Here is a 57,671-nt window from a genome sequence, read left to right on the forward strand (position 1 = left end):
ATCGTACTGCTATAGTGTTAGCGATCTCCTAACACGGGGTGAAACGAAAAGGATTTTTGCGTAGCAAAATATCGTACTATTATCGGTATTCCGACCGGATCGAGCTGGAAACCGATTCAATAAGCAAGCACAAGTCAATACGGTACTTATGAATGAATAGCATGTAATTATGTGGAGGGAATAACATCATGGAAAACACAAACAATCAAAACACATTAGAAATGGTTACACCGGAGCTTGATCTGATGACACAGTTGCGCCAGATCGTGAGTAATCGCGAAAATTCCGATCTTGCTGTACGTGGTAAAGTGACGCAATTGCTGAATCAGTATATGGATGCTAATTAAACGAAAAGCCTATCATATCCGTCCCTATGGACGACTATTTACACGCGTAGTACGGTATAACGATACCGGGCTGCGCGTGTTGCTGTATGAGCGATTCGTCCTGTTCTGCTGAACAGGGGTTAAACTGGGGTGTATTTTCTGATATGATACGAAGGTCAATGTCGATCAGGAGGTGAATGCAGCGATGAGCATCCGCCATGCTGTACCCAGGTATTGGACGATCCAGTCCAAAGAAGCCTGGGAAGCCGCGCAGGAGATTGGATTTTTGCACGGTCATTCCGAGCATGCCATGTTTATCGAGCCGTACCACTGGATGATGAGCCAGATGGGGCAGCGTCTGCCCGGATACGACGGGAGCTACCCGGTATGGGTATGGACGGAAAAGCCGGATATGTTACAGCTTCATCATTATACTGGACGTGCAGGCTGTGTATGCCTGACGCTGGAGCTCAAGCATGATGAGGTGCTGCTATCGGATTTTGATGAGTGGCATGCGGTGTTAAACGATACCTTTAATGCACGTACACAGCGCGAATGGCAACGTTATTGTGCAGGTCGCTCGGTTGTCACCAAGGAAGAGAGCTGGCAACGTATTTTCGAGCTACAATCCTCGCTTGTGGATGTGAAGAAAAGAAACGGTAACCCAACGCGTCGCTTGCAGGGTGTGACCGGAGCGGTCGCACTGGATCGTGTGATCCGTGTGGAGCATCTGGAGGAAGTGCTGAGGGAACGACGTCTGTATCATGTGTAGCAAAATGGATGGGCTGCAGCGGGATTAGCCGGCAGTCTTTTTGCTGTAGGATGGATAATTGGTAATGTAGCGTGTGCCTGGTGGGGTAATAGACAGCAGCGGCATGACCGGATAGAGAATAAAAGAGTGAAAAATAAATTTGGACTACAGCCTATGGAACAGACAGGAGAGGATCGAATGAGTCATTTTACATATACAGGCTTGATGCACCGGGTGATGGATATTTATGCGGAGCATGGCAGCGCGGCTGCTTATCATTTTATATGTGAGCATCTGGAGGAAGGGCAGGCGAATCCGGCACAAATGTATAATTTGCGCTATTCCTTATTAGCTGCGTGTGGACGAAAGGACGAAGCGCTTGCTTTACTCAAAGAAGCTGTGCTTCAGCATGGCTACTGGTACAATGCAGATGATCTGAGTGAGGACGAGGATCTGGCTGTACTGCATGAGGAGCCTGACTTCCAGCAGGTATTGCAATTGTGCAGACAGCGAGAGGCAGAAGCACTTGCCGAGAGCAGCGGACGTCTGAATATTTTGTTGCCTGAAGCAGGTGGAGCGCCTGAAACGTATCGTACTTTACTTGTATTACATGGAGAACTGGAAAATAACGAAGCTGTCGAACCCACCTGGCATGCGGCTCTGAATCAGAGCTATAAGCTAGCACTGCTACAATCGTCGCAAATTCAATTTTCCGGTGCGTATGATTGGTCAGATCCTGAGCAAAATATACAGGAGCTGGAGCAGGCACTGCTTGAGCTGGGACGTGTAGATGGACGTATTCAGGAGGAGGATTCCTCTACTCAGCTAGAATCATTAGAGCCTCAAACCGAATTATCAGAGCCTCAAGATCGGGAAGCCGTGCAAGTCGCACAGCAAGCAAGTGATACGACCAAGCCGATTATGGCTGGATTTTCCTCCGGTGCTCGCGCAGCCTTACAAGCGGCAGCAACCTATCCGGCAGCGATTGGTGGATTGATTCTAGTATCTCCCTGGTTACCTGAGCCATCCGAATGGCAGGATGCGCTGGTACACTGGCAGCAGTATGGGGTGAAGCTATATCTGATCTGTGGCGAGCATGATGAGGATTGTCTGGCAGGTACGGAAGAGCTGGCTAATGAGCTCCAGCGCAAGGGCATCGACCATCAGCTTCATCTGATGCCTGGACTCGGACATAATTATCCCGTGCATTTCGAACAATTGTTATCGTCAGCACTAAGCTGGATGAATGAATCGTAAGCAGAAAATGAAGCCTGTATTTCCAATTGATGCGGAACAGGCTATAATCATACATGGAAAAAAGACCGGAATCGTTCCGAGGCATCGGACAAGCGGCCAATGAATGGATAGAAGGATGAGTGAACGGAGTGAAGATCGCAATATTTGATTCTGGCATCGGTGGGCTGACTGTATTGCACGAAGCGATGAAGCTGCTGCCTGACGAAGATTACTTATTTTATGCAGACACCCGGCATGTACCTTACGGTGAAAAGAGTAAGGAAGAGGTCAAGCAATATGTACTGGATGCAGCGCAATATATGGCGGAGCAGCAGGTAAAGGCGATCGTGCTCGCCTGTAATACAGCGACAAGTATTGCAGTGAATGAGCTACGTCAGCGGTATCCATTTCCGATTCTTGGTATTGAGCCTGCGGTGAAGCCTGCGGTACAAAACAGTACAATCAAGCATAAAAAGGTACTCGTGATGGCGACCCGCCTGACGCTAAATGAAGAGAAATTCCATAACCTTGTGAAAAGTATCGATAAATACGATATTGTGGAAAGCTTGCCTATGCCTGGCTTAGTAGAGCTAGCCGAAAAGCGTCAATTCGACGATGAGCATGTGATGCAATATCTGGATGAAGCACTGGCAGGCTATAAGCTGGATGAATACGGTACGCTCGTGCTGGGCTGCACGCATTTCCCATTTTTCCGTGATCAATTACGTCGATATTTCCCGCAGGAGGTCGATATTATTGATGGCAGTAACGGAACAGCAAGGCATCTACGCCATGTGCTGGAGGAACGGGATCAACTAGGTGGCGGTAGCGGCAAGATTCAATTTGTCCGCTCTAGCGAGCCTGTAGAGTCCGCAGTGGAGCTGGCAGATTATCATCGCTTGCTGGAGAGACTGTCCTGAGAGAACGTGAGTGGCTTCTGCGAGATGGAGAACTGCTAGATATAGAATGTACAGCATGACATGCTGCCAAAAGCACGATGGTGTACACTGCCTACATTGTATATCAAGCATTGAGCCTATGCTGGCTTGTATTGATGTGGATTGATAGTGGTATAACTTTAACAGCGGCATCCTTATATCGGGTGCCGCTGTTTGAGTTGCTATCTAATATGGGATCATGAAACGTGAGAAACGTTAGCTTTAGCAGCCGATGGGCGCAGGGCAGGCTGCTTGGCTCGCGATCCTGTCGTATAGGAACGTGTCGATGTGGTAGTTGTGGTAGTAGCAGACTTGCTCGAAGGGCTTCGTTTATAGGTGTTGGATGAGCTTGAGGTACGGGATGAATGCGTTGGCTTAACTGCGGATACAGCCCTTGCTGTAGAGGAGAAAGCCTTATCCGATTCACTCACTGTCATAGCGGCAAGCTGCTTCACTGAGATCGTTGGGCGTATCGCTTTGGAAGGCTGCCATGCTAGAATATTTTCCAGCTTAAATGTCCGAGGCTCACCTGAACGCAGACAATCGGCATATACACGCCCATTACGAATATGCTTGATCTCGATGCGGCGCTGCGTCAGCTTGCCCGTCTGATCCATATATACAATTTCAAGCAATTCTCCAATATGGTTAGCTAGCATGATCATCCCTCTAATCAGAACATTTGTTCCTGTATTTATTCTTATTATATACGAACAAATGTTCTTTTTCAACTGTGTAAATGAGGCTTGTGCAAATAAATATCGTTTATGTGGATATCCTTTTGGGGTAATATATGAAGAATCGCTTGCTGGGTTGTTGGTGACAAGAACACAGACAAAGCTATGTCGTATCGTTGGACGAATATACACACAGAGCATCATGCTTTCTCCGTACGGACTGTAGCTAGAGGAGCATGTTATGCCATTTGGAGAGGAGTACATCATACTATGTCAAACCATCATTCGAATGACCCATCATCTACCAACTCCACGAAAAACACATCGGATATTAATAAGCTGATCAGTCAAATGACGCTGGAGGAGAAGGCAAGTCTCTGTTCAGGTCTGGACTTCTGGCATACACAGCCCATTGAAAGGCTTGATATTCCAGCCGTGATGGTGACAGACGGGCCACATGGATTGCGTAAGCAGGGTGGAAGCGGAGATCATCTGGGCTTAGGTGATAGCGTTCCAGCTACGTGCTTCCCGACAGCTGCGGGTCTCGCTTCGTCATGGAATCGGGAGCTACTGCATCAGGTAGGCGAAGCGATCGGTGAAGAAGCACAAGCCGAGCAGGTTGCTATTGTGCTTGGGCCAGGCACCAATATTAAGCGCTCCCCGTTATGCGGACGGAATTTTGAGTATTTTTCCGAGGACCCGTATCTATCCTCCGAGCTAGCAGCGAGCCATATACAGGGTGTGCAGAGTCAGGATGTCGGTACATCGCTCAAGCATTTTGCCGCTAACAATCAAGAAGAGCGGCGTATGTCAGTGGATACGATTGTTGACGAGCGGACACTGCGTGAGATTTATCTGGCGAGCTTTGAAGGAGCGGTAAAGCAAGGCAAGCCGTGGACGGTGATGTGCTCGTATAACAAGCTAAACGGCACCTATACTGGAGAAAATGAATATTTGCTTACAGATATTTTACGCCGTGAGTGGGGCTTTGAGGGCTTTGTCGTATCGGATTGGGGCGCTGTAAATGAACGTGTGGATGCGCTCAAAGCAGGGCTGGAGCTGGAGATGCCAGCGAATGGCGGTATTGGCGATGCCAAAATTGTCGCTGCGGTAAAGGACGGCAAGCTTGATGAAAAAATACTGGATCGAGCAGTAGAGCAGCTACTGCGTTTTGTATTTAATGCAATCGAGCTGCAAAAGCCGAATGCTACATTTGACCCTAACGAGCATCATCAGCTTGCACGGCGTGTAGCGGCGGAAAGTATGGTCTTACTCAAAAACGACCATAACCTGCTGCCATTATCCAAAAAAGGACGTGTTGCAGTTATCGGTGAATTTGCAGTACAGCCTCGTTATCAGGGAAGCGGCAGCTCGCATATTAATCCAACCCAGCTGGATCAAGCATTGGACGAAATTCGTAAGCTGGTGGATAGTGAGTCTGAAGTGACCTATGCACCCGGTTATGATCTGGATAGTGATGATGTGAAGGATGAGCTGGTGCAGGAAGCCGTGAAGCTTGCGAATGAGGCGGATGTGGTTATTTTATTTACCGGATTGCCAGATCGCTATGAATCGGAGGGCTATGATCGTACTCATCTTGAACTTCCGCTAAATCATAAGCAGCTGATCAAGGAGCTTGCAGCTGTGCAACCGAATCTGGTCGTCGTACTGAGTAACGGTTCCCCTGTAACGATGCCGTGGCTCGATCAGACGAGCGCAGTGCTGGAAGGATATCTTGGTGGTCAGGCAGGCGGTGGCGCTGTGGCTGATCTATTGTTTGGTGAGGTGAATCCAAGCGGTAAGCTACCTGAGACGTTTCCAGTACAGCTTAGCGATAATCCATCGTTCCTGAATTTCCCGGGTGAAGGGGATCGGGTAGAATATCGGGAAGGCATTTTTGTCGGTTATCGGTATTATGATACGAAGCAGCTGGAGCCATTGTTCCCGTTTGGCTATGGACTGAGCTACACTTCATTTGAATATAGTGAGCTCCAAGTCGATCGTACATCGATGACCGATCAGAATACAGTGAACGTTCAGGTAACGGTACGTAATACAGGCTCACGCCGCGGACAGGAGATTGTGCAGCTATATGTACATGACCCGGAGAGTAGCGTGATCCGTCCAGAGCAGGAGCTGAAAGGCTTTGCGAAGGTAGCGCTGGAGCCAGGTGAGAGAAAGACTGTAAGCTTCATGCTAGATAAACGAGCATTTGCTTACTATCATACTGAGCTGCGTGATTGGCATGTAGAAACAGGCGAGTATGAGCTACGAGTTGGCGCATCCTCGCGTGATATAAGGCTCAAGCAAACGATTGAGGTAACGTCTACAGTCAAATTAAAGCAGGTCTTCCATCGCAATACGACGATTGGTGATATCGCAGCGAATCCAGCTACCAAGCCAATCGCCGAGGAGCTTACCAAACGTTCCGGCTTGAACGATATGATGGGTGATAATCCAGATATGCTGCTGGCTATGACACGCTTTATGCCGCTACGCGCAATGATTAATTTTGGACAGGGTAAATATACAGAAGACATGCTGGAGCAGGATTTACAGCGGCTGAATGAAGCGTTACAGCAGGCAGGGCATTAATTGGATGAAAGATAGCTCAGGAAGCTTATTCGCCTTCTTGACAAACGAGGTTCGGAGTGGCAAAGCATCATGATTGCTGATGATAGAATGCCGATCGGCGTTACAGGGTGATAGTGAAGCTAACGAGAATCCGATATAGAGCAGAATAGATACATGCAAAGCCAGATGATTCATTTAAGAGATCGATCTTACGATCCTCTGAATGGCATCTGGCTTTTTATAAATGAATATCGAAATATCCTATCATCTAGCTAATCGGATGACACGATTGATGCAGTGGTTCGTCTACCATAATCTACTATACCTGCTATCCTGCTGAGTATGCTAAGCAAGCCATCATTTATTTAAACGGAAAATCTGTGGTGAGCCAGCTATCACGCTTGGCGATTCTCTCGGTGTAGGCATCCTTTTTATCATATTGCTGTAGCAATTGCTGGAATCGAGTTGCTTTCTTCTCATTGCGAAGATGCACATAGGCACGCTTTAGCGCCGGATTTTGCAGTAATGGAATATAGTCGTCAGCTTCCATTTCCCATGCTTCGCGTTGTACAAATTCGGTTAGAGCAGGCGCAGCTTGTAAGGGTTCCAGCTTCCGTAGACCTTTCATATTATACAGCTCGATTTTACGAAGCTCCTGTAGCTGATCGAGTGGGGGAAGCTCATGGATATGGGGCATTGCACCGATTCGGACGAATTGTAGTCCTGTCATGGAAGACAAGAAGTCAAGCCGATCTAAGCCGCGAATTTGCGAGAGCTCGATATATTTCAGTTGCTTGAGCTGGGCAAGTGCATCCAATTGGCTGGTGCCGCCCAGATAGAGCTGTAGCCACCATAGCTGCTTGAGCTCTAGCAAAAAGTCTAGATTCGGCAGTGTCATATAACGCAGACTTAACCGCTCTATATGCTGAAGCCTCGCAAGCTCGTCCACATGCTTAACATGTCCTTCAATCGTCAACTCCTGTAGCCTGGTGAAGCGAGAGATTCCTTGCAGCGATGGCTTTTTCGATGCTGTTTTACCCAGTGTAAGTGAGGTCAGTGACGGGGGAAGCTGCTGTAAGATATCAAAATGATCCAGCTTGTACATTCGTAAATGAAGCTCTTGTAGCTGCTCCAATGTTGCCAGCGAATCTAAATTAGCGAATTCGCCATCACATGTAATTTCCAGCTTCTGTAGCTGTGGTAGCTGTTCGACAAAGGCCAGATCGCACACCTGATTATGAAAATGGTATGCACGGACTCGCAGCTGCGGACATGCTGGCAGTACGGTATTGTTAATATACTCATAGCTGCTCCAATGCAGGGCAGAGGCAAATTGCAATGTATGTATAGAGCTCATTCGAGCAATCTCCTGAGCCTCGGTTCGGGTTAGCTTGTCTTCAATCTCGATCACACCTGTATTCAAATTACGATACATACGATCACCGTCCTGTGCCTGAAAATGTATAGTGCCAGATAATATAGCTCATTAGCTGAATGTAGAGAATGGAGGTGCAGCAGGATATCGCAACAAAGGAGTACCAAAAGGGAGCGAAGCAGCTCAACATACAAATGGACAAGAGCTTGGCATGCGATATCTTCTGGCAAGCTCTTGCCCATTCTTCTTCATTAAACGTTATTCAGGAAAAGTATACATCTTATGCTGCTCGATGAATTCCATCTCACCTGTTTTACCAACAAAGTCATCCTTGGTATCGTTATAATGCATCAGCTTGACCGTACGACATACATCGTCTGGCAGGCTCAATAGCTCTTCTAAGGTCGTATGCACAATACCTGGTGGGTAAAGCTGACAATCATGCAAAATCGTATGCACACCACGCTCGCGCACCAGATGCTCAAGCAGCTGCGGTTGGAATTTCATATCAGCGCTATAGAAAATATGGTCATTAATCAGCACGGAATAGCTGTACTTTCCGTCGATATGCGGCGTTTGGATCAGTTCGATTTTCAGACCGGGTGCAAGCTCGACAGGCTGCTCCGGTTCAAGCGGACGCACGTCGAAAATATCATCGATCGAGGAAATTCCCTCCTGCGTCATTCCACCACTAAGCGTATGATCCCAGAGCGGTGAGATGAGTGTGCTGGCAATGTATAGCACAGGCTTGCGCTGGTGTACAAAATAGCCCCGAAAGCCAATTTCCTCCAGACCGCCTACATGATCACCATGAATATGCGACACCAGAATAGCGTCAATCGTATCCAGCTCGATCCCAAGCTGATGCAGCGCCAGCGGTGCTGTAATTCCACAGTCGATCATTAACGTATAATCATCCGCATGAACAAGCGCGTTGTTGTTGTAATATTTTTTGGCAAATGCATTGCCTGTGCCTAGCATTTGAAGTTGGATGGACATAATAAACCTCCTGGTGAGATGGGATGTAGTTATTTTACGATATAGTAGTGGGCAGCAGTTATCAAGCGAGCGATTACTTTACTGCATAGGGTTTAACGATGACATAAGCTAGATCGTTAAACCCTATTAACGTTTTTGTTTTAGTGATCGATGCTCCGGCAGGTACTGCTTTACGTTGAGCTCGCTTGTATTTAAAGTCTTCTCCATTTTGTGAAACACCATCTACTAATAACATGGAAGCTTGTACGTCTTCTTTTCCTTGTTCGATGGTATGACCTGTTATGTTTTTAACTGTATAGGTTACAGAGCCATCCCAGACATGAGACTGCTTATCTGTTGCATTTAAATGAATCTGGTAGGAAGTAACAGCAAAAGCATTCTGATCCTCTCCTAATGATTAAGCTAAATTATAGTGATTTTAGAACAACACTAGACCAGCAGGAATACGCGTTATCCATGTTCCATCATACCGAAAACTTCACCAGAAAGCTCTAGCCGAAAATCCTCCTTCTGGATACAATAAAAGTAATCAGCTAGCTACATACTATAATACGTCGTTCATGCCACCATCCCTATACATGTATACCAAAAAGGTTACAAATTTTTTACCGCAACACAACGGCTACGTAAGAGTATACATGTATAGAAGATCAGCATGTTTTCATGCTTGGCATATAGTCGAAGGAGGAACAGTATGATAAAATGGAAAATAGTGGTATCCTTTACGCTGGCATTCTTTTTAATGGGAAGCTCGGTGCTGTTCGCGGATGCTGCTTATCAGCAGGTACGGGTGTGGATTAATGGTAGTGAGGTGGATGGTGGATCGTACATTATCGACGGTAAAACCTATGTTCCACTACGCGAGATTGATGGATTGGTCGATTTTGATAATGACGCGAAGACCGTTAAGCTATACAAGCCGAATGTACATATTTTCCTGTTCAAAGGAGATACCGCGTTTGGAAATGTGAACAAGGGGAAAGTGAAATTCAATGTGTTCACCCAGGTTGATAATTTAAAGACCGATATTTCCGCGGTCAAAGTGGCGATTACCGACCCTTCCGGTGATCAAAAGGAAATCCAGAGTCAGAACATTTCACAGCAAAAGGACAATTTCTGGTTCCGCACTTACGACTTTACGTATAACTTTGCGACAACTGGACAATATACAGTTGGATTTTATATGAAGAAATCCGGTGCTAGTGATTACACACTCGTTTCACAAAAAGTGATTACAGCGCTCAATTAAGATGAAGATCGTTGGACGCATATAAGGCGTATGTATAAAACATTAAAAATGCCGTGCAGCGTTCATTGGTACGTATTGCTGAGCTTGTACATCTATCGGTACAAAGCTGTGTGTGTACTTTTAATCTGAGCAGCAGCGCCTGATATCGAGCGATATGAGGCTAACGTATACGACCTGCTTATCTGCGATCTATTCACGCAGAATAGACGGTCAATATCAAGCGATAATGTGCTCTCGTTCAATTGACCTATAGTAGGTAAAGTGGTACGATACACAGGTGTTATTTTTAGCTTTCGGACAGGGACGACGCTCCGAATTGAAGCGGAGCCGGGCGGCAGGAGAATAGCTCCATATCGCTCCATCGCACAACTGGATTCATGCGGGATGTGCGCAAGTGTAAAGATATCATATCCAAACTAAAACTATATGAAGGTAGGTTATATTATGAGCGACAAACACGTACACGATGAGAATTGCAACCACGATGACCACGAGCACGAAGAGCTTACACTGACGTTGACCGACGAAGATGGCAACGATGTTGAAATGGTACTCGTTGAAACATTTGACGTAGGCGAGAAACTGTACGCATTGCTGCTTGAGCGTGGCAATCCAGAAGCAGACGGCTACATCATGCGTCTGGAAGAAGAAGAAGACGGTATGGTACTGGCTAACATCGAAGACGAAGCAGAGTGGAAAGCTGTTGAGCAAGCTTACGAAGAGCTTGTTGCGCATTCCGAAGAAGGCTAATCGCTGGGAAAAGGGTTTATCTTTTCAAGCGACTTCACTCCAGCTTAACGGCTGAGTACGAGCAGTACATCGTAATAAACAAAAGGAGCCTCATCCTCAGGGATGAAGCTCCTTTTTTATTGATTCGTCCGTTTACGAATCATCTCGTCGATCTCTAATCGGTCTATTACGCGTCCTACAATAGCTCCTATAGAAGCTAATTAAGAGATCGCGTCAGCCTCGACAATCACCTTCACATTACGTACAGTACGATCCTCAGGGCCTTTAACCGGCAGACCGACTTTCACATGATCGGTAATATAGTCGATATTTTCCTGCGAAATGACTTCACCTGGCAGCAGGATCGGAATGCCGGGTGGATACACGTAAATGAACTCAGCAATGATCCGCTCGGCGGCATCAGCCAGCGGGATGATCTCAGTATCGCCGTAGAATGCATCACGCGGTGTGAGTGCAAGCTGCGGAATCTCAGGAATCTTCACTACGAGTTCCTTGATCTCGCGACCGGAACCGTGGAATTCAGCGGACATTTGAGTCAGTGCAGTCACCAGCGTATTCACGCTATCTTCAGTATCACCCGGGGTGACGAGGCAAAGGATATTGTACATATCGCTCATCTCGATCTCCAGATTGAAGTGATCACGTAGCCAGTTCTCTGCATCGTAGCCTGTAATGCCCAGATGACGAATATGAATCGTCAGCTTGGTTGGATCGTAATTGAAGGTCGCTTCGCCACCCAGCAGCTCTTCGCCAAAGCAGTACAGCCCTTCAATTTCGTTAATGCGGCGGCGTGTATCCTGTGCCAGCGCGATTGCTCGCTCTGCGATCTCATGACCATTGATCGCCAGATTACGGCGTGAGGTGTCAAGAGATGCCAGCAGAATATATGAAGTTGACGTTGTCGTCAGCATACTGATAATCGTTTGAACACGTTGTGGATTCACATGTCCGTTTTTCACATTGACATTGAGCACAGAGCTTTGTGTCATGGAGCCACCCAGCTTATGTACGCTGGTCGCAGCCATATCGGCTCCGGCGGCCATTGCGGACACAGGCAGCTTTTCATGAAAATGAATCAGAACGCCGTGTGCTTCATCTACAAGCACCGGTACCCCACGGCTATGAGCCAGTTCAACAATTTCCTTTAGATCGGCGCATACACCGAAATAGGTCGGGTTGATAACCAGTACGCCTTTGGCGTCAGGATGGCGATCGAGTGCACGGCGTACAGACGCTGTCGTAATACCGTGGTCGATTCCGAGGTTTTCGTCACGCACAGGCGAGACGAAGATAGGCTTGGCACCCGCAAAAATAATGGCTGCCATAACCGATTTATGCACGTTACGCGGTACGATAATTTTATCGCCCGGCGAGCAGATTGCCATGATCATCGTCATGATGACACTGCTGGTGCCTTGTACAGAGAAGTACGTATAGTCGGAGCCGAACGCATCGGCTGCGAGCTTCTGAGCCCTCTCTATAACCCCCATCGGCTGGTGAAGATCGTCGAGTGGCGCGATGTTGATCAGATCTATGGAAAGAGCATCGTCGCCAATAAACTCTCTGAACTCCTGATCACTGCCGAGTCCTTTTTTATGTCCCGGAATGTGAAATTGAACGGGATTGCTGGCCGCATGCTGCTTGAGAGCAGTAAAAAGCGGGGTTTGCGTATGATCCATTTTAAGCTGTCACAACCTTTCGAAATTGGAGTAAATACCTATTATTTAAAAACCAAACAAAAATGAGTATAGCAAAAAGAGTGACGAATGCAATAGTTATCTTGTGTCAGATTTTGGAGATGTGTCAAAAATAGCACGATACAGGGCAAAATTTATCCTTTTGACAGGGTGAATAACAAGTAGCAAACTTGCTGAATCGGAGTTCGTCTGTGATACAATAAAACGGGGTTACGATGAAATCCGCATCGCTGAAGGGAGTACCCAATGTCTTCAATTCGTTATGAAGCTACATCTAAGACGGCAAGAAATAATCGAATCTTATTCATATATTTATGGTTGCTGATTTTTTTCGTGGAATTTGTAAAGGGAGGCTTGCTCGTTACACTGCTGCCTCTTTATATGGGGCATCGGCTCGGATTGCCTGCATTTGCAATCGGTGTAGCATTCGCCTCCCAGTATATTGGTGATAATGCACTACGTAGTCCAGCAGGCTGGATGGCTGAACGGCTGGGCTTTCGCCTGACGATGACGCTCGGCATGCTGCTCATTCTGGCAGCGGTCATTGTCATGTCGACCGTCCAGCATCCGGGCTGGCTGATCGTTGCCTGTGCGACGATGGGGATCGGCAGCGCGCCACTCTGGCCTTGCGTCATGTCCAAAATTACCGATATCTCCAGCGAAACGGGTAATTATGGTACACATATGGGCATTATCGAAATTGCTTCACTTGGTGGAGCTGGCTTGGGACCAGTCGTGATGAACTGGCTGAGTGGCGATTCCTATACTTTTTCATTTGGTATGCTATTGCTCTGTATGATCGTTGTCGTTGTGGTCGCCTTATTTTTACCAGGGCGAACCAAGCAGCGTCCATCGACGTCAAGCCAGGTAGCGAATATAGAAGCAGACCAGACTGCTGAGGATGCATCCATCGATCCTGCTTATGTCCGTCAACCAGGCGAAAGCAGATTACATTATTATGTCCAGCTTATGCGTTCGCTTCATATTCATCCATTGCTATATCCAGCCTTATTTATGCAGTCCTTTGCGCTCGGTGTGCTAACACCGATTATTACATTATATGTAGTGAGTGAACTCGGGCTTACGCCGGCATATTTTAATGCATTACTGATTGGCGGGGGTGCGGTGACGGTGCTGGGGCTCATTCCTGCGGGGCGTTTGATTGACCGAGTAGGCAGCAAGCTGTTTTTGCGCACAGGCTTTTTGCTGGCAGCTACCGCGCTACTGGGGCTAGCCTCAACACGTGCCTTGCCGTGGATCTGGGTATTTGTATTATGTGCAGGCTTTAGCTATGCGATGATCTTGCCAGCATGGAATTCACTGCTAGCGAATCTCGTGCCTGCTAAGGAGAAAGGCGCTGTATGGGGACTATTTCTCACTTTACAAGGCTCAGGGCTGGTGCTGGGACCGATTGTGTCCGGCAAGCTATGGGACGATATTAGTCCACAGGCGCCATTTTATGTGAGCGCAGCGGCGATGCTATTGCTCTTTATCATTCACTGGGTGATGATTCGGCAGCGTCCCAATATCCGTTAACATCGAAAGCCGTACCTTTTCGCAGTCAGTATGCTGACGCTTGAAAGGGTACGGCTTTTATCGTGCTGTGTGATAGCTATTCATATATTTCAGTGTATCTATAACTAGGCTAGAACTAGACTAGCTGTATAACGATCCGAACGAACAATAAAAAATAGGTCTATAGCCCATAAATTGAGACTTGCTTCCGAAGCGTTAGACCGTTGCCATCCGGTATAATGGAAGCAGTTGCTGGAAGGTGTCTTCAACCTGACGTACAAAAGCATCACCATCACGTAGCAATGGATCATTTTTATCAAAACGTAGTCCGCAGATAATCTCTGACTTTTTCACGTTTTGCAGACGGTTTGCCATCTCCAGCAGCTGCTCGTCCGATAACTCGGCTTGTGGCGTTCCCTGCGGAGACATATGGTCTGGCGACCAGTAGTAATGGGCTGGTACGATCTGTTTCACTTCATCCAGCTTCGCTACCATCGCACGACCAAAATCCACCTTCCGTGGACTCTCGTAAATAATGGCAAATACGACAAACACGTGAGTACCGAACATGCCCACTTCAAAATGAGGCAGTGCTTTATAGCCACGCTTATTTGCAGCCCAGGCTACCCATGTATCCTTGGGCGGATTCACTGTCCGACGTGCATGCTTGGCAACATGAACGTACATTTCCTCACCACAGAGCGTTGCCAGATGTGGCTGAATTAGCTCTCCAAGTGCAGTCAGCTTGGGACGAACACGAGCGATCAGAGCCTCCATACGCGGCTCCAGCCCATCAATCGCAAACACTTCAAAATCTTCGGCAGTAAAGCCGGAGAATGTTGCTTCCTTAGTTGAATTCATCATCCTGTTGTACCTCTCTTTCCGATCCGTAAGGTTCCATGTCAATCACAGCTATAATAGCACATTTGGTCATTATATTTTCATGAAGATTACATGTGAGTAGGCGGTTTGCTGCTTAGATAAACAGGCAAACGGGTAAAAATAATCAAGCTACCGCTGTATATTGCAGTCTATTTTGTAGCTTATGGAATAATGATGTTTTTGCATATGAAGGGCTGTTCCTATTTTGTAAAAACAGAAGCTATATCGATTGGATTAGATACAAACAGATGGCCGCAATTATATACCACTACAACACAACGCATAATGATAATCATACACGCATAAGTATAAATGATAAGGGACAAAGGAGGGAATACCATGAACAAGAGCTATGAAGTGGAATATTGCAATGTAGAGCTTCGTTTTGCACGCCGCGATATCCAGAATCTGATCCGCGATCTGATCAAGGAAGGGTACTCTCTATACTGGCGTGAAACCGATGATTCTTTTATCGTATCGATACGTACGGATAACCACATGACCAAGCTACGCTTCCAGCAAAGTCAGGAGGGCTACAAGCTGATTGGCGATTACCGTATTCATGATGCAAGGCTGGCAGAGTGGATGGAAAAGCTGATTGGCGATACGAAGGGTCATGCAATCGTCAAGCGCTTTCGCGATCAGCAGATTCTCGTCGAGAATATTCTATTCGGTGAAGTGATTCGAATGGTAGAGATTTCCGGCTTTGAGCAGCGAATTTTGTACCAGAAGGAATCGACACCGAATCGGGAATCCTTGCAAAATCTGTACATGTCAATGGAGGGCGAGCAGCGCATCGCCTCCACAGAGGATAAGATTGACGAACTGCTGGATCGCTTGAACGAAGCGTTAAAGGCAGGCGATCAAGAGCAGGTGGACGTATGTAAGAAAATGTTGGAAAATCTGCGTTTTGAGCTTATTCGTTTGGAAAAGTAAACTATAGGGCGTGATATACATGCGAATCGTAAAAATAGTTAGAATTTTACACAAAAATTCAACGTTTTTATGAATTTTCATGGGATCACGCCTTTGGACTTTCTTTATAAGAATAAAACATGTAAAATGTTGAAAGGCTCACATGAAAGATTCAAAATGAGGAAATACAAATACTTAATGTAAAGGATGGAGAACCGGAAATGTCTAAACAACAAATTGGTGTAGTTGGTCTTGCCGTTATGGGTAAGAACCTGGCTCTTAACATCGAAAGCAAAGGGTTCAGCGTATCTGTATTTAACCGTTCCCCTCAAAAAACACATGATCTGCTGGAAGAAGCACAGGGTAAAAACCTGGTAGGTACATTCTCAATCGAAGAATTCGTACAATCCCTGGAAGTACCTCGCAAAATCCTGATCATGGTTCAAGCAGGTCCGGCAACTGACGCTACCATTGAGCAGCTGGTTCCGCATCTGGATCAAGGCGATATTATTATTGATGGCGGTAACGCCCATTTCCCTGATACACAGCGTCGTAACAAAGAGCTGGAGGAAAAAGGCTTCCGCTTTATCGGAGCAGGCGTATCCGGCGGTGAAGAAGGCGCCCTGAAAGGCCCAGCAATCATGCCAGGCGGACAGGAAAGTGCCTACAAGCTGGTTGAGCCTATCCTGACTTCCATCTCTGCACATGTGAACGGCGATCCTTGCTGTACATATATCGGACCGGACGGTGCAGGTCACTATGTGAAAATGGTTCACAACGGTATCGAGTATGGCGACATGCAGCTGATCGGTGAAGCCTATAATCTGCTCACATCCGTACTGGGTGCAGACACCAAAGAACTGCATTCCATTTTTGATGAGTGGAATAAAGGCGAGCTGGATAGCTACCTGATCGAAATCACGACTGATATCTTCACGAAATATGACGAAGAAACAGGCAAGCCAATGGTCGATGTAATCCTTGATGCTGCCGGTCAAAAAGGTACAGGTAAATGGACAAGCCAGAGCGCACTGGATCTGGGCGTACCATTGTCCATGATTACGGAATCTGTATTCGCACGCTTCCTGTCTGCAATCAAGGAAGAGCGCGTAGCTGCAAGCAAAATTCTGAGCGGTCCAAAAACCGAAGCATTCTCTGGCGACAGAGCCGAATTTATCGAAGCGATTCGCAAAGCGCTGTATGCTTCCAAAATCGTTTCCTATGCACAGGGCTTCGCACAAATGCGCGCTGCATCGGACGAGCATGGCTGGGATCTGAAATACGGCAACATCGCGATGATCTTCCGTGGTGGCTGTATCATTCGTTCCCGCTTCCTGCAAAACATCAAGGATGCTTACGACAAAGATGGCGGCCTGAAAAACCTGCTGCTGGACGACTACTTCAAAAACATCGTCGAGAGCTACCAGGATGCATGGCGTGAAGTGGTTGCAACAGCTGTAAAATACGGTATCCCAGTTCCTGGCTTCTCCAGCGCACTGGCTTACTTCGACAGCTACCGCACAGAGCGCCTGCCAGCTAACCTGCTGCAAGCACAACGCGACTACTTCGGCGCTCACACGTTCAAGCGTGTGGACAAAGAAGGCACATTCCACTACGAGTGGATGAAATAATTTTATTCAACGTTAGCGGATAAAGTCACTTTATCGGCAACTATATAATCAGCTTCATTTGGAAGCTACAGTTCAGAGGAGCGGATCAATTCCGCTCCTTTTTATTATGAAGCTCTGCGACTGAATAGAACATAATAGAGACCGGGGCAAGTATATTAAAAGAAATAGATTAAAACGAGTTGAACTAGAAGTGGATTGAAAAAGATGAATGAATTAAATAAATCAGTTGGAAATCTCGCGCACTACCAAATGGATCGTTATACATACAACACACACAAAGGAGAACCAAAATGACAGACATCAACCTGTACCCGGATTCCATCAACAGCTACGAACACGACATCGCAGATGCCATCCCCCTATTCGTAGTGGATATAGGCGACAATAACACATGCCAATACCTCAACATCTTAAAAGAAACCACCTCCGACACCACTCTCCAAAACGAATTCACCTACTGGATCAAAGCCATCGAAGCCAAAAATGAAAAGACAGAAATGAGCACATGATCATACAGAGTTGTTGAATCAGGACAAACTTATCACTTCCTGTTTACATCCCGCAAGAGGTGAATCTGCATTTGATGCGGAAGCACGGAACGCAGGGAAGGAAATAAGGGGAAAGGACGATTTTGGAGGGGCGGGAATCTACAATCCACTCCTACTCCATAGATTCCCGCGGCTCCACCCGAGTCCGTCCCCTTATTCCTTCCCGAAGTGAACTGCCACCCCATCACCGTGCAATTCACCTCCCCTCCCAAAGCATTGTCCAACCTCCCCCCCATATGGTATGATGTGTGCAACAAAAAAGATGCTGAAAGAGGTGTGCACATTGCATCAGGAAAGTGAGTTTCAGCATTCCAATATCATTCTCGTTGGCATGATGGGAACCGGCAAAACGACGGTCGGCACGCTGCTGGCACAGCAGCTATCGTATCCGCTCGTAGATATGGATACGATTATTGCCGAGAGAGAGGGAATGTCGGTACAGGAGATTTTCCGTACAAAAGGCGAAGCGTATTTCCGCGACCTGGAAAGTCAGGTGCTGGAGGAAATGCTACAGTCGACTGGTCAGGTAATTTCTACTGGAGGCGGCTGCGTACTGCGTGAGCTGAACCGTGCAGTGATGCTGGATAAAGGTATGGTGGTGGCATTGACCGCAGATGTCGATCATATTGTCGGTCGTGTAGCTGGCGATACGAATCGTCCTCTACTGGCAGGTGATACGAGAGAACGAGTACAGACTATCATGGAAGAGCGCAAAGATGCGTATCGGTTTGCTCATGTTACCGTAGATACATCGCTCTTGACGCCGGATGAAGTCGTTACGCATATTTTAACACGTTACCGCGTTCAAGCTTCTTAGGTTTTAGGCGAAAAAGTGGAGGTGTAATCATATGAGTAATAATGAAGCAATGATTATACAAGAGGTTCAGCAATTTCAGCAGTCATTTCCAGCTAGTGCTGAGCTGGACATTATCGCATTAACCGGCGCAGATGGCGCTTCTTACAGTAGAATGGATAATGAACAGGCATGGATGGCTACCATCTCTGTGACAGCATGGCATGTACAGGATCAGGCGGACATTCAACAGGGGGCATTCATTTTAGTGAATAAAGATGAAGAGAAGAAGCTAGAACAGCTATTCGACCCCATGGAAGCCAACCAGATCTGGAAAATGAAAGTTCGCCGCGATCAGAATCGCTTGCTGCTATTGAAGCTCGATCAGCTCATAGACTCGGCTCAGGAGCCCCAGCTTGCTACTATACTGAAGGAACAGACACGTGAGGTCACGATCGAGCATGAACGTCTCGGTACGTTCGTACTGGATCGAAGTCTGAATTCACTTCGTGGCAACATTGAATGGTTAGGCGAAACGATCAGAGTAAGCCTAGATAACGATGCAGATGCCCATCATCAATTAAATGTTCTTGCGCGTTTAATTGATGATGATGCAAAGTGGGATCGTCGTATTCGTGCTTTTGCTGCTGAAGAGCTGACCGAGCTGAAAAATGATAGCTGGCTGGAAGATGATGAAGAAGAATGGAGTGAAGCGAATTTTGCTAAACAATTAACGCTTCAAGCGATCACCTTTACAGAAGAGGATTTTACATTCTGGTTCGATGATGGCGATCTGTTCTGGGGGCACGCTATATATGTAAGCAATACGATAGAGGATGGACCATATGATGCGAACATCGGTGGTTGATTCGCAGACAGAAATGCTTTGAATGTATGATTAATTTCCTAATCGTGTTGTCTATTTTACCCTTGCATTGCCTACAATATATTGACAAGTTCATAAGAACAAGCATGAAAAAAGGTGGGGGCTATTCGCCCTCCACCCAGTCAATCATACCGCCTTCCATGTTCAGGCAGTTGTCATAGCCATGCTGGCTCAAGTATTCGCGTACACGCTCGCTACGGTAGCCGCTACGGCAGATGAGCACCGTTGGTGCGTCTGGATCAATTTCGTCCAAACGGCCTGGAATTTCACCCATTGGAATATGACGCGCGCCATCGATCATGCCTTGGACGACTTCCTCATGCTCGCGTACATCGATCAGCTGTAGCTTTTCGCCAGTGTTCATACGCTCACGTAGCTCATCTGTCGTAATCTGAGTTTGCTTGGACATCGTTATCCCTCTATTCATTAAAATAGTTCACACATATGCCAATTTGTTATACATTAGGCAATCTGTGTTCATCATACCAAACCCCGAAGGAGAATAAAACCATGGATGTTATTGTTACCCCTACTCCAGAGCTGAAAGGAGAGATCGGAGCCCTTTCTTCCAAAAACTATACGACTCGTTATCTGCTCGTTGCTGCGCTCGCAGACGGAACGAGTACGATTCATTTTCCGGCACATAGTGAGGATAGTGATGCGATGCGTCGCTGTATTCGTGATCTAGGAGCTGTACTTGAGGAAGATGATGAGAAGATCGTAATCAAAGGGTTTGGCAGCAAGCCTGTCGATGTGAAGGAGCTGAATGTAGGGAATGCAGGTGCTGTATTGCGTTTCTTAATGGCGATTGCAGCGCTGTGCCCAGAAGTGACCTTTGTGAATACATATCCAGATTCGCTGGGTAAACGTCCGCATGATGATCTGATCGAATCGCTCGGTCAGCTTGGTGTCGAGGTGGAGCATCAGCAAGGACGTCTGCCAATCACCATTCGTGGTGGCAAGCCAAAAGGTGGCAAAATTACCGTTTCGGGTAGCGTGAGCTCGCAGTATTTGAGCGCATTGCTGTTCCTGACTCCATTGCTGGAGGAAGACAGCGAAATTACAGTACTGCACGATCTGAAATCCAAAGTCGTGGTAGGTCAGACGCTGGAAGTGCTGGAGCAGGCGGGCATCGTAATCGAAGCGAGCGAAGACCTGATGCATTACCGTGTGCCTGGACGTCAGCAGTATAAAGCACAGGAATACACTGTTCAAGGTGACTATCCGGGTTCAGCTGCTGTGCTGGCAGCTGCCGCGGTTACGGTATCCGATGTGACGATTCACCGATTGCCTGTTCAGAGTAAGCAGGGCGAGAAGGCAGTAGTCGATGTACTGCAAATGATGGACGTTCCGCTTACACACGAAAATGATATCGTGCATGTACAGGGCAATGGACGCCTCAAGGCAATAGAGTTTGACGGCGATGCGGCGACAGATGCCGTGCTGGCAATGGTCGCAGCAGCTGTATTTGCTGAAGGCACATCCCGTTTCTATAATGTAGAGAACCTTCGTTACAAGGAATGTGATCGGATTACGGACTACCTGAACGAGCTACGTAAAGCAGGCGCCAATGTAGAAGAGCGTCAGGCAGAGATTATCGTACACGGTCGTCCAGAAGGGGTAGAAGGCGGCGTAACGATTGATGCGCATTATGATCACCGTGTAATTATGGCGCTGTCCATCGTCGGTCTGCGTGCTAAGGCACCGATTCGTATCCAGGACGCGCATCATGTTGCCAAATCGTATCCGCAATACTTTGATCATATCCGTTCGCTTGGCGCTAAGGTAGAATGGGTATAAGAGCATAGTACACTTCGCTGGCATGAACAGCTGTATGCGAAGCATGATAATGCTCTAAGATGATAAAGGAGGCATCAGCAATGGCTTTTGAAAATCCTTCACGGGAAGAAATTAAGACCATTCTGGAGCAAACCGGTAATATTGCGGTGGTCGGACTATCGGACAAAACGGATCGTACCTCTTATATGGTGGCAGCGGCGATGCAGGATCGTGGATATCGTATCATTCCAGTGAATCCGATGGCAGCAGGTGCAACGATTCTGGGTGAGACCTGTTATGCTTCACTCGCCGATGTGCCTGATCCGATCGATATGGTCAATGTGTTCCGTCGTAGCGAGTACTGCACCGAGGTTGCTCATGAGGCGGTACAGGCAGGTGCTCGTATCCTATGGATGCAGCTGGGTGTCGTAAATATGGAAGCAGCGGCAATTGCAGCCGATGCTGGACTTACCGTTATTATGGATCGCTGTATTAAAGTAGAAGATGCCATCGTACGACCTGTACGTAGCTAAAATAAGGCTGTACAGGGCAATAGAATCCCGTTACACTTGCTCAGATTCAGATTCAGATTCAGATTCAGATTCAGATTCAGATTCAGATTCAGATTCAGATTCAGATTCAGGTGCGAACGAGGAACAACATCGACTCTCAAAGTGGATATAGTATTCGGAATAAATAGAGAATTTGAGTGGTTTAGCTGCTCCAGTAATCGCAATGAGGTTACTGGAGCAGTTTTTATTTTCAATGAGCGGCAAGCGCTTGCATGCTTGTACATAACGCTTGGAAAGAGCTTGTTCAGACATCCTCTATAATCGTAGCAAAGTGCTTTGACAAAAGATGGCTGACAGCGTACCATCAGGTATAGGAAGGGGGAAGGCGCGTTGAATTGGCTAGGTTCCCTGCAACAGTTCGGTAGAGCCATTATGCTTCCTACAATGGTGCTTCCGGCTGCAGCCATACTGCTTAGCGTTGGCGGCTTACCCTGGGGGACATGGGGCTTGCCCATGGTTTCGGAGGTCGCTACGATTGCAGGACAAAGTATATTTCACTATTTACCCTTTATATTTGCGATCGGTGTAGCGCTTGGCCTTGCCAATCAGGAAGGACCCGCTGGACTCGCTGCATTTGCGGGTATGGCTTTATATGATTATGTGGTCAAGCATTTTAGCGATGCTTTACTACAGCCATCCACACTGATTGGGATTATCATCGGTGTGATTGCCGGAGCGGCATATCGTAGATTCAAAAATGTCCGTTTGCCCGAAGCGATTCAGTTTTTTGGCGGTTCAAGGTTCGTGTTATTGTTCATGGGCCTATTTTCGTCCGTTTTTGCGTGTCTGATGCTGTGGCTCGCTCCGATTCTACAGGAGCTGCTCAATGGATTAACCTGGGTGCTGTCCACGATGGGCGGCTTTGGTTTGTTTCTATACGGGGCATTGTACCGAATATTGTCTGCATTTGGCTTACATCATTTGCTTAACAATATCGTCTGGTTCCAGATTGGATCGTTTGAGGCGCACGGAGATATTGTACAGGGCGATTTGCCGCGCTTTTTCAGCGGAGATCCGACAGCAGGCATTTATATGGCAGGCTTGTATCCAGTCATGATGTTTGCGCTGCCTGCGGCTGCACTGGCGATTATTCAAGAGGCGAGGGAAGACCTGAAGCCCAAAGTCCGCAAAACCTTTATGCGGGCGGCGCTGGTCTGCTTTTTAACCGGTGTATCAGAGCAGATTGAGTTTGCCTTTTTATTTGCATCACCGGGACTGTTCATTTTGCATATTATTTTGTCCGGTCTGGCGATGTGGATCACGTATGCACTCGATATTCATCATGGCTTTTCGTACTCTGCGGGTGTGATCGATTACGTACTCAACTATCATTTATCAACAAATGCCTGGTTGCTTATTCCAATTGGGCTCGTTTATGCCGTTATTTATTATAATGTGTTTCGCTACGCGATTCGCACCTTCCGTATTCCGACACCTGGTCGGGAGGAAGCGTCGACACTTGGAGACTGGGTGGGTAATATTCCGTATCAGGCTCCACTCATTTTGCAGGCGCTTGGTGGTAAGGAGAATGTGGTACAGGTAGAAGCATGCATTACACGTCTTCGTTTGACGGTGGTGAATGACCGTCTGCTGGATGGTAAAGCATTGAAGGAGCTAGGCTCTGCGGGGCTGATCAAGCTCGGTGGAGGGAATGTGCAGATCGTGTTTGGCACCTATTCGGAGCTGATTCGCGAGGAGATTCGCAAGCTGATGGATCGCGATCTGTCGCATGTGAAGTTCTGTGCGCCGGTACAAGGGAAAATGATTCCATTGTCCGAGGTGCCAGATCAGATTTTCGCAGGCAAGCTGGTTGGTGAAGGAGTAGCCTTTGTACCGGACAGTGGCGAGCTGGTATCGCCTGTCGCAGGTACGATTATCCACCTGTATCCAACGATGCACGCACTCGGTATACGAACAGTGGATGGATTGGAGATTTTGCTGCATATCGGCATTGATACATCTCAGCAAAAGGGCTGTTTTGAAGCACATGTAGCTGCTGGTGATGTAGTGGAAGCCGGGCAGCTGTTGATCAAGTTCGACCTGGATACTTTGCAAAAAAACGCACCGTCACTTGCGACACCAATGGTTATTACCAATCCAGACCGTGTGAAGTCATGGAGCTATGCTCCCTTTAAACAGGTGAAAAAGGGGCAAGGAACGGTAATGTCGGTGGTTATGTATGACAAGAACGGTGGGGAGGAAAAAGCATGATTCAAGGAGTTGCGGCTGCTGCTGGAGTAGCCATTGGCAAGGCATTTGTGCTGCCAACATGGGAATGGGATGTACCGGATCAGAAGCTGGATGCGGTCGATCTGACCCGTGAATTTGAACGCTTGTACGAGGGTATTCGCACGTCCAAGCATGAGATTGAATCGATGAAAACGGAGTTTTCGGAAATTGCGGGGCCGGAGGAATCCAGCATCTTTGATGCGCATATCGCCATTTTGGAAGACCCTGAATTTATGAATGAGATTCGTGGAATTATTGAACGTCAGTACAAGGCAGCCGAGGTGGCGGTGCAGGAAGCAACCGATCACTTTGTTACGATGTTTGATTTGCTGGATGATGAGTATATGAAGGAGCGCGCTGCCGATATTAAGGATGTGGGCAATCGTCTGCTCAAGCACTTGCTTGGTGCGCCTGAAGTCAAGCTGCCTAGCGATAATGAGCCGTATGTGCTCGTAGCGAAGGAGCTTCCGCCTTCTCAGCTGGTGCATTTGAATCCACAGCATGTACTTGGCATCATTACATTGATGGGTGGAAAAACTTCGCATTCCGCTATTATGGCGCGTGCGCTCGGTATTCCGCTCGTATCCGGTCTGGAAGTCGAGCTGGATACACTCGTCCAAACAGGAGAAACCGTAGTCGTTGATGGCGATAACGGGCTGATTTATGTGAGCCCTGATCGAGATACCGTATCACATTACCGTAAGCTGCGTACGGAGCAGCAGCAGCGCAAGCAACAGCTGGAACTGCTGAGTAAGGTCGATTCGGTTACACGCGATGGTGTGCGTGTACGATTGTCCGCTAATATCAGCTCGGTGAAAGAGCTGGAAATCGCGCTCAAAAATGGTGCCGAGGGTGTAGGCTTATTCCGTACCGAATTCATGTACATGGATCGTCATGCACTGCCAACCGAGCAGGAGCAATTGGATATTTATCGTCTTGTCGCGGAAAAGGCAGGCGGCGAGTCGGTCGTTATTCGCACACTCGATATTGGTGGCGATAAGGAGCTGGACTATTTTGAATTGCCGGAGGAAGAAAATCCATTCCTCGGCTACCGTGCAATTCGCATCTGTCTCGACCATCGCGATATGTTCAAAACACAGCTACGCGCGATCCTGCGTGCTAGTGCTCATGGCAAAGTGAAGATTATGTATCCCATGATCTCATCGCTGGAGGAGCTACGTGCCGCTGGCGATGTATTGGATGAAGCCAAGCGCGAGCTGGATAGAGAAGGCATTGCATACGATCGCAGTATCGAGGTTGGCATTATGATCGAGGTGCCTGCTGCGGTAGCGATTGCTGATCTACTGGCAGGTGAATGCGACTTCTTCAGTATTGGCAGCAATGATCTCGTCCAATATGTGCTCGCAGTTGACCGGATGAATGAGCATATTGCTCATATGTACAATCCGTATCATCCTGCTGTACTGCGTATGCTACGTGCCACGATCAATGCAGCCCATGATGCAGGCATTCCAGTTAGCGTCTGTGGCGAAATGGCAGGTGACGAGCGTTCCTTGCCGTTCTGGTTACATCTCGGCGTGCATCGTCTGAGTATGTCGCCACAATCGCTCTTACGTATTAAGCAGTCGGTGCTGCATACTACTGCGCGCGATGCTGCTGCTATGGCAGCCGATTGGATGAAGCTTCGTACATCCAACGAGATTGAGCGAGAGCTGGACATTTATATTAAGGCATTCCATGCGCTCGTGAACCAGGATCAGAAGCTAGCTTCCCTGGCGTCGAGTAAAGCGAATTAAACGAACGAGACAATTAAAATTGAAAGAATTGAATAAAATGGAATGCGATGAATAAAATAACAAAAAGGCTTTCTCTCACGAGAAAGCCTTTTTTGCTTCTAAATAGATCAACTGTATCATGAATACCATTTAAGCCTTATCAGCCAGCGCATCACAAAATGCCAGTCCATACGGCGGCAAATCTGGCGGGCGGCGAGCCGATACGATGTGTCCATCAACAACAACGGCTTCATCCTTCCAGATCGCACCTGCATTTTCCATATCATCACGAATACCCGGTGTAGACGTAACCGTCACTCCATCCAGAATCTTAGCAGAAATGAGCACCCAGCCAGCATGGCAGATCTGACCGATCGGCTTGCGTGCTTCATGCATTTCGCGTACCAGCTCCAATACCTTTGGATAGCGGCGCAGCTTATCTGGCGCCCAGCCACCGGGAACAAGAATCCCATCATAATCGCTACTGCTCAGCTCATCAAAGCTGTATTCTGCTTGAGCAGGTACGCCATATTTACCGATATACGTTTTTCCTTTGTCGGCGCCAGCCAGATGCACCTCGGCACCTTCCTCACGTACACGATACACGGGATACCATAGCTCCAGATCCTCGAATTCTTCATCAACCAGCGCAATAACCTTTTTACCAGCTAATCTCATTCTATTTTCCTCCTATTCTATCGTTCTACATCAAAAGCATGCTTCTCATCTATTGTAACAATAACCGCGTTACGGAGCCATCTGCACAGCAAATGAAGCAAAAAAGCCGCATTATTAGTGGATTTGTGAAATGGAAATGATAACTACCATGAAAGTTACATTATGCAGGAAGGGCTAAAAAAGCGTTAACATTGACAAAAAAATAGATTTTTCAGCCCTTTTTTGATAAGATACTTATGATAGTTGATTATGAAAACGTTCTTACATTACAATATAACAAAAAAGGGATGTGTGGGTAATGGCAAACGTAACGGAATTGACAACGATCGACCAGCTAAATGAGGCTATTGATCATACCGCACAGAAGCCGCTTCTCGTTTTTAAACACAGTACGCGTTGTCCAATCAGTGCAGGAGCGTACCAACAATTTCAGTCTTATCTGGGCAGTGAGCCTAATGAAGATGTCGATTATAGTCTGATTTATGTCGTGGAAAATCGTGATGTTTCGCTTGCTGCTGCGGATGCGCTGGATGTACAGCATCAGTCACCACAGGTGCTTTTGATCAAGGACGGCAAGTCGGTATGGGATACATCTCATTCCAACATCACAGCTAACGCATTGCGTGAAGCGCTCTCTTGAAGAATTGTTAACATGATTGCATCAACCTGCAATTTATCGTATTATGAATGTAAATGAAAAATTAAGAAAATCGTTGAAAACAAGACGAAAATTTACCTGTAATGGAGAGAATGAACGTGACAGTAACTATTTACGATGTAGCACGCGAAGCCGGCGTCTCTATGGCTACCGTATCTCGTGTAGTCAACAACAATCCGAACGTCAAACCGCAAACCCGTAAAAAGGTGTACGAAGCGATCGAGCGTCTGGGCTATCGTCCAAATGCCGTTGCACGTGGTCTGGCAAGCAAAAAGACAACGACCGTAGGTGTCGTTATTCCTGATATCTCGAACTCTATCTTCGCCGAAATCGCGCGCGGGATCGAGGATATCGCCAATATGTATCATTACAACATCATTCTGTGTAATGCCGATAAGAAAAAAGAAAAAGAAATTCGCGTTGTGAATACGCTGCTGGAAAAGCAGGTAGACGGTCTATTGTTCATGGGTGGTACCGTAACCGAGGATCATCTGCAAGCGTTTCAAACGGCAGCAGTGCCAATCGTGCTCTGTGCAACACGCGATGAAGAGGGAATCATTCCTTCCGTGGATATCGATCATGAGCAGGCGGCATTTGATGCTGTAAACACATTGATCCGTCATGGTCACCGTGAGATTGCTATGATCAGTGGTACACTGCAAGATCCTGCGAATGGCTACGCTCGTTTCCAGGGCTACAAGAAAGCGCTTGAAGCTGCTAATATCGAGTACAAAGAAGATTGGGTGCGTATCGGTAACTACCGTTATGAATCTGGTGTGGAAGCGATGAAATACTTCATCGGTCTGAAAAAGCGTCCAACAGCGATTTTCGCTGCAACAGATGAAATGGCGATTGGTGCGATTCATAGCATTCAGGATGAAGGCTTGAAAGTTCCAGATGACTTCTCTGTGATCTCTGTGGATAATATCCGCCTTGCTTCGATGGTTCGTCCGCAGCTGACAACTGTAGCTCAACCGATGTACGATCTGGGTGCAGTAGCAATGCGTCTGCTGACCAAGCTGATGAAAAAGGAAAACGTGGACAACTCACGCGTTATTTTGCCGCATGAAACAATCCTGCGTCTGTCTGTCAATCAGCGTTAATGCATAACGAATAGACAATACGATAGTTGTCTGTAGTAGCCTGCCTGTGGAGAAGCATCTCTGCAAGCAGGCTATATTTGTTTATCAGAAAGATCATACTTCAAGAATAATGAGGTATCGTTCAATTCCATAGTTGGATTCCATTGTATATAAAAAGCGCCTTTCATGTATAACATGAAGGGCGCTTTTTATGTGTACTACATCGTATTCAAGCTACAATCAACACATCATTATCTTGCCTGTGCAGGCGCAGATGGAGCAGACGATTGATCGCCATTTACAGCGACAACGTAGAACCAGCCGCCATTAGCGGAGCCTGCATTGTACTGGAATGCGGTATCCCGTACCGTTCCGACCAGACTGAATGGCCCGCCATTGTTCTGGCTAAAATACACCTTATACGCGGTCGTAGGCTCTGCTGAGGAGGCCCAGCTTACATCGACTACACCGGAACCGTTGCTTTGCGCACTAACGGAGGTAGGCGCCGCTGGAGCCGTAGCACCAGCAGGGTCTGTTCCGTTATCCGATCCCGTTCCCATTTCACTACCACCAGGAACACCCTCGCCATCTACTGGCGGTGGTGGCGTTGGAATTGGACTGTAGCTAACCGAACCACTAGGTGCAGATTCATGTCCGCCCACATCGACTGCGGTAACGTAGAAGGCAGTATTGCCATTACCGGCTACTGTAGAGCTGAAGCTTCCTGTACCCAGCTTGCCGGATTTTTGATATTGATAAGAGCCGTCGCCATTAGAGCGATACAGACGATAACCGACTACATCTCCAGAGCCGCTACCGTTAAAGGTAATGCTTGCACTTGTACCATTGACCGAGATGCGTACATTGCTTGGTGAGCTTGGCGCACTACCATCATCACGACGTGGATCGACCTGAGTCGGTGCGTCAGCGCCAGCATCCTCGGGCAGATAGTGACTGAGCGAGTAGCGATTGCCTCTCATTTTGGATAGAGCGCTTTGCAGATCCTTGATCAATTGCGAGATCGGCATTTCACGCTTCACGACCGTACGCTGGCTAACCATATCGTCCGGTGTGCTATCCTGCGGAATATAGTTGACTCCGTTATACGTAATGTATTTTGCATACGATACGCCATCATCGAAGTCCTTCGGTACATATTTGGAATTGAAAATATCAGTGACCAGCTTACCGGATGCGCGTGTAGCGCTCGTTGGTAGCTTACCGCTAAAGCCGGATACGGTTTGCGTAACAATACCATCTGGTTTGCTAAACGAATCCGTTTGGAATAGCTCTGGATCACGATCGGTAACCTTATTCATAATCGTTGCCCAGATCGTTCGAGCACGTTTTTTACCATCGTTAGACAGTGTATTCACTGGCTCTCGATAACCTGCCCATACGCCAAGCGTCACATCTGGCGTGAAGCCCATAAACCAGACATCCGCATAGTTTTGCGTCGTGCCTGTTTTACCAGCAATCGGAATTTTGCCGTATTTGTTAAATAGACTTTGCAGAGAGCGTGCCGTACCATCGGAGCCGGACACTACGGTGCGCAGCATGTCTGTCATCAAATACGCCGTTTGCTTGGAATAGACACGCTGTGGATTAGCCTCATGCTTGTAAACGGTTTTGCCATAAGGATCATCCATTTGCTTGATCATATACGCATCATTGAAGACACCCTGATTCGGAATGGAGCCGTATGCATTCGTCAGCTCTTCAACCGTTACGCCGTATTTCAGACCACCCAGAACACCGGTCTGTGCGGAATAATCGGCATCCTGAATCGTTGTGATACCGAGCTTTTTAGCAAAAGCCCATGCCTTGTCGATACCGACCTTATCGAGGAACACTTTCAATGCTGGAAGGTTCAACGATTCATTCAGGGCCGTACGTGCAGTAACAAGTCCCTGATAACGACCATTCGCATTACCCGGAATGTGGAAGCCCTTGCTACCATCCTTCAGAACGATCGGTGCATCATCCAGAATGCTTGCCGGTTGTACAGCACCACTATCAAGAGCTGGTAAATACGCTGCGATCGGCTTCATCGCTGAACCCGGCTGACGCGTCATTTGCGTCGCATAGTTCATCTGCTCTTCCTGGAAGCTGCGTCCTTCGATCATGCCGAGAATGGCACCTGTTTTGTGATTGATCATCATGGCAGCCGTTTGTTCTTTTCCCTTGGTTTTGCTATCCGGGGAGAAGTTGCTGCTGTCTTCCGCTACTTCGTGCATCGTATTGTAAACCGTTTTATTAATGGTCGTATATACACGATACCCACCGGTCAGTAGCTTTTGACGCGATTCTTCAAATAACTGGTTGTACTCTTCTGTAGAGAGCTTGGAGAGATCGGTTTTTGGATTTTCCTGCTTCATGATCAGCAGCGCACCCTGACGCTCAATCTCCATCATCAGATACGGATAGGTAGAGTATGCCTTGGAGGTGGACTTCGCTAGTGCACCTTTAATATCAAAGGCAAGCGCCTCGCTATACTCGCTATTCGTGATTTTACCGAGCTCCTTCATGCGCTTGAGTACCAGCTGTTGACGCTGAACGGCACGGTTGAAGCCGGCTTCGTTAAATTTACCACCACTGCTGAACGCAGAATAAGCGCTCGGCAATTGCGGAAGACCTGCTATATAGGCAGCCTCTGCAATATTAAGCTTCTCCAGGTCATTCACACCAAAAATACCCTTGGCAGCTGCCTTAATTCCGAAAATATTGTAGCCATTCGAGCCTTTACCAAACGGCATTTTATTCAGATAGGCCGTTAAAATTTCGTCTTTGGTCAAAAAGCGCTCGATTCGCATCGATAGCAGCATTTCTTTAATTTTGCGATCTGCCGTTTTATCCGCACTCAGGAACACCCGTCTTGCGAGCTGCTGGGTGAGTGTACTGCCGCCTGTTTGCACAGATTCGTTCAGTACCTTTTGCTTGACGGCACGAAGTGTACCATTCATATCCACACCCATATGTTCATAAAAACGGTTATCTTCTATGGATATAATCGCATTGATAACGGATTTCGGAATTTGATCAAACGTTACCAGGCGTCTGTCTTCTTCCGTTCGTAGCTGTCCAATTGGAGAGCCATCGCTAAAATAAGCAAAGCCAGTTACAGCATTCTCATTAATAGCCTTAACAATCTCCTCACGCGAACGTACTGGCTCGTCCTTAACAATCGAAGAAACGTAGCCCAGCATAATTCCCCCACCAAATAATGCAACCGTAACGCAGAAAATCACAGTCCACTTCAAGGTGAGCCAGATTCTACGCCCCCAAGTACGGCCGCGGGAAGAGTTGGCAGGTTTTTTAGATGGACGATTGTCCTTCTTTTCAGCCATTAGTTTTCCCCCTTTTACCAGCCACTATTATAGCATAAAATACTAGCCAGCAATCAGTTTCTTATGTAGGATACTTCGTGAATAGTTCAAAAGTCTGAACATACTCGCATTGACTTGTTGGGAGCAATCATGTTATAAAGGTAGGTATATTTAAGTCGAGTAGCAATTTCATAGGTGAAAAGCGTGGAAAGACGCCCAGTAGAAGCGGAGAGCACTCTTGTCAGAGAGCCGGTGGTTGGTGCAAACCGGTAGAGACTTCCTTCGAATTACACGTCCTGAGCTGTCGAACAGCGGCATGCGTAGGGGAGTCGATTGTAACATTGGATCGATACTTCGCAGCACTGATCGACCGGAATATCCATTCCGTTATGTTAATGAAGTGGGAATAAGCCTGTACAAGCTGGCTGATGATTCTTCACTCGTATGGGAGCGCCTTGTATGCCAAGGTATAGCTGTCCGATTCGAGAGTGATCATCATGCTACAAGCTAGACGGCAATTCCAATTAGGGTGGTAACGCGAGATCTGCTCGTCCCTTGTCGGGGCGGCAGGTCTTTTTTGTATGTGCTGCCCCTGAGGAAATGACATCTATCGGTCTGTCATCCGTGCTTAACCTGCGTCATTTGTGAATGATTGTTAACATAATGAAAAGAGGGATTTATTCATGGCAAAATGGGAAGAATTATCACCACAGCAGCAAGCTGAGGTTGAACGTCAGCTTAGCGTAATTAAACGTGGTACGGTGGAAATCGTACCCGAGGATGAACTTCGTAACAAAATTATCAAATCACTTCTAACGGGTAAACCATTAACAGTCAAGCTGGGTCTGGATCCATCCGCGCCGGATATTCACGTTGGTCATACAGTGGTACTGCAAAAGCTGCGCCAGTTCCAGGAGCTCGGTCATGTCGTTCAACTGATTATCGGTGACTTCACTGGACGAATCGGTGACCCAACAGGCAAATCCGAAACGCGTAAGCAGCTGACCGAGGAACAGGTGAAGCATAATGCGGAGACGTACCAGAAGCAAATCGGTAAAATTCTCGATCCAGAGAAAACGACTGTATACTTTAATTCCGAATGGCTAAGCCCGATGAACTTTGCAGATGTGGTAAATCTCGCAGCCAAAGTAACGGTAGCTCGTATGATGGAGCGCGACGATTTCACCAAGCGCTTCCAGGGTGGATTGCCGATCAGTATCCATGAATTTTTCTACCCACTGATGCAGGGGATGGACTCGGTTGCACTGGAAAGTGATATCGAGCTAGGCGGTACAGACCAGAAGTTCAACCTGCTGATGGGTCGTACACTGCAAAAGGAATACGGTAAGGAGCAGCAGGTAGCGATCATGCTGCCACTAATCGAAGGTCTGGACGGCGTGCAAAAAATGAGTAAGAGTCTCGGTAACTACATCGGTATCGATGAGCAGCCAAATGAAATCTACGGTAAAGCGATGAGCATCCCCGATGAGCTGATGGCGAAATACTATGAGCTGGCAACTGACATCAATAACGATGATCTGGCGACACTCAAGCAAGGTCTTGAAAACGGAAGCGTTCATCCACGTGATGCGAAAATGAATCTGGCGTACACATTTGTACGCATGTACCACGGTGTGGAAGCGGCTGAAGCGGCGAAAAACCATTTTGTTACGGTCTTCCAGCAGCGCGCATTACCAGATGATATTCAAGAGTTTGTTATTGAGCCAGCACATCTGGAGAATGGTACAATCGGTGTGATTGATCTCGTAAGTCTGCTGGGCTTTGCTGCATCGAAAAGTGAAGCAAGACGTAGCATTCAGCAGGGAGCTCTCAAAGTAAACGAGCAGAAGCTGGATGATGTGAATGCAAGCATTGAGCCAAAAGACGGCGATATCGTACAGGTCGGCAAACGTAAGTTTGCGAAGCTAAAATTTTCCTGATGTCACCACGAATAATAGAAGATTGATCTGAAAAAGCGCCTTCATATTAGGGGGCGCTTTTTTTGTCGAATAAATGAAGTTATTTAGTTAATCATTTGATGTGAGCTTGTCGATATGTACGGTATAGAGAAGAAAGCTCTTATATTAGGAGGAGAACATATGTTGAGATATCGATTCCGCAGTATTAAGACGAGAACTATCGCTACACTCATACCCATCGTGCTCATTACTTTGATTTTAATCAGTCTCGTATCGTATTTGTTCTCACGTAGTGCATTGAGTGAGCAGATCGATGGAAGTAGCATCAAATCGCTTCAACTGATTACCAATGATATTGACGCTCAACTGATGAATCATGCTGCCTTTGTATCTGCAATGACAAGTGCAGCAGAGACGTTGCAAGGCAATACATCAATTGAAAGCTATGGTCAAATCGGTACTCGTAATCTGAAAGCTGCACCCTTCACCTATGGAACGGGCGTCTTTTTCGCAGATGGAGCTTTTGCACAGGGTGTAAAATATCGCTCAATCTATGCATATCGCGAAGGTGATCAGATTAAAACAACAGAAACCTACGATGATCCGACATACAATTATTTAGGGCAAGCCTGGTATACCGATAGCACAGCCGCTAATGGCAAAGTCATCTATACCGAGCCTTATTATGACAAGACATTGAATTTAACATTAATTACTGCTGGACAAGCCTTCTACCAGGCTAATGGTGGTCAAATTGCCGGTGTAGCTACGGCGGATCTGGATTTGAGCAATATTGAGAACACGGTTCGCAAGCTAAACGTAGGCAATAATGGTAGTGCTGTCCTGTTTGATAAAAATGGTGTGGTACTGGCAAGCGGAAATAAGCTTACCAAGCAAGGAGATCAAGCAACTGCTGTTTTAGGAGCAAGCCTATCAGCAGACATGCTCAAAAATAGCTCCGGCGAAGGCACATTAAATGCTGCGGAGCGCTACAAAGTTGTATACGGCACGATTCAGCAGACCGGCTGGAAGATCGCTGTATTGCTTCCAGCAGCAGAAGTAGAGCGCCCGATGAACAATTTGCTCATGCTGCTCAGTATAGTGGGTGCGATTGGATTGCTCATTATTCTCGCTTCACTCTGGTGGAACAATCGCGATCTGATTCGCGAGATTCGCTCGATTCGTGAGCTGAGCGGACATATGGCACAGGGTGATTATTCACAGCATTTGCATAGCACACGCCGGGATGAATTTGGGCAGATGTCAGAGGAGTTCAATCGTATTATGGAAGGCACATCGGGCATTGTAGGAACGCTACGTGAAGAAGCAAATGTCATTCATGATTCTGCGGATCGTCTGTCAAGTGGTATGCAGCAGGCAGCTGATGAAGCACGTTTTAATGTGGAGCAGATGGAGCAGCTGCGTCAGGGAGCAGAGGTACAGCTCGTGTCCACTTCGGAAAGCACAACCGCGATGGAGGAAATGGCGATCGGTATCCAGCGCATTGCCGAATCGGTGCAGCAGGTATCGGAAGCAACGCATGGGATTGATGCCAAAACGAAACAGGGTAACGAACGAATCGGTGATGTGAATCGTCAGATTCATGTAGCCAAAGGAGCATTGGATAGTGTTGGTGACGTCATTCGTTCCTTGAATGAACGTTCGGAGCAGATTGGCGAGGTAATTCATTTTATCCATGAAATTAGTGGCCAGACGAAGCTGCTTGCCCTTAATGCCTCGATTGAAGCTGCACGTGCAGGAGAGCATGGACGAGGCTTTGCTGTAGTAGCTGCTGAGATTGGCAAGCTAGCGGAAAGTGTAGGTACTTCTGCGAATCGCATCACCACTCAAATTGGCGAGATGCAAGACGAGACACGTGTCGCCTTGCAGGGCATGCAGGAGGGTAGCTTACAGGTAGGACAGGGCTTGCAGCTACTGGATGAGATTAAGGAGCGCTTCACCCTGATTCGCGACGATATTGCACGAGTGGCAGATGAGGTGCAGGAAGTATCGTCTGCATCCGAAGAAATGTCAGCAGGCTCCGAGCAGATCAGCGCTTCACTCACACAGCTTGCTAATATCGCCCGTGCCTCTTCCGGTTATTCGATCGAAGCGCTGGAGCGCTCACGTAATCAGCTTCATTCGCTGGACAATCTGAATACCTCTACCGATTCGCTACAGGAAGTGACAGTGAAGCTTAACGAGGTAATCGGCAAGTTCCGCATCCGTGAGTAGATCCCTTTTCATTTGTCAATAAAGCTTTTAGATGCCAATAAAGTCTTATGCAAAAGTCCGATACAATCGTGGGGAATCGCTCGTATGAGAACTTTAGTCTGACACAAGGGAACGAGGGGTACGTTAAAGCCTCACTACGATTCCAGATGATCGTGTAGCTAGCCTGAGAGCTTTGATAGGGAATTGGATGTTGTAAAGTAAAGGATCGTTCAAATCATAGATAAGCAGCAAAACCTTCGTCATGCTAGGCGGAGGTTTTTTGCTACGTATTGGAGCTAAATTAGAGGTGATCGGGAACGGCTGTTGAATGGCTGTTGCATTGCATTAAAGCTAATTCAGAAGTAATTTATAAATAATTCATAAGTAGTTTAGAAGTGAGTTAGTTGTATCATCAATGCTCATTATAGCCATTAAATGTGAACATTCATCCTATCTTTTTTTACTGTGCTTGGACGACTTTTAACTTACGATCAAGGCGCGTTTACCCTTCATACAAGCATAATGAAACAAATATGGGCAGGCTTTATCTGAACGTTTGCTTATAAAAAGCTAAAAAGATAGGTGTTTTGACCGATATATATAGATTGTGGCGTGTAGACCGCATCATTACATACAACAGAGGAGACAAAACAATGCTGCAAAGATTGCAATTTAAAAGTATTCAGGCGCGCACATTAAGCACATTGCTACCAATCGTGTTTATTGTCATCGTGCTAATTAGCTTGCTCGCTTATCAATTTTCTAAGCAAAAGCTGAATGAAGAAATGGGACGAACCGCGACCAGTACGCTAGCGGGCGTAACCTCCAATATTAATGAACAGGTGTCGCGTAACTCGATTATCGCAACTTCACTCGCAGACGCGGTTGGACAGATTGGTCCATCGATGAATATGGATCAATATGCACAGCTTAGCGAGCGCTGGACGATGCTGAACCCGATGACCTATGGCACCGGGATATATCTAGCGTCTGATGTGTACACCGACGGCAAGCCATATCATTCGGTATATGCTTCCCGGGATGGAGATCGGATCAGCACGACTTTTCAATATGATGCAGCAGACTATGATTATCTTAATCAGCCATGGTATACAGGTACATTAGGCAATTTTGATAAAATTTATTACACCGAGCCTGTGCTGGATACGAAAAGTAAAGTTCGCATGATCACCGCTGGCAAAACCATTCGGAATGGTGATGGACAGGCGATTGGTGTGGCGACAGCTGATTTTAATATTAGTAGTATCCAGGATTATGTGGGTAATATGAATATCGGAGATGTCGGTCATGCTCTGTTACTGGATCGTACAGGATTAGTTCTGGCAAGCAGTCAAGCAGAGTTGAAGTCGGATCAGCCCTTTAGCGGAGCAGAGGGGATTAATAAGCAGGCGCTAGCGTTGATCAAAGGTCAACCGAAAGGTCAGACGACCGTATCGCTGAATGGCAATGCCTATACGCTTTATTTTGATACTCTGGGCGATACAGGCTGGAAAACAGCAGTGCTGTTATCAGAAGCAGAGATTCAACGCCCTGCACGCGAAATGCTGAATACCCTGCTCATTATTGGTATCGTCAGCCTTATTTTACTGACAGCAGCCATCCTGTGGAACAATCTGGGCATGATCCGTCAAATTCGAGGTATGATGCAAATGAGCCGCCGAATGGCAGAAGGTGATTACTCCGGTCGTTTACAGGTGAATCGTAAAGATGAGTTTGGTCAGATGGCGACCGAATTTAACCGAATTTTAGAAGCAACAGCACAGATCGTCCGTAGACTTAGCCAGCAATCCCATGCTATCCGTGATACATCCGCTCAAGTCGCTCATCGCTCTGCTGAAAATGCAGCCGCTGCTCGCGACAATGCCGAGGAGCTACAGCAGGTGGAGCTGGATTCCAGCACGCAGCTTCAGGCGACAGCTGAAAGCACCGTGGCAATGGGCGAGATGGCTACAGGCGTACAGCGAATCGCCGAATCTGTACAGGAAGTTGCTGAAGCCGCTCAACAAATGGAACAGCAGACCCGTGAGGGTAGCGATCAGCTACGCAAAGCGGTAAAACAAATGGACTCCGCTAAGCTCGTCATGGACGAATCTGGCAAAATGGCAGAAATGCTGCATGACCGTGCCTTGCAGATCAATGGCATCATCGATATTATCCACGGCATCAATAAACAGACCACCTTGCTGGCGCTGAATGCATCGATCGAGGCTGCACGCGCAGGTGAAGCAGGACGTGGCTTTGGCGTTGTTGCAACCGAAATTAGTAATCTATCCGGTCATGTCGCAGAGTCCACACGTATGATCACCGAACAGATCAAAGCGATGCAAGAAGAAACCGCCGTCGTACTCGCTGGCATGGACAACGGAGCAATTCGCGTAACGAAAGGCATGACTTCACTCCAAGAAACAAGCCGCCTATTCGAACAAATCCAACAAGGCATCGAACGCATGTCAGCAGAGATTCAAGAAGTCTCCTCCGCATCCGAAGAAATGTCCGCCGGCTCCGAGCAAATCAATGCATCGCTGGACAATCTAGCTGATATCGCCAAAAATACATCCCAGCGCGCATCCATAGCTACAGGACGTTCCCAGGGCCAACTCCAATCACTAGAAAACCTGGAAACCTCCGCACACTCCCTGCAACAGGTAGCAGACGTGCTGAACGAACTCGTGTCTCAATTCATAACAGAAGAAGAGACCACGGAGACAATAGACCCGGTACAACCCGATGAAGCAGCTTCCCATGAAAGTAATATGGTTGAAGATACTGCCAATGATATTGCTACAGCTGACGAAGAGGGCGAACAATTAGCAGATCAACAACCCGACGAGCATTCAAAAAACACTCGCCGCGGAGCATAACGTTCCAATGATCGCATTAAAGTAAATGACTTATCGACTTCACTTTTCAGATAGACGAATTACAGAAAGCTAATCTATACCCTGCAATAGATGGAAGAACGATAGTGGATATTATGGTATGATATTGAGTCACGATATTCCGTTATATTAATGATCTATTTTATATTGAACTTCATTGTATCTATCTTCTCTACGTTGATCCTCGTATCTCATTAGATAGAGTAGAGACTTAAAATAACGAATGATGTAGAGTCCATAGCTCTAATTCATTGAACTGTTAACAGTCAACATATCTAAATTTATACCAAACAATAGCCTGAGTAATATAGCCTACCTATGCATGGATATACAACTCAGGCTTTTTTATATGTATGCGATCCAAGATAAAAGGTACATCTAATCGAAAATTCGTATTGACCCCATCCAAGCCCCCATTTAAAATTACCGAGGTTTGAGGTTTGAGGTTTGAGGTTTGAGGTTTGAGGTTTGAGGTTTGAGGTTTGAGGTTTGAGGTTTGAGGTTTGAGGTTTGAGGTTTGAGGTTTGAGGTTTGAGGTTTGAGGTTTGAATTAATCAGTCTGCGATCCGCACAGAACGAAGGGAAGGAAATAAGGGGAAAGGACGATTTTGGAGGGGCGGGAATCTACATTCACTCCTAATCGGTAGATTCCCGCGGCTCCACTGAGTCCGTCCCCTTATTCCTTCCCGAAGTGGAGCCATCTCTCCAGCACCAAACATTACTCTCACACCCATAGCTTTGCTTTTAATCCAACTCCAAAACTAACTCTATACAAACTGAAAACCTTAATAAAAACCAACAAAAAAGCGCCGGAATCATCCGGCGCTTCGTTTTCGTTAAGATTAACGGTTGTACCACTCAACGATTTGTCTTTCGTCGATGTCTTGAGTCAGCTCAGAGCGCTCAGGCAGACGAATGTATTTTGCTTCAACTGCTGCTTCGTTGAATTCAACGTAAGCTACCAGATGAGTGCGGTTTTCCAGAGCTTCTTTAACGGAGCTCAGACCACGACTTCTTTCACGCAGACCAATAACATCACCTGGTTTTACGGAGTAAGAAGCGATGTCTACTTTTTTACCGTTTACTGTCACGTGACCGTGAGCTACCAGCTGACGTGCACCTGGACGGCTGTTAGCGAAACCAGCGCGGTAAACGAGGTTGTCCAGACGGCTTTCCAGCAGGAACATGAAGTTCTCACCAGCGATACCGGACATTTTTTGTGCTTTTGCAAACAGAGTTGCGAATTGTTTTTCACCCAGACCGTACATGAAACGCAGTTTTTGTTTTTCTTGCAACTGCATACCATAGTTGCTCATTTTTCTACGTTGGTTAGCACCATGTTGTCCCGGAGGGAAAGGGCGTTTCAATTCTTTACCAGTGCCGCTCAGGGAAATACCTACGCGACGGCTTAATTTAAATTTTGGACCAGTGTAACGTGCCATTTATAGCAAGCTCCTTTTTAAATAAATATAGTTGGTTAACATCGGGGCTTTGGGTCTTTGATTCATGTTGCCGCGTTTTGTCTGTCGTGGGTCGGATAGAAAACCGCACTACTGATAGGAGAGTTCAGCCGCTGTCCTATTAGCGACAAAAAGCGCGAGGGTGAAACAACGTTACGCCCAAATTCAGAATCTATCCATTCTTCATCAAGAATAAATTATATCGCATGAAAAATAGCAAAGTCAATCATTTTCGCGTAAATAATTATTGATATTTTTTTCGAACTGACCGATATAAATAATACAACGACTTAGCTTCATAAATGCTGAAACTTTCTTTACGTTTTCAGTATAGTATTAATAATGACAAGGTTGGAGATAAGCATCTGGTTCCATTGTTCATCATATTGTTTCTTTTTACAGAAACCGTCATGTTAAAATAGCACAACAAGTATGTAACTGTATATATTACAGCCGCTGTGAAGCGTGCTTTGTGGAATATACAGCGTCGAAATTGGGGAGGCTTTTATGTCAAACAATTCGTGGAACTCGCCTGCACAGAACTGGCGTACTGAAGATCAACAAACCTCATATCCAGTCGTGCCTGTGGCAGACGAGTCATTCTGGCTGCAAAACGTCGATATCACAGCCTCCGATTTCCCGCACATCGAACCACTGCTGGAGGAGAGTCTGTCTGACTGGCTACAGCAAAATCGCGCGCTGGAGAGAGTCGCTAAAGCAAGCTGGTTTTTGTTCAATGATGAGCTCAAGCCGCTTGTGCGTCCAAACCAGTCCTATGATCATCTGTGTGAGCAGATGCAAGCTCTAGCAGGAGATGCACTGCGTTTGCATGGCGCGGTTGAGGGGCGAATAGAACCGGGAGCAGCCGCGATTACACCCGCATATGCGATGGCAGTGCCTCTTTATACACGTAAGCTTCAGCAATGCTTTGCTCTGCTTGCCTGTATCGTAGCGCCAGAGCATCCATTGTTACCGGTTGAATTAGAAATTTTAAGCAAGTATTATGAAGCGATATTTTATAAGCGCTTTGAATATACGTATGTGGCAGATATGCTTTATTCGGCTACCGTGGTGGAACGTGAAGCGCAGCGGCGTTCCGTGCTATTTCAGGTCATCCAGCGTATGTATGATAAGTTTGAGATCGATGCGCTGATTCATGAAATGTTTGATATCGTCGATCAAATGTACCCACAGGTACGTTTCGAACTGCTGGTAGCACAGGATTATGAGAGTAGCATTCCACGGGTTAAGCTGCTTCAGCTACAAAATCCGCTGGAGGATATGTGTGTTCGCTCCTTTACGACAGGTGAAGTGGCGATCGAGGTGCATTCTCGCTCCGAAGGGCATTCAGACCAGATGGAGACAGCCATTCCGCTTATGGGCAAGCAGGGCGTGTACGGTGTGTTTCATCTGCTGTCCGAGGTACCGCTGGAAGAAGAAGACCTGGAATTGCTCGTTGTAATCGCAGATGCTGCGGGTCGCACTTTTGAAAATGCAAAGCTCTATGAGCAATCCAAGCTAATGAATGAAGATTTGCGCCTGATTAATGATATCTCACAGCGAATGAATCAAAGTCTACATCTACAACAGATTTTCAAATTTGCAGCAGATGAGCTACTTGAGGTGTTTGGAGCAGACTTTGTTGCGGCGATGTATCTGGATCAGGAAACGGGTATATTTGAAGTTATTGATGGAAATGTAGAGCAGCTGGTAGGCGTGACTGTAGACAAGGAAGAAGGGCTAACCGGTATCCTCTATCGGGATAAGGAGCCTATTATTCTGTCTGACTATTGCAGCAATCCAAGTGTAGAGTCGATCTTTATGCGCGAAACGGGCGCATGCTCTATGATTGCTTCGCCGATGATGAGTGGTGGCGAGGTGAACGGAGCTATTTTCCTTGGGCATAAGGATCGTCATTATTTCTCATATGATAATTTCAAATTGCTACAGGTCATTACGACGCATATTGGATTAGCAGTATCCAATGCCAGTCTACATGCAGAGCTGAGCCGAATGGCAAGTAAGGATGCGTTAACCGGTCTGTACCAGCGGCGCTATCTGGATGAATCGATCAACAATTATCAAAATGCGACCTACAGTGGCTCATTACTAATGGTTGATATCGATAAATTCAAAGCGGTGAACGACACCTATGGTCATCAGGTGGGTGATGAGGTGCTGAAGCAGGTAAGCCAAGTGATCCAGCGTCTGATTCGCGAGGGAGACATCGCTGCTCGCTGGGGAGGCGAAGAGCTGGCTGTCTATTTCCCTCAGGTAGATAAGAGCCGTGCGCAGACGATTGCGGAGGAGATACGAATTGCCGTATCCGAGGAAACCGATCCGATGGTCACCGTGTCGTGCGGTATTGCCGATTGGAACTGGAAGGATCAGGACGTGAGTGTGGAATCGTTATTTTACCGAGCGGATCGGGCATTGTATCAAGCGAAGCATAGTGGACGAAATCAGGTATGCTTGGATGCTAGCGTGCGTCCTTGAGAATATAATGAAGTTAGTACCCCTATACGATTCTGAGCTATCATGAGTTATTCGTTATCATACAAGTATTTGATATACCCGTCAGTGTATCCAATTTATTGGAATGCTGGCGGGTTTTAAACTATGTAGCAATAGTTTAACAATAGAATAGTTGTAGAGAATATGGCTTGAATTAAAGACAATTGGTATCCAGCGTGGTACACTAATCGTTGAATAATTAACCGTTGTTCAAAAATCAGGAGAGGATGAATGTAAATGCAGGACCCAAGAGTGAAAACATTAGCCAGAAATCTGGTACAATATTCGATCGATGTACAACCTGGTGAAAACGTACTAGTTGAGATGATTGGAACCGAGCGTGATCTGCTGAACGCTGTCATCCATGAGGTTGGAGCGCGTGGAGGAAATGTATTCGTCCAATTGACGGATCGTAAAGTACAGCGCGCTATGCTGATGAATGCAACGGAAGAGAGCCTGAAGACATGGGCAGCGCTTGATCTGGAGCGTATGAAGCAAATGCAGGGCTACATCGGTATTCGTGCAGGCGAGAATATTAACGACCTGGCTGATGTACCGGATGACAAGCAGAGAATGTATAACCGCTTCTATCAGCATGTTGTACATAGCGAGCAGCGTGTGAAGCATACGAAATGGGTTGTACTTCGTTATCCAAATGCAAGCATGGCACAGCTGGCAGGCATGAGCACCGAGGCATTTGAGGACTTCTACTTTAACGTATGTAATCTGGATTATGCGAAAATGGATAAGGCTCAGGATGCACTCAAAGCATTGATGGATCGCACAGACAAGGTTCGCCTTGTAGGTCAAAACACCGACCTGTCCTTCTCCATTAAAGATATCGGTGCGAAAAAATGCTCCGGTCATCGCAATATTCCAGATGGCGAGGTATTCAGCGCGCCAGTACGCGACTCGGTTAACGGTACGATTACGTACAACACACCAACCGTATACAATGGCACAAGCTTTGAAAATGTAAGCTTCCGCTTTGAAAATGGTAAAATCGTTGAAGCGACTAGCAATGATACTGAGAAGCTGAACAACATTCTCGATTCTGATGAGGGTGCGCGTTATATCGGTGAATTTGCGATTGGCTTCAACCCACATATTTTGCATCCGATGAAGGATATCCTGTTTGATGAGAAGATCGCAGGTAGCTTCCATTTCACACCGGGACAAGCGTATGAAGAAACTGATAACGGTAACCGCTCCTCGATTCACTGGGATCTGGTGTTCATTCAGCGTCCAGAATACGGTGGCGGCGAAATTTATTTTGATGATGTATTGATACGTAAGGATGGACATTTTGTACTGCCTGAGCTGGAGCCGCTCAACCCGGAAAACCTGAAATAAGAAGCTTCGCAATATAATACGATTAAAGGGTTAAATAAAGTAGCAAAAGGGGTTATAAGATAGATAGGGCGCCGTATTTGGGGGGCTTATCGCTTATAGCCTCTTTTTCATATCGAGGCGCAAGAAAGCAGTTGCATAAGAAAGCGTATTCATTTATGATGGTAGGGAAAACTGTGTTAATGAACACTAAAGTGAAGGGTAGGAGGGGTTTCAATGGCAACTAGCAACACGAACAATGCAGCAGTGGTAGAAATCGCACAAACTGCAGGTCAGTTCACATCGTCCATCGTACTGCAATATGAAACCAAATTCATCGACGTTAAAAGTATTCTCGGGTTGTTCACTACGCTGGTAACGAATCACCAGTATGAGCTTCATGTTCATGGTCCGGACGAAGAAGCAGCAAAGGAAGCGGTTGTTGCCGTTTTCGAAAAGCACGGTCTGCACGTTAAGCTTGCTGATAACGATTGATTGCAAAATGCTGTCCTTCCTTGGAGGGACAGCATTTTTAATTTGAATATAAGCAAGAACAGGGATGGGAATCATACAGCAAGTTATTATTTTAAATATAAGATAATTCACTCTGATTTGACCGCAGGTTCTTGTATTGCCTTTCAATTTCGTCTAATATTAGGAGTAGTAATGGCCGAGAGTTCTCGAACATAGGGGGGAAAAACATGACTTCATCTGATCTGCAAGAACAGTTGAATATAAAAGCATTAAATCTCCTGCAAGGAGATGCAGATAAAATTGAGAAATTGATTGAAATCCAGATGGAGAATTTGGACACACGCTATTGTCCGCTCTATGAAGAAGTGCTGGATACACAGGTTTATGGTTTTTCTAAGGAAGTTGACTTTGCAATTCGTGCCGGTCTGGTGTCCGAGCCGGTAGGGAAACAGCTCATTAGCAATCTGGAGCGTAATCTTTCTGTACTGTATGAAGCGATGAATAATAAGACACAGGCTGCTGAATAGCAGACCGGATCACATAGAGATGCCTGTACTCTCCTGGGAGGGTACAGGCATTTTTTGTGTTTATTTTACTCTGTTAAAGGGATGATTGTTGAAGCGACAAGTGATTATGTCACAGACCATTCGTATTTATGGAGTGACTCACTATGAATACATAAGCATTCTGTCCGTTATACGAGATAGAAAGACACGCCTAGAATGATATACACGACGATCAATAGCAAGCCTTCATACCAGTTGGTAGAGCCGTCCTGAATGATCGACTTGGCGATAAAGACGGATACCATAATAGCGACCAGCTCCAGGGTTGTGAATACAATATCCATTGTATTGCCGAGGAAGAAGCTGACGAATACGAGCACAGGTGCAACGAATAGTGCAATCTGTAGACTACTTCCGACAGCAATCTCAACCGAAGCACCGATCTTATTTTTCATCGCCAGTAAAATTGCTGCACTATGCTCCGCAGCATTCCCGATAATCGCGACGACAAATGCACCGACAAACAGCTCGCTAAAGCCAAAGCTGGACGTGAACGTTTCCAGTGTGCCAACCAGCCACTCACTGACAAATGCCGTCATTACCGTAGCGATAAGCAGATACAGAATCGAGCGCTTTTTCGACCAGTCTGGCTGCTCTTCCTCATGGACATCCGCTGTAGCTGAGCTCGTCATGGGAGACGCTGTACCAGCATTAGCTACTGTAGCACTGTCCATGCTTATCTGGGCTACACCTACCGCTGATCCATGACCGCCTGTAGGAACAGCAGGGGTCGTTTTCACATCAGCCAGATAATGCTTGTGTGTGACCATGGAGAAGATCAACCAGGCGATATAAGCGAGAATGAGTAATCCTGCAACGATCAGACTCAGTGTGTTCACCTGTGGATGTGTGATCGAATGCGTGTTCAAGAACAATGCCGGTACGAACAAAGCGATTACTGCCACGATCATCAATGATCCGTTCATGTTCGCCAGAGCGACGTTGAAGTTCTGTACCTTATGCTTGAGTCCACCTGCGAAAATACTCAGACCGAGCACGAGCAGCAGGTTCCCGATAATCGAACCGGTCAGACTCGCTTTGACCATATCGTACAGGCCTTCTCGTAGCAGCATGATCGCAATGATCAGCTCCGCAGCATTACCAAAGGTAGCATTCAAAAAGCCGCCCAGACGCTGTCCAGCGTAATGCGCAACACTCTCTGTTGCTCTTCCCAAAAAGCCAGCGACAAGTACAACAGCGATGGCGGAGAAGATGAACTGTAGCACCGGATTGAAGCCTGCATAATGCGCTACAGCACTGAGTACGAAAAAGATTGCAAGTAGAATGGTAGATATGTGCTTTTTCATAAAGCCACCTCACTATGTAAATTCTTAAACAATATACCCAATATACCTGCGGAAGTAAACGCAAGTGAGCAAGTAGTGCGAGATGACAAAATATTAATTTTGAATATCCGCGTCAGATGCAATAAAATAGAGTTGTACGAATTATGTGATTTGAACCAGTCTTCTTGCTTAAAGGGTTCAAGTCCAAAGGAGGATGGACATGACCGAGTCATTACAATTGGATATGGGCACAATCAAGATTGCCGATGACGTCGTAGCAAAGGTGGCGGGCATGGCCGCACTGGAAACACCGGGAATCGCTGCAATGTCAGGCGGTTTGTCGGAAGGTTTTGCCAAGCGTCTTAGCGGAAAAAATGTACAAAAGGGTGTTACCGTAGAGGTTGGACAGCTGGAAGCAGCGATTGACCTGCGCATTATCGTGCTGTACGAAACACCGATTCACGAGGTATGCCGCATGCTTCAGCAAAATGTTCGTGAGGCAGTAGAAACGCTAACGGGCTTGAAAGTTGTTGAAGTGAACGTGAAGGTGGAAGGTGTTGCCTTCAAGGATGAGCTGATCGAGACAGACAAGAACCGAAGCTCCAACCATCCGTTTAAAGTAATGTGATCAACCGATCATGCATGCACATACATGGACAAACAACAAAAAAGGAACGACAGGAGCAGAGCCTGTCGTTCCTTTTTATATACGGATTCATATACCGTGAACAATGGTGTTCAATGCTATTAGCTTGAGCCGATCGTCTACTGAGCAATGCTAATTCGTCATAATTTTACGCTAGCATCACTTCATGCGCATAGAGATCGATTGTCTGCGCGTACCACTATCGCTACCTGTCGCTTGCTGTTCGGCGAGTGCACGATGCGTTTCACGTGAGATACTAAGCATAATGCCCATACTGAGCATCATCACAACGAGTGACGTACCCCCGTAACTAATAAAGGGTAAAGGTACACCGGTCAGCGGAATCGTATTCGTTACCCCACCGATATTAATAAATGCCTGAATCGCGAACATCCCCATAATACCGACGCCGACAAGCGTTCCGAAAATGTCTGGACAGCGGAGCGATATCCATATGCCCCTGACGATAAAGTAAGCATACGCAAGTAGGAATAGCGTTGTTCCAACAAAGCCAAATTCCTCACCGATTACGGAGAAGATAAAGTCATTGTACGGGTTAGGCAGATAATGCAGCTTTTGAATACTCTGTCCGAAGCCAGAGCCACTGAAGCCACCCTGTCCGATTGCAGTTAATGATTGAATCATATTGTAGCCAGCGCCCTTTTCATCGGCAAATGGATCAAGAAAGGTCTCGATCCGCCCCATGCGATAGTTAGAATCGCCTTTCTCGCCACTATCATGACTGAAAAGAGAGTTCACACCGAACACAAGCGCGGCGCCCAGCAGAAGTAAGGCGACAGAAGCGAAAATATGCTTCACACTGGCACCGCCAGCATAAATGATCAATCCTGCGGTTGCTACCAGAATCATACAAGAGCCCAGATCGGGCTGAAGCATGATCAGACCAGCGACAAGACCAACGATGAGCATAACTGGAATATAGCCGGTGCGTAGATCGCGGAATCGTTCGCCCTTTTTGGCAATGAGTGCAGATAGGTACAAAATAACAGCTAGCTTGGCCAGTTCGGCTGGCTGAATCGATGCACCGGCTGGAAGCTGAATCCAGCTTCGAGCACCGTTGATTTTACCACCGATAATCAGTACGGCTACAAGTAATAGGAGCGTCACCATAAAGAAGGGAGCAAACCATTTTTTGTACTTACTATAATGCGCCTTCATTGCAAAAAACATCGCGATGAGTCCAACTACTGCAAAAACAATATGTCGTTTCGTGAAATACATCGAATCATAATTGAATCGTTCACTGGTAAAGGTAAGGCTTGAGCTGGCACTAAATACCATTAATATGCCAAAGCCTACCAGCACGAACGTTAATACGAGCAATTGAAAATCGGGTGCGCCCTGCTTGAGAATCTTGCGATTCGGCTCGGCTGGCTTTGGAATATTGCGCACATTGCTGGTGCGTTTATTGCCGCCGCTACGATACCGATTAGCAAGACTTTGTGTGCCTGGTCCGGGTGCGGGTTGTCTAATTTTGTTCATGATGTATCTCCAATAACGGAACGGATATGTACAAAAGTGACAGGACACGATGACCGTATGAAGGTGTATAGGCCATGTACAGATCCTCCTTGTTTTAAGATGCCTGCAAAATTATGTTAAGTTCATTTTTTCATGATAGTACGTTTTGAGCATAGGTGCAAGCTCTGACAGGGTTTTTCGCCATTCCGCTTCGCTTTGTACGAGAGAGCTGTCTCACATGTCTGTGATCTCATCTTTAACGATACGTGGTAACAGACGATTGGGTTATAGTCAGTTGCCTTACTTCATATAAAAGCCATATTAGAAAGAGAACAATATTAGAAAGTAATAAATTAGAAAAGTGATAAATTAGACTGGATACAATCCTGTTTGTTCACTGCGATCCCGTAGAGACTATGGTTAATGTTCAATATCTACTACATAGTGGACTGTGTTGAACAAAGAAAACGGGGAATGTAAAAGATGATTTTACAAACTACTGCTTTTCCGTCAGAATAATGCCTAAAGAGTTATTTAACCCGATCCTGAGCGATGAATCAGTACAGGGCACGAAGAAACATATAAACCGGAATATAAAGGGAGGAATAGTGCGATGGGGAACTATGATTGGAATGCCCTGTTTCCGGAAATGGTACAGTGGAGGCGGCATTTACATATGCATCCTGAGCTGTCCTATGAGGAGCATGGGACGATGAGCTTTATTGCGCAGCGGCTGCGTTCATTTGGCGTAGAAACGCGTGAACGAGTTGGGGATACGGGCGTCATCGGAATCATTCGTGGCGCCAAGCCTGGCAAAACGGTAGCGTTGCGCGCAGATATGGACGCATTACCGATTCAGGATGAAAAGCAATGCGAATACGCATCACAGGTCCCAGGTGTGATGCATGCGTGTGGACATGACGGTCATACTGCTGGCTTGCTGGCGGTAGCTCGTTACTTTAGCGAGCATCGTGAGCAGCTTCAAGGCGAGATTCGGTTGATTTTCCAGCCTGCTGAGGAGGTATGCCCGGGCGGCGCACTGAAAATGATCGAGGCAGGTGCGCTTGAAGGTGTAGACGTGATCTATGGTGTACATCTGTGGACACCGATTCCGTACGGTCAGCTTGCCAGTGCACCGGGGCCATTGATGGCTTCAACGGATGAATTTTTCATTGATATCACCGGTAAAGGTGGACATGGTGGTATGCCGCATGCGGCGGTCGATAGCCTGCTCATCGGCGCTCAGCTAGTAGTACAGCTACAGTCGATCGTAAGCCGTAATGTGAATCCGCTTCAGCCAGCTGTGTTGACAGTAGGTACATTTAATAGTGGTAGTGCACAGAATATCATTGCAGAGACGAGCCGGATTACCGGAACGGTACGCGCTTTTGATGAAGATACACGTATGCTGATCAAGCGCCGGATCTACGAGGTGAGCGAGCAGCTAAGCGCGCTGAATGGTGCGAAGGCTTCTATTGAATATATGATGGGCTATCCAACCCTTGTGAATCATGAGGGAGAAACAGAGCGCTTTTTCCGTGTAGGACGTTCGGTATTCGGTGAATCGCAGGTTGTGCAGACGCCACCGATGATGCCAGCAGAGGATTTTGCTTATTATGTTAAGCAAGTGCCTGGCTGCTTTATCTTTGTAGGAGCAGGGAATGAAGCGACAGGCGCGACCTATCCGCATCATCATGCACGCTTTGATATTGACGAGTCGTCGATGCTGAATGCGGCTCGTATTCTGGTCGCGATGGCAGAGGATTATCTAGCCGAGGCAGCTCGGCAAACAGAAGCGATCAGCGGTTCATAGGGCAGGTCATGAACAGCTAACGTCGGGGATGCTGGCTAACCTGCTGATTGCAGAATCAATCACATGAGTAACCCGTTTTTTGGAAAGGGGCTTCTAATCTGTTCTTTTCTTATGCTATGATGATAAGGACAGTTGGAACATACGCTGTCTATTATTATAGAGGAATGGGATGAACTTCATGAGCGCTACCGAGACGAGAACGGTTGATATGGCCGAAGTTTTATTGTGCGCCTATGATCTAGGCGATATGATCAACAATTCTATCGAAGTCGCTAATTATTTATATTGGAAAGAACGGATGCAGCAGCATCCGGACGTCCAGCGTTTGATCATCAAGCTGAACAGCAAGAAGGAGCTGTTCGAGGAAACCCAGCGTTTTGGGCATTTCCACCCGAACTATCATGCTGCACGCGAAGAAGTGGAAGCTGTTCAGGAGGAGATGCAGCAGATCGAGGCAGTACGCCGTTTTACTGAAGCGGAGAGTAGCCTGGATCGGATGCTGTACGAGATGTCGGAGACGATTGCGCATTCCGTTTCCCAGACGATCAAGGTTCCAAGCAATGATCCTTTACCAAAAGGAGGCGGATGTGGCAGTGGAGGCTCATGTGGATGCGGATAATCATCCGCTACAAGAAGAAGTAACAAAAGAAGAAGCAACGTTTCCAGAACGCATCGGTTATATTATCTGGGTCAGCGATATTAAGGCTGCCCGCAATCTGGAAAAATACGGCTGTGTGCATTACATCTCACGCCGTATGCACTACGTCGTGATGTATGTCAATGCAGATCGAGAACAAGATATCGTGAAAAATATGTCCCGTCTCTCTTATGTACGTAAAGTCGAGCGTTCGTATCGTAACGAGATCAAAACCGAGTACAGCAAAAAGGTACCCGACCCAACTCAGTTTTTTGGTATATAAGCAAGCAACTGGCAGTATGCCAGCTTTATAGCATGGCAGGACGTTTCATTTTGAAGGGTCCTTTCGTTTAGCAATGAAGGATTCTCCCGAAGATGCAGGCAGCATTCGGATACACAAGATTGCAGCCTGCCGCTCTGGAGAAGGTTAACAAGTCAGCGGCCACCCGGCCGCTTTTTTGTATATAAAGGGGAAACGGTTTCATTTTCTGCCGAACTTTTTAATTAAAAGGAATTATATGTCATTAATTTGAAAAATATATAAGTGATATTTTTAACTTTTTGTAGATATGGGTTAAAAGATAGTAGGCAAGTGTCGATATAATGCTTAATGGGACTCAAGTACTGATTAAGTAGTCAATTGAGTTAATAAATAACTTTACTATGTGGATGTTAAGCTCGGTTGCAAAGTCGGTAGACTATACAGCGTAATATTGCCCCTCTGTGTAGGTCTTTAGATGGATATGAAATAGGAATAAGGGGAAAATACTTACATGAAAGACCTGTGAAGATGGGGAGTGAATAATTAATGAGAGACAAAATCATGGAGCGCTGGAGTACGTATGAACCTTTCCATGTTGTACTTGGAGAAAAGAAAGTAGCAGACATCGTCATTACTAATCATGCCATCAGCCGTTACAATGATCGCATCGCTAAGGGTCAAACTCCGATTGAGGATATTGCCGGATTCATGTGGGAGAGCTTAAAGCAAAATCGAATCGTATCGTACTACCGCAAGGAAGAGGACGTATACTTGATTGACGAGGACATCGTTGTCGTCGCTGAATTTGCTGAGCTGCCTGGTGAATTTGATCTAACTGGCAATCCACTTCACAAAATGATCATCGTGACCTTCCTCGGAAAAATGTCCGAGACGATCGAGCTGCGTGATCTGAAGTCTTATTATTCCTGGTTGAGACACTCCCGTCGCATGACACTGATCAAAAATAGCCGTAAACGCAAATAAGTACTTCAAATAACACGGGTATTAAACAACGATTAACATATAAGCAAAAAAATGGTTCTTGTTGCAACATGAAATGTTTCAGTAAATAACCTCTATGCAGGTCGACACATGTATAGGGGATATAAGATTCAATACGAAAATAGGTTTAAAAAAGGAGTCTGCGGAAGCAGGCTCCTTTTTGTTATGTTCGGCTTCAACGTTTTGCTCGTTTCTGTAAATCGGTTACAATAAAAGCGAGGGTCAAGGAGGGAAGCGGAAGTGGCGTTTAATTTTCATCAATTGCATATTTTTTATACCGTAGCAGAGCGCGGTAGCTTCTCAGCAGCAGCGCAGGCTCTACATATGACACAGCCAGCGGTGACGATGCAGGTGCAGTCGCTGGAGGAACATTTTGGTACGCGTTTGTTCAACCGGACGACCAAGCGCATTCAGCTTTCTGAGGCAGGGCATGCACTTATGCCCTTTGCACGTCGTGGTATCGATCTGATGCGAGAGACCGATGCGGCGATGTCGCGTTTTACCGATGATCTAGCCGGGCGATTACTGTTAGGAGCGAGTAATACGATTGGAGAATACGTACTGCCGCGTCTACTAGTGCCGTTAGGTCAGCGTTATCCAGAGATGAAGGTTGTCTTGAAAATTATGAATACGACGCAAATTCTGGACGAGATTAGTCGTAATCAGCTCGATTTTGGCTTGATTGAAGCGCCTGTAGAGCATCCGGATATGACGATTACACCAGTGATGCAGGATGAATTGAAGCTGATCGTACCGACACAGCATACGCTGGCAGTGCAAGAGCAGGTGACGCTTGAGGATGTGCTGGAGCATTCATTTGTACTGCGTGAAAAGGGCTCGGGTACCCGTCAGGTGATGGAGGAGGAGCTGATTCGTCATCATGTGGATCTGTCACGCATTCGTACGGTGATGGAGCTGGGCAGTACAGGAGCGGTAAAATCGGCAGTAGAAGCCGGATTGGGCATTACCGTGCTATCGCCATCCTCAGTAAAGCATGAGGTTGCACTCGGTCTGCTCAAGGTGCTCACCATTGAAGGTATGTCATTTCCGCGTCAATTTTATTCAATTCAGCTAAAATCGACATTGCTACGAATGCCAGCTACGGCGTTTTTACAATTTTTACAGGAGCATTCGCTTGACTAGGTGAGTTGACGTATAAGCGCAGCGGACTGCAAATGGTACGGAAATGAGCAGAGGCGTGAATATAGCCTTTAGATTAATGAAAGAGGAGTGAGGAAAATGAACAATCCGAATCACGTACAGCTGGCATTTGCTGATCTGCATACCCATACACAGGCTTCAGACGGCATGAATACACCAGCCGAAAATGTAAGATTGGCTGCGGAAGCTGGTCTTGGCGCACTGGCAATTACAGATCACGATACTATTGCAGGTGTAGCCGAAGCGCTGGCCGCAGCAGAGCAGCATGGTATTATGGTCGTTCCCGGTGTGGAGATTAGCACGATGGAGGATGGAAAGGATATCCATATTCTCGGCTATTATTTTGATATTACAGATACGATGCTGTTACAGCGTTTGGAAGGCTTGCGCCGTATTCGTGATGAACGCAATGAAATGATTTTGAGTAAGCTGCGTGAGCTTGGCTTGCAGATTACGATGGACGATGTGTTCGCTCAGCTGGGACGTGAGCTATTACCAGATGAAAGCATTGGACGTCCACATATGGCAGATACGCTGGTCGCTAAAGGCTACGTTAGCGATATGAACGAAGCATTTGATAAATATCTCGCGCAGGGAGCCGCTGCTTACGTATCCCCGCCACGCATTACACCTATGGAAGCGACCGAATGGATTCTGGAAGCAGGAGGCGTACCCGTAATGGCGCATCCCGGTTTGTACGGAGATGACGATCTAGTTGCACGCATTTTCGATAAAAGTCGACTCGCTGGTATTGAGGTGTATCATTCCGATCACACACCAGACGACGAGCAACGCTACCTAAAGCTAGCCGAACAGCGCAGCCTGATCGTAACGGGCGGCTCCGACTACCACGGCGAACGCCAGGGCAAAGTATTCCACGGCCCTCTAGGCGGACGCAAGGTTCCAATTACGGTAGTACAGCAGCTTCGCGATGCAGCAAGCAAGTAAAATAGGCACAAAATCAATAGTGAGGGCGGCGTACGCCCTCTACATAAGCTATATAAGCTGTATCGGATCAAGCTGATGTGAGACACTAATGCCCCATGCCTTCTCAATGAGTATTTGCATAACACGCATAAATATCGAGCTGCCCAAAATATAAAGTATGAACTGAGCAGTCACCAAACTATAATTTTGTAACCAGTAACCAGTAACCAGTAACCAGTAACCAGTAACCAGTAACCAGTAACCAGTAACCAGTAACCAGTAACCAGTAACCAGTAACCAGTAACCAGTAACCAGTAACCAGTAACCAACAGCTATAAAACAGTACAGCAAAGGAGTAGACTACTATGCACATACGCAATTCCAATACCACCGATACGGAGCGTGCAATCGACATCTGGCGCGATGCGGTCGACGCAACCCATCATTTCCTCACACCCGAACACCGCAGCGAAATAGAACACGAAGTCCAAAGCTTCCTGCCCAATGCCCCAATCTGGTTAGCCGTCGACGAATCCGATCAAGCACTCGGCTTTATGCTACTTGATGGCGACCATATCGAAGCCCTATTTATCGACCCCGCCCATCACGGAAAAGGCATCGGAAAAGCCTTAATCGCCTATGCCGTCCATTTACAGGGCGATATCACGACAGACGTCAACGAACAAAACACACAAGCCGTCGGCTTCTACCAACGCCTCGGCTTCAAAGTAACAGGCACGTCTCCCCAAGATAGCCAGGGACGCCCATACCCACTCATCCACCTGCATCGCGCCAAAGACGTACCGCTATAAACAGGTAGCCTAAGCTATCCGATGTAAAACTGATTTGATTAACATCAATCTATACAAATAGACAACCAGGGTGGACGTATGATAGCGTGCACATGAAAATATCTAAAATCGATATAGCAAAATAGCAAAGTAAAACTATCGCAGAGCTAGAAAGGAAGGTGAAGCTACACACAGTGCTTTTTAACTTCTTTACTTGCTTCCCTCACATTCAATGGACGATAGTAATAGTAGCTCATTCATCTATACTAGTTTGTAAATTTAGAACTTATATATCCTAATACGAATCATATAATCACGAAAAATCCAACCCTATCATGGGCATATTTATTAAAAAAAACGAGCATACTTATTAAAAAAGCTTCTTCGTTGGCAGCATTATTGTGCTCAACGAAGAAGCTTTTGTTGTTAATTGAATAGCTGACTGAGACATGAATATTTTGCTGTACGCGAGCATTTGAAATATGACTGATTATGTGCTTAAACGCTCATTTGATCTTTTTACTCATTTTGATCTCTTTTAAAAGAAAAGATGGTTTCAATCGAATATAAAATGAATAGCTATAGTTCAGGTAGTACATAGATAGTAGCATAAACAACAGGTATTGGTAGTTTGAATTTAGATATTAAAAAAGAGGGAACATCTAAGCACAGAACGGAGGGAAGGAAATAAGGGGAAAGGACTCCTTTGGAGGGGCGGGAATCTACAATTCACTCCTAATCCAGTAGATTCTCGCGGCTCCACCTGAGTCCGTCCCCTTATTCCTTCCCGGAGTGGTCAAGCCCATTACAAGTAATCAAGTAATCCAACTCTTTAATCGACATTCACAGTGATAAGGCTATACAGTGACATAGTTATAAAGATTTTAAATACCTAGCCACATCTACACTTTCCCCATACCACTCATACCATAAACTTCACACCCGAGCACCCAATCAAAAGCACCCATCATCCCCACGATTAAACTTTAATCGTACTATCCAGCCCTTTAACCACCCTTTCATCAGGCGTAATAAACAACGTCGTCTGATGATCATAAATAACAAACCCCGGCTTCGCTCCATTCGGCTTATGCACATGACGAATCAGGGTATAATCCACAGGCACGCTGCTCGATTCCTTCGCCTGACTGAAATAAGCCGCCAGCTGTGCTGCTTCTGCCAGCGTCGCATCGCCAAACTCCGTGCTACGAATGACGACGTGAGAACCGGGAATATCCTTCGTATGCAGCCATGTGTCATTATTGCTTGCCATACGATTTGTAATGTATTCATTTTGCAGATTGTTTTTGCCTACATACATCTCGATGCCTTCACTTGATGTATACACGTGCAAGGTTGGACGATTGTCCTTTTTCTTCTTTTTCGCCTTTTTGTTACGGTTACGCACATAGCCTTGCTCGGCCAGCTCCTCACGAATTTCGTCAATGTCCTGTAAGGCAGCGCTTTGCAGCTGTTGTAGCAACGAATCCAGATACGCGATTTCCTCATGCGTTTTGATCAGCTGCTCATCAATAACGGCAAGGCTATTTTTGTATTTGTTATATCGTTTAAAATACCGCTGTGCATTATCCGAAGGAGAGAGCTGCGGATCTAATTGAATCTTTATCGGACGCTGCTCTTCATCGTAAAAGTTGATTAGCTCAATCTCGCGATCACCTTTGTTGATCTGATGCAAGGAGGCAAATAACAGCTCGCCTTGAATGCGGTATTTCTCCGCGTCGCCAGCTTCTAACTGATCCTGATGCAGCTTATCCAGCTTTTTAATATTTTTACTGCGCTCATTTTGTAGAAAACGGAGCAGGTCACTTGTTTTTTGCTTGACCGTATCGCGTTGTGCTTTTTCGCCATAATAAGCTTCCATACATTCGCTGATCGTATCGTATGACGTTTGCTCTTCGATAAGACTTGTGAGGGGAACAGCGGAAAATACGATTTTACCTTTAGCATTCACTCCACTCATGGGAGCAAACGAGCCATTACGCACCTGCTCCATAAGCTCAGAAAAGGCTGGCCAGAGCGTTGCAGCAGTTAATTCGTCGTTATGATCGTTTGCTTCCGTAGGCTGTTCCTTTTCGGCAGCGCTGTTCTGACCAACCTCATGATTCACCTGAGCATGAGCATTTGCACGATACACAATCTCATCAGCAATCAGCGGACTGATACCGGTAAAAGTCTGTACGATCCAGCGCGATGCAGTATCCTCATTGGTAGCAAAGGCTTCGCCAAATTGCGCAGCAGTTGTTTCCAGTGGGTTTAGCTTATTTTGCTGAGGTGGCTCTTGATACTGGAAGCCCGGCATGATCACGCGATAGCTACTAATCGCTGGTGTCACATGATGAATACCATCCAAAATATTACCGCTCGATGGATCAACAATCACGATATTACTATGACGACCCATCAGCTCAATCACGATACGCTTGAGCGACACATCACCCAGCTCGTCACGCTGGCGTACATTCATA

46 protein-coding genes (1 of these 46 running past the window's edge) are annotated in these 57,671 nt (G+C 46.6%); 34 read left to right on the forward strand and 12 right to left on the reverse strand.

Going from position 1 to position 57,671, the window contains the following annotated elements:
- The first annotated feature begins 188 nt into the window (after positions 1-188).
- From IEX62_RS08695 to murI, 4 genes are all read left to right on the forward strand, one after another.
- Positions 189-347 (forward strand): hypothetical protein, encoded by a 159-nt coding sequence (locus tag IEX62_RS08695; RefSeq protein WP_188775080.1) that lies wholly within the window; start codon positions 189-191, stop codon positions 345-347.
- Between the two features lie 184 nt (positions 348-531).
- Entirely contained in the window at positions 532-1,098 is a 567-nt protein-coding gene (locus IEX62_RS08700; protein WP_188775081.1) for a DUF3841 domain-containing protein, read from the forward strand.
- 177 nt (positions 1,099-1,275) lie between these two features.
- The gene (locus IEX62_RS08705; RefSeq protein ID WP_188775082.1) at positions 1,276-2,334 is read left to right on the forward strand and encodes an alpha/beta fold hydrolase; all 1,059 of its coding nucleotides are present in this window, start codon (positions 1,276-1,278) and stop codon (positions 2,332-2,334) included.
- Positions 2,335-2,462: 128 nt separating this feature from the next.
- A complete protein-coding gene (gene murI / locus IEX62_RS08710; RefSeq protein ID WP_188775083.1) occupies positions 2,463-3,233 on the forward strand; it encodes a glutamate racemase in 771 nt (256 codons plus the stop codon).
- A 215-nt stretch (positions 3,234-3,448) separates the two neighbouring features.
- Here murI and IEX62_RS08715 read toward each other — a convergent pair whose 3' ends face one another.
- Entirely contained in the window at positions 3,449-3,910 is a 462-nt protein-coding gene (locus IEX62_RS08715) for a hypothetical protein (protein WP_188775640.1), read from the reverse strand.
- A gap of 288 nt (positions 3,911-4,198) precedes the next feature.
- On the opposite strand from IEX62_RS08715, the gene IEX62_RS08720 reads away from it, so the two are divergent.
- Positions 4,199-6,523: a glycoside hydrolase family 3 C-terminal domain-containing protein gene (locus tag IEX62_RS08720; RefSeq protein WP_188775084.1), complete on the forward strand. Its 2,325-nt coding sequence runs from the start codon at positions 4,199-4,201 to the stop codon at positions 6,521-6,523.
- Between the two features lie 340 nt (positions 6,524-6,863).
- On the opposite strand, the gene IEX62_RS08725 is transcribed toward IEX62_RS08720, so the two are convergent.
- Positions 6,864-7,937: a leucine-rich repeat domain-containing protein gene (locus IEX62_RS08725; protein WP_188775085.1), complete on the reverse strand. Its 1,074-nt coding sequence runs from the start codon at positions 7,935-7,937 to the stop codon at positions 6,864-6,866.
- A 198-nt stretch (positions 7,938-8,135) separates the two neighbouring features.
- On the reverse strand, positions 8,136-8,876 hold the full coding sequence (locus IEX62_RS08730; protein WP_188775086.1) for an MBL fold metallo-hydrolase: 741 nt from the start codon (positions 8,874-8,876) through the stop codon (positions 8,136-8,138).
- Positions 8,877-9,573: 697 nt separating this feature from the next.
- Between IEX62_RS08730 and IEX62_RS08735 the strand changes: the two genes are divergently transcribed.
- Both IEX62_RS08735 and IEX62_RS08740 read left to right on the forward strand, forming a co-directional pair.
- Positions 9,574-10,125, forward strand: a complete 552-nt coding sequence (locus IEX62_RS08735; protein WP_188775592.1) for a stalk domain-containing protein — start codon at positions 9,574-9,576, stop codon at positions 10,123-10,125.
- Positions 10,126-10,569: 444 nt separating this feature from the next.
- Complete coding sequence (locus tag IEX62_RS08740) at positions 10,570-10,875, forward strand: DUF1292 domain-containing protein (RefSeq protein ID WP_188775087.1); 306 nt, start codon at positions 10,570-10,572, stop codon at positions 10,873-10,875.
- A gap of 200 nt (positions 10,876-11,075) precedes the next feature.
- Here the strand turns inward: IEX62_RS08740 and IEX62_RS08745 are convergent, their stop codons facing one another.
- Complete coding sequence (locus tag IEX62_RS08745; protein WP_188775088.1) at positions 11,076-12,554, reverse strand: aminotransferase class I/II-fold pyridoxal phosphate-dependent enzyme; 1,479 nt, start codon at positions 12,552-12,554, stop codon at positions 11,076-11,078.
- Between the two features lie 264 nt (positions 12,555-12,818).
- On the opposite strand from IEX62_RS08745, the gene IEX62_RS08750 reads away from it, so the two are divergent.
- Positions 12,819-14,108, forward strand: coding sequence for an MFS transporter (locus IEX62_RS08750; RefSeq protein WP_188775089.1), 1,290 nt, complete (start codon positions 12,819-12,821; stop codon positions 14,106-14,108).
- Between the two features lie 195 nt (positions 14,109-14,303).
- Here IEX62_RS08750 and IEX62_RS08755 read toward each other — a convergent pair whose 3' ends face one another.
- Complete coding sequence (locus tag IEX62_RS08755) at positions 14,304-14,948, reverse strand: YktB family protein (RefSeq protein ID WP_188775593.1); 645 nt, start codon at positions 14,946-14,948, stop codon at positions 14,304-14,306.
- 360 nt (positions 14,949-15,308) lie between these two features.
- Between IEX62_RS08755 and IEX62_RS08760 the strand changes: the two genes are divergently transcribed.
- The 5 genes from IEX62_RS08760 (at position 15,309) to IEX62_RS08780 (ending at position 19,724) form a co-directional block, all read left to right on the forward strand.
- Complete coding sequence (locus tag IEX62_RS08760) at positions 15,309-15,905, forward strand: YkzI domain-containing protein (RefSeq protein ID WP_188775090.1); 597 nt, start codon at positions 15,309-15,311, stop codon at positions 15,903-15,905.
- 200 nt (positions 15,906-16,105) lie between these two features.
- On the forward strand, positions 16,106-17,515 hold the full coding sequence (gene gnd / locus IEX62_RS08765) for an NADP-dependent phosphogluconate dehydrogenase (protein WP_188775091.1): 1,410 nt from the start codon (positions 16,106-16,108) through the stop codon (positions 17,513-17,515).
- Positions 17,516-17,805: 290 nt separating this feature from the next.
- Complete coding sequence (locus IEX62_RS08770) at positions 17,806-18,024, forward strand: hypothetical protein (protein ID WP_188775092.1); 219 nt, start codon at positions 17,806-17,808, stop codon at positions 18,022-18,024.
- 322 nt (positions 18,025-18,346) lie between these two features.
- Entirely contained in the window at positions 18,347-18,880 is a 534-nt protein-coding gene (locus tag IEX62_RS08775; RefSeq protein WP_229685698.1) for a shikimate kinase, read from the forward strand.
- 31 nt (positions 18,881-18,911) lie between these two features.
- Positions 18,912-19,724, forward strand: a complete 813-nt coding sequence (locus IEX62_RS08780) for a DUF2262 domain-containing protein (RefSeq protein ID WP_188775094.1) — start codon at positions 18,912-18,914, stop codon at positions 19,722-19,724.
- A gap of 121 nt (positions 19,725-19,845) precedes the next feature.
- Here the strand turns inward: IEX62_RS08780 and IEX62_RS08785 are convergent, their stop codons facing one another.
- Positions 19,846-20,151, reverse strand: coding sequence for a rhodanese-like domain-containing protein (locus IEX62_RS08785; protein WP_188775095.1), 306 nt, complete (start codon positions 20,149-20,151; stop codon positions 19,846-19,848).
- Between the two features lie 101 nt (positions 20,152-20,252).
- On the opposite strand from IEX62_RS08785, the gene aroA reads away from it, so the two are divergent.
- The 4 genes from aroA to ptsP all read left to right on the forward strand — a co-directional run bounded on the left by aroA (position 20,253) and on the right by ptsP (position 26,079).
- Complete coding sequence (gene aroA, locus IEX62_RS08790; RefSeq protein ID WP_188775096.1) at positions 20,253-21,542, forward strand: 3-phosphoshikimate 1-carboxyvinyltransferase; 1,290 nt, start codon at positions 20,253-20,255, stop codon at positions 21,540-21,542.
- A gap of 80 nt (positions 21,543-21,622) precedes the next feature.
- A complete protein-coding gene (locus IEX62_RS08795; RefSeq protein ID WP_188775097.1) occupies positions 21,623-22,054 on the forward strand; it encodes a CoA-binding protein in 432 nt (143 codons plus the stop codon).
- Between the two features lie 369 nt (positions 22,055-22,423).
- Positions 22,424-24,304, forward strand: a complete 1,881-nt coding sequence (locus IEX62_RS08800; RefSeq protein ID WP_188775098.1) for a glucose PTS transporter subunit IIA — start codon at positions 22,424-22,426, stop codon at positions 24,302-24,304.
- A complete protein-coding gene (ptsP, locus tag IEX62_RS08805) occupies positions 24,301-26,079 on the forward strand; it encodes a phosphoenolpyruvate--protein phosphotransferase (protein ID WP_188775099.1) in 1,779 nt (592 codons plus the stop codon). Before IEX62_RS08800 ends, ptsP begins: the two co-directional genes overlap by 4 nt.
- 129 nt (positions 26,080-26,208) lie before the next feature.
- Here the strand turns inward: ptsP and IEX62_RS08810 are convergent, their stop codons facing one another.
- Positions 26,209-26,736: a type 1 glutamine amidotransferase domain-containing protein gene (locus IEX62_RS08810; protein WP_188775100.1), complete on the reverse strand. Its 528-nt coding sequence runs from the start codon at positions 26,734-26,736 to the stop codon at positions 26,209-26,211.
- Between the two features lie 298 nt (positions 26,737-27,034).
- Here IEX62_RS08810 and ytxJ point away from each other — a divergent pair, with 298 nt between their 5' ends.
- Positions 27,035-27,376, forward strand: a complete 342-nt coding sequence (gene ytxJ / locus IEX62_RS08815; protein WP_188775101.1) for a bacillithiol system redox-active protein YtxJ — start codon at positions 27,035-27,037, stop codon at positions 27,374-27,376.
- A 116-nt stretch (positions 27,377-27,492) separates the two neighbouring features.
- Positions 27,493-28,497 (forward strand): catabolite control protein A, encoded by a 1,005-nt coding sequence (ccpA, locus tag IEX62_RS08820; protein WP_188775102.1) that lies wholly within the window; start codon positions 27,493-27,495, stop codon positions 28,495-28,497.
- 230 nt (positions 28,498-28,727) lie between these two features.
- Here the strand turns inward: ccpA and IEX62_RS08825 are convergent, their stop codons facing one another.
- Positions 28,728-31,823 (reverse strand): transglycosylase domain-containing protein, encoded by a 3,096-nt coding sequence (locus IEX62_RS08825; protein WP_188775103.1) that lies wholly within the window; start codon positions 31,821-31,823, stop codon positions 28,728-28,730.
- 662 nt (positions 31,824-32,485) lie between these two features.
- Here IEX62_RS08825 and tyrS point away from each other — a divergent pair.
- The 3 genes from tyrS to IEX62_RS08840 all read left to right on the forward strand — a co-directional run bounded on the left by tyrS (position 32,486) and on the right by IEX62_RS08840 (position 38,817).
- Positions 32,486-33,742: a tyrosine--tRNA ligase gene (gene tyrS, locus IEX62_RS08830; RefSeq protein ID WP_188775104.1), complete on the forward strand. Its 1,257-nt coding sequence runs from the start codon at positions 32,486-32,488 to the stop codon at positions 33,740-33,742.
- A gap of 159 nt (positions 33,743-33,901) precedes the next feature.
- On the forward strand, positions 33,902-35,956 hold the full coding sequence (locus IEX62_RS08835) for a methyl-accepting chemotaxis protein (RefSeq protein ID WP_188775105.1): 2,055 nt from the start codon (positions 33,902-33,904) through the stop codon (positions 35,954-35,956).
- Positions 35,957-36,588: 632 nt separating this feature from the next.
- Positions 36,589-38,817, forward strand: a complete 2,229-nt coding sequence (locus tag IEX62_RS08840) for a methyl-accepting chemotaxis protein (RefSeq protein ID WP_188775106.1) — start codon at positions 36,589-36,591, stop codon at positions 38,815-38,817.
- An 860-nt stretch (positions 38,818-39,677) separates the two neighbouring features.
- Here the strand turns inward: IEX62_RS08840 and rpsD are convergent.
- Positions 39,678-40,277, reverse strand: a complete 600-nt coding sequence (gene rpsD / locus IEX62_RS08845) for a 30S ribosomal protein S4 (RefSeq protein ID WP_188775107.1) — start codon at positions 40,275-40,277, stop codon at positions 39,678-39,680.
- Positions 40,278-40,802: 525 nt separating this feature from the next.
- Between rpsD and IEX62_RS08850 the strand changes: the two genes are divergently transcribed.
- The 4 genes from IEX62_RS08850 to IEX62_RS08865 all read left to right on the forward strand — a co-directional run bounded on the left by IEX62_RS08850 (position 40,803) and on the right by IEX62_RS08865 (position 45,139).
- Positions 40,803-42,791, forward strand: coding sequence for a sensor domain-containing diguanylate cyclase (locus IEX62_RS08850; RefSeq protein WP_188775108.1), 1,989 nt, complete (start codon positions 40,803-40,805; stop codon positions 42,789-42,791).
- Positions 42,792-43,046: 255 nt separating this feature from the next.
- Positions 43,047-44,162, forward strand: a complete 1,116-nt coding sequence (locus IEX62_RS08855; RefSeq protein ID WP_188775109.1) for an aminopeptidase — start codon at positions 43,047-43,049, stop codon at positions 44,160-44,162.
- A 213-nt stretch (positions 44,163-44,375) separates the two neighbouring features.
- Positions 44,376-44,633, forward strand: coding sequence for an HPr family phosphocarrier protein (locus IEX62_RS08860; RefSeq protein ID WP_188775110.1), 258 nt, complete (start codon positions 44,376-44,378; stop codon positions 44,631-44,633).
- A 206-nt stretch (positions 44,634-44,839) separates the two neighbouring features.
- Entirely contained in the window at positions 44,840-45,139 is a 300-nt protein-coding gene (locus tag IEX62_RS08865; protein ID WP_188775111.1) for an Fpa/YlaN family protein, read from the forward strand.
- A gap of 167 nt (positions 45,140-45,306) precedes the next feature.
- Here the strand turns inward: IEX62_RS08865 and IEX62_RS08870 are convergent, their stop codons facing one another.
- Positions 45,307-46,485, reverse strand: coding sequence for a calcium:cation antiporter (locus IEX62_RS08870; protein WP_188775112.1), 1,179 nt, complete (start codon positions 46,483-46,485; stop codon positions 45,307-45,309).
- Between the two features lie 199 nt (positions 46,486-46,684).
- On the opposite strand from IEX62_RS08870, the gene IEX62_RS08875 reads away from it, so the two are divergent.
- Entirely contained in the window at positions 46,685-47,092 is a 408-nt protein-coding gene (locus IEX62_RS08875) for an Asp23/Gls24 family envelope stress response protein (RefSeq protein ID WP_188775113.1), read from the forward strand.
- A gap of 177 nt (positions 47,093-47,269) precedes the next feature.
- Here the strand turns inward: IEX62_RS08875 and ftsW are convergent, their stop codons facing one another.
- Positions 47,270-48,613 carry a putative lipid II flippase FtsW gene (gene ftsW, locus IEX62_RS08880; protein WP_188775114.1) on the reverse strand — a complete coding sequence of 448 codons (1,344 nt, stop codon included), beginning with the start codon at positions 48,611-48,613 and terminating at the stop codon, positions 47,270-47,272.
- A gap of 592 nt (positions 48,614-49,205) precedes the next feature.
- Between ftsW and IEX62_RS08885 the strand changes: the two genes are divergently transcribed.
- The 7 genes from IEX62_RS08885 to IEX62_RS08915 all read left to right on the forward strand — a co-directional run bounded on the left by IEX62_RS08885 (position 49,206) and on the right by IEX62_RS08915 (position 55,206).
- Positions 49,206-50,405 carry a M20 metallopeptidase family protein gene (locus tag IEX62_RS08885; RefSeq protein ID WP_188775115.1) on the forward strand — a complete coding sequence of 400 codons (1,200 nt, stop codon included), beginning with the start codon at positions 49,206-49,208 and terminating at the stop codon, positions 50,403-50,405.
- Positions 50,406-50,583: 178 nt separating this feature from the next.
- On the forward strand, positions 50,584-51,024 hold the full coding sequence (locus IEX62_RS08890) for a YlbF/YmcA family competence regulator (RefSeq protein WP_188775116.1): 441 nt from the start codon (positions 50,584-50,586) through the stop codon (positions 51,022-51,024).
- Positions 50,999-51,325 (forward strand): YlbG family protein, encoded by a 327-nt coding sequence (locus IEX62_RS08895; protein ID WP_229685727.1) that lies wholly within the window; start codon positions 50,999-51,001, stop codon positions 51,323-51,325. Before IEX62_RS08890 ends, IEX62_RS08895 begins: the two co-directional genes overlap by 26 nt.
- Positions 51,326-51,850: 525 nt before the next feature.
- Positions 51,851-52,288, forward strand: coding sequence for a hypothetical protein (locus IEX62_RS08900; RefSeq protein ID WP_188775118.1), 438 nt, complete (start codon positions 51,851-51,853; stop codon positions 52,286-52,288).
- 258 nt (positions 52,289-52,546) lie between these two features.
- Positions 52,547-53,449: a selenium metabolism-associated LysR family transcriptional regulator gene (locus IEX62_RS08905; RefSeq protein WP_188775119.1), complete on the forward strand. Its 903-nt coding sequence runs from the start codon at positions 52,547-52,549 to the stop codon at positions 53,447-53,449.
- A 96-nt stretch (positions 53,450-53,545) separates the two neighbouring features.
- Positions 53,546-54,415 (forward strand): PHP domain-containing protein, encoded by an 870-nt coding sequence (locus IEX62_RS08910; protein ID WP_188775120.1) that lies wholly within the window; start codon positions 53,546-53,548, stop codon positions 54,413-54,415.
- Between the two features lie 344 nt (positions 54,416-54,759).
- Positions 54,760-55,206: an acetyltransferase gene (locus IEX62_RS08915; RefSeq protein ID WP_188775121.1), complete on the forward strand. Its 447-nt coding sequence runs from the start codon at positions 54,760-54,762 to the stop codon at positions 55,204-55,206.
- A gap of 958 nt (positions 55,207-56,164) precedes the next feature.
- On the opposite strand, the gene IEX62_RS08920 is transcribed toward IEX62_RS08915, so the two are convergent.
- A protein-coding gene (locus tag IEX62_RS08920; protein ID WP_188775122.1) for an Rqc2 family fibronectin-binding protein crosses the window boundary here: on the reverse strand, positions 56,165-57,671 show its 3' portion. It continues 299 nt past the right edge of the window; the window shows 1,507 of its 1,806 coding nt (coding positions 300-1,806); its start codon lies off the right edge, out of view; the stop codon is at positions 56,165-56,167.

It is taken from the genome of Paenibacillus hunanensis (genome assembly GCF_014645615.1).
Classification (GTDB): Bacteria; Bacillota; Bacilli; order Paenibacillales; family Paenibacillaceae; genus Saccharibacillus; species Saccharibacillus hunanensis.

Coding starts and splice junctions, on each gene's coding strand:
- IEX62_RS08770 (WP_188775092.1), top strand. CDS start 17,806: ATGACAGACATCAACCTGTACCCGGATTCCATCAACAGCTACGAACAC.
- IEX62_RS08855 (WP_188775109.1), top strand. CDS start 43,047: ATGCAGGACCCAAGAGTGAAAACATTAGCCAGAAATCTGGTACAATAT.
- IEX62_RS08890 (WP_188775116.1), top strand. CDS start 50,584: ATGAGCGCTACCGAGACGAGAACGGTTGATATGGCCGAAGTTTTATTG.
- ytxJ (WP_188775101.1), top strand. CDS start 27,035: ATGGCAAACGTAACGGAATTGACAACGATCGACCAGCTAAATGAGGCT.
- IEX62_RS08840 (WP_188775106.1), top strand. CDS start 36,589: ATGCTGCAAAGATTGCAATTTAAAAGTATTCAGGCGCGCACATTAAGC.
- IEX62_RS08740 (WP_188775087.1), top strand. CDS start 10,570: ATGAGCGACAAACACGTACACGATGAGAATTGCAACCACGATGACCAC.
- IEX62_RS08745 (WP_188775088.1), bottom strand. CDS start 12,554: ATGGATCATACGCAAACCCCGCTTTTTACTGCTCTCAAGCAGCATGCG.
- IEX62_RS08795 (WP_188775097.1), top strand. CDS start 21,623: ATGGCTTTTGAAAATCCTTCACGGGAAGAAATTAAGACCATTCTGGAG.
- IEX62_RS08870 (WP_188775112.1), bottom strand. CDS start 46,485: ATGAAAAAGCACATATCTACCATTCTACTTGCAATCTTTTTCGTACTC.
- IEX62_RS08705 (WP_188775082.1), top strand. CDS start 1,276: ATGAGTCATTTTACATATACAGGCTTGATGCACCGGGTGATGGATATT.
- IEX62_RS08750 (WP_188775089.1), top strand. CDS start 12,819: ATGTCTTCAATTCGTTATGAAGCTACATCTAAGACGGCAAGAAATAAT.
- IEX62_RS08785 (WP_188775095.1), bottom strand. CDS start 20,151: ATGTCCAAGCAAACTCAGATTACGACAGATGAGCTACGTGAGCGTATG.
- IEX62_RS08810 (WP_188775100.1), bottom strand. CDS start 26,736: ATGAGATTAGCTGGTAAAAAGGTTATTGCGCTGGTTGATGAAGAATTC.
- IEX62_RS08875 (WP_188775113.1), top strand. CDS start 46,685: ATGACCGAGTCATTACAATTGGATATGGGCACAATCAAGATTGCCGAT.
- IEX62_RS08700 (WP_188775081.1), top strand. CDS start 532: ATGAGCATCCGCCATGCTGTACCCAGGTATTGGACGATCCAGTCCAAA.
- IEX62_RS08915 (WP_188775121.1), top strand. CDS start 54,760: ATGCACATACGCAATTCCAATACCACCGATACGGAGCGTGCAATCGAC.
- IEX62_RS08900 (WP_188775118.1), top strand. CDS start 51,851: ATGAGAGACAAAATCATGGAGCGCTGGAGTACGTATGAACCTTTCCAT.
- IEX62_RS08715 (WP_188775640.1), bottom strand. CDS start 3,910: ATGCTAGCTAACCATATTGGAGAATTGCTTGAAATTGTATATATGGAT.
- IEX62_RS08725 (WP_188775085.1), bottom strand. CDS start 7,937: ATGTATCGTAATTTGAATACAGGTGTGATCGAGATTGAAGACAAGCTA.
- IEX62_RS08825 (WP_188775103.1), bottom strand. CDS start 31,823: ATGGCTGAAAAGAAGGACAATCGTCCATCTAAAAAACCTGCCAACTCT.
- rpsD (WP_188775107.1), bottom strand. CDS start 40,277: ATGGCACGTTACACTGGTCCAAAATTTAAATTAAGCCGTCGCGTAGGT.
- ptsP (WP_188775099.1), top strand. CDS start 24,301: ATGATTCAAGGAGTTGCGGCTGCTGCTGGAGTAGCCATTGGCAAGGCA.
- IEX62_RS08865 (WP_188775111.1), top strand. CDS start 44,840: ATGACTTCATCTGATCTGCAAGAACAGTTGAATATAAAAGCATTAAAT.
- tyrS (WP_188775104.1), top strand. CDS start 32,486: ATGGCAAAATGGGAAGAATTATCACCACAGCAGCAAGCTGAGGTTGAA.
- IEX62_RS08720 (WP_188775084.1), top strand. CDS start 4,199: ATGTCAAACCATCATTCGAATGACCCATCATCTACCAACTCCACGAAA.
- IEX62_RS08910 (WP_188775120.1), top strand. CDS start 53,546: ATGAACAATCCGAATCACGTACAGCTGGCATTTGCTGATCTGCATACC.
- IEX62_RS08780 (WP_188775094.1), top strand. CDS start 18,912: ATGAGTAATAATGAAGCAATGATTATACAAGAGGTTCAGCAATTTCAG.
- IEX62_RS08850 (WP_188775108.1), top strand. CDS start 40,803: ATGTCAAACAATTCGTGGAACTCGCCTGCACAGAACTGGCGTACTGAA.
- gnd (WP_188775091.1), top strand. CDS start 16,106: ATGTCTAAACAACAAATTGGTGTAGTTGGTCTTGCCGTTATGGGTAAG.
- IEX62_RS08885 (WP_188775115.1), top strand. CDS start 49,206: ATGGGGAACTATGATTGGAATGCCCTGTTTCCGGAAATGGTACAGTGG.
- IEX62_RS08860 (WP_188775110.1), top strand. CDS start 44,376: ATGGCAACTAGCAACACGAACAATGCAGCAGTGGTAGAAATCGCACAA.
- aroA (WP_188775096.1), top strand. CDS start 20,253: ATGGATGTTATTGTTACCCCTACTCCAGAGCTGAAAGGAGAGATCGGA.
- IEX62_RS08835 (WP_188775105.1), top strand. CDS start 33,902: ATGTTGAGATATCGATTCCGCAGTATTAAGACGAGAACTATCGCTACA.
- IEX62_RS08755 (WP_188775593.1), bottom strand. CDS start 14,948: ATGAATTCAACTAAGGAAGCAACATTCTCCGGCTTTACTGCCGAAGAT.
- IEX62_RS08760 (WP_188775090.1), top strand. CDS start 15,309: ATGAACAAGAGCTATGAAGTGGAATATTGCAATGTAGAGCTTCGTTTT.
- IEX62_RS08730 (WP_188775086.1), bottom strand. CDS start 8,876: ATGTCCATCCAACTTCAAATGCTAGGCACAGGCAATGCATTTGCCAAA.
- ftsW (WP_188775114.1), bottom strand. CDS start 48,613: ATGAACAAAATTAGACAACCCGCACCCGGACCAGGCACACAAAGTCTT.
- IEX62_RS08695 (WP_188775080.1), top strand. CDS start 189: ATGGAAAACACAAACAATCAAAACACATTAGAAATGGTTACACCGGAG.